Annotated in this window: 35 protein-coding genes; 27 read left to right on the top strand and 8 right to left on the bottom strand. The window is 72.2% G+C overall.

Annotation, left to right across the window (positions count from 1 at the left end):
• Window positions 1-502: 502 nt before the first annotated feature.
• Complete coding sequence (locus RIN80_RS09770; RefSeq protein ID WP_309095137.1) at window positions 503-1,258, bottom strand: SLATT domain-containing protein; 756 nt, start codon at window positions 1,256-1,258, stop codon at window positions 503-505.
• Between the two features lie 335 nt (window positions 1,259-1,593).
• Here RIN80_RS09770 and RIN80_RS09765 point away from each other — a divergent pair, with 335 nt between their 5' ends.
• The 3 genes from RIN80_RS09765 (at window position 1,594) to RIN80_RS09755 (ending at window position 3,281) form a co-directional block, all read left to right on the top strand.
• Complete coding sequence (locus tag RIN80_RS09765; protein ID WP_309095136.1) at window positions 1,594-1,935, top strand: YbaB/EbfC family nucleoid-associated protein; 342 nt, start codon at window positions 1,594-1,596, stop codon at window positions 1,933-1,935.
• Window positions 1,936-2,029: 94 nt separating this feature from the next.
• Window positions 2,030-2,629 carry a recombination mediator RecR gene (recR, locus tag RIN80_RS09760; RefSeq protein ID WP_102911791.1) on the top strand — a complete coding sequence of 200 codons (600 nt, stop codon included), beginning with the start codon at window positions 2,030-2,032 and terminating at the stop codon, window positions 2,627-2,629.
• Window positions 2,622-3,281: a DUF5063 domain-containing protein gene (locus tag RIN80_RS09755; protein WP_309095135.1), complete on the top strand. Its 660-nt coding sequence runs from the start codon at window positions 2,622-2,624 to the stop codon at window positions 3,279-3,281. Before recR ends, RIN80_RS09755 begins: the two co-directional genes overlap by 8 nt.
• Before the next feature lie 4 nt (window positions 3,282-3,285).
• On the opposite strand, the gene RIN80_RS09750 is transcribed toward RIN80_RS09755, so the two are convergent.
• Complete coding sequence (locus tag RIN80_RS09750; protein ID WP_309095134.1) at window positions 3,286-4,122, bottom strand: PhzF family phenazine biosynthesis isomerase; 837 nt, start codon at window positions 4,120-4,122, stop codon at window positions 3,286-3,288.
• A gap of 447 nt (window positions 4,123-4,569) precedes the next feature.
• On the opposite strand from RIN80_RS09750, the gene RIN80_RS09745 reads away from it, so the two are divergent.
• From RIN80_RS09745 to RIN80_RS09730, 4 genes are all read left to right on the top strand, one after another.
• The gene (locus RIN80_RS09745) at window positions 4,570-5,847 is read left to right on the top strand and encodes an aspartate kinase (RefSeq protein ID WP_309095133.1); all 1,278 of its coding nucleotides are present in this window, start codon (window positions 4,570-4,572) and stop codon (window positions 5,845-5,847) included.
• Window positions 5,847-6,932 (top strand): aspartate-semialdehyde dehydrogenase, encoded by a 1,086-nt coding sequence (locus RIN80_RS09740; protein ID WP_309095132.1) that lies wholly within the window; start codon window positions 5,847-5,849, stop codon window positions 6,930-6,932. The genes RIN80_RS09745 and RIN80_RS09740 overlap by 1 nt, the downstream gene beginning before the upstream one ends.
• Before the next feature lie 518 nt (window positions 6,933-7,450).
• On the top strand, window positions 7,451-8,026 hold the full coding sequence (locus RIN80_RS09735) for a SigE family RNA polymerase sigma factor (protein ID WP_010032008.1): 576 nt from the start codon (window positions 7,451-7,453) through the stop codon (window positions 8,024-8,026).
• A 116-nt stretch (window positions 8,027-8,142) separates the two neighbouring features.
• Complete coding sequence (locus tag RIN80_RS09730) at window positions 8,143-9,177, top strand: hypothetical protein (RefSeq protein ID WP_309095131.1); 1,035 nt, start codon at window positions 8,143-8,145, stop codon at window positions 9,175-9,177.
• A 168-nt stretch (window positions 9,178-9,345) separates the two neighbouring features.
• Here RIN80_RS09730 and RIN80_RS09725 read toward each other — a convergent pair whose 3' ends face one another.
• On the bottom strand, window positions 9,346-10,140 hold the full coding sequence (locus tag RIN80_RS09725; RefSeq protein ID WP_309095130.1) for an SURF1 family protein: 795 nt from the start codon (window positions 10,138-10,140) through the stop codon (window positions 9,346-9,348).
• A 137-nt stretch (window positions 10,141-10,277) separates the two neighbouring features.
• Here RIN80_RS09725 and RIN80_RS09720 point away from each other — a divergent pair, with 137 nt between their 5' ends.
• On the top strand, window positions 10,278-12,146 hold the full coding sequence (locus RIN80_RS09720; RefSeq protein ID WP_309095129.1) for a prolyl oligopeptidase family serine peptidase: 1,869 nt from the start codon (window positions 10,278-10,280) through the stop codon (window positions 12,144-12,146).
• 112 nt (window positions 12,147-12,258) lie between these two features.
• Here RIN80_RS09720 and RIN80_RS09715 read toward each other — a convergent pair whose 3' ends face one another.
• Window positions 12,259-14,133 (bottom strand): NAD-binding protein, encoded by a 1,875-nt coding sequence (locus RIN80_RS09715; protein ID WP_309095139.1) that lies wholly within the window; start codon window positions 14,131-14,133, stop codon window positions 12,259-12,261.
• A gap of 151 nt (window positions 14,134-14,284) precedes the next feature.
• On the opposite strand from RIN80_RS09715, the gene RIN80_RS09710 reads away from it, so the two are divergent.
• The 3 genes from RIN80_RS09710 to RIN80_RS09700 all read left to right on the top strand — a co-directional run bounded on the left by RIN80_RS09710 (window position 14,285) and on the right by RIN80_RS09700 (window position 16,574).
• Window positions 14,285-15,382, top strand: coding sequence for a permease (locus RIN80_RS09710; protein ID WP_375141657.1), 1,098 nt, complete (start codon window positions 14,285-14,287; stop codon window positions 15,380-15,382).
• Window positions 15,379-16,086 carry a TIGR03943 family putative permease subunit gene (locus tag RIN80_RS09705; RefSeq protein ID WP_309095127.1) on the top strand — a complete coding sequence of 236 codons (708 nt, stop codon included), beginning with the start codon at window positions 15,379-15,381 and terminating at the stop codon, window positions 16,084-16,086. The genes RIN80_RS09710 and RIN80_RS09705 overlap by 4 nt, the downstream gene beginning before the upstream one ends.
• A gap of 65 nt (window positions 16,087-16,151) precedes the next feature.
• Window positions 16,152-16,574, top strand: coding sequence for a hypothetical protein (locus tag RIN80_RS09700; RefSeq protein WP_309095126.1), 423 nt, complete (start codon window positions 16,152-16,154; stop codon window positions 16,572-16,574).
• Between the two features lie 24 nt (window positions 16,575-16,598).
• Here RIN80_RS09700 and RIN80_RS09695 read toward each other — a convergent pair whose 3' ends face one another.
• The 4 genes from RIN80_RS09695 to RIN80_RS09680 all read right to left on the bottom strand — a co-directional run bounded on the left by RIN80_RS09695 (window position 16,599) and on the right by RIN80_RS09680 (window position 21,127).
• Window positions 16,599-18,494, bottom strand: a complete 1,896-nt coding sequence (locus tag RIN80_RS09695) for an acyl-CoA dehydrogenase (protein WP_309095125.1) — start codon at window positions 18,492-18,494, stop codon at window positions 16,599-16,601.
• A 43-nt stretch (window positions 18,495-18,537) separates the two neighbouring features.
• Window positions 18,538-19,758, bottom strand: coding sequence for a beta-ketoacyl-[acyl-carrier-protein] synthase family protein (locus RIN80_RS09690; protein ID WP_309095124.1), 1,221 nt, complete (start codon window positions 19,756-19,758; stop codon window positions 18,538-18,540).
• Window positions 19,755-19,997: an acyl carrier protein gene (locus tag RIN80_RS09685; RefSeq protein ID WP_309095123.1), complete on the bottom strand. Its 243-nt coding sequence runs from the start codon at window positions 19,995-19,997 to the stop codon at window positions 19,755-19,757. Before RIN80_RS09685 ends, RIN80_RS09690 begins: the two co-directional genes overlap by 4 nt.
• A 104-nt stretch (window positions 19,998-20,101) precedes the next feature.
• Window positions 20,102-21,127, bottom strand: a complete 1,026-nt coding sequence (locus tag RIN80_RS09680; protein ID WP_309095122.1) for a beta-ketoacyl-ACP synthase III — start codon at window positions 21,125-21,127, stop codon at window positions 20,102-20,104.
• A 324-nt stretch (window positions 21,128-21,451) separates the two neighbouring features.
• On the opposite strand from RIN80_RS09680, the gene RIN80_RS09675 reads away from it, so the two are divergent.
• The 16 genes from RIN80_RS09675 (at window position 21,452) to RIN80_RS09600 (ending at window position 42,391) form a co-directional block, all read left to right on the top strand.
• Window positions 21,452-22,192, top strand: a complete 741-nt coding sequence (locus RIN80_RS09675; RefSeq protein WP_309095121.1) for a 4'-phosphopantetheinyl transferase superfamily protein — start codon at window positions 21,452-21,454, stop codon at window positions 22,190-22,192.
• 204 nt (window positions 22,193-22,396) lie between these two features.
• A complete protein-coding gene (locus RIN80_RS09670; RefSeq protein WP_309095138.1) occupies window positions 22,397-23,404 on the top strand; it encodes a ParB N-terminal domain-containing protein in 1,008 nt (335 codons plus the stop codon).
• A gap of 152 nt (window positions 23,405-23,556) precedes the next feature.
• Window positions 23,557-24,177, top strand: a complete 621-nt coding sequence (locus tag RIN80_RS09665; RefSeq protein WP_309095120.1) for a GNAT family protein — start codon at window positions 23,557-23,559, stop codon at window positions 24,175-24,177.
• 286 nt (window positions 24,178-24,463) lie between these two features.
• A complete protein-coding gene (locus tag RIN80_RS09660) occupies window positions 24,464-25,480 on the top strand; it encodes a ketoacyl-ACP synthase III (protein ID WP_309095119.1) in 1,017 nt (338 codons plus the stop codon).
• A gap of 5 nt (window positions 25,481-25,485) precedes the next feature.
• Entirely contained in the window at window positions 25,486-25,719 is a 234-nt protein-coding gene (locus RIN80_RS09655) for a hypothetical protein (protein ID WP_309095118.1), read from the top strand.
• Window positions 25,720-25,727: 8 nt separating this feature from the next.
• The gene (locus tag RIN80_RS09650) at window positions 25,728-26,354 is read left to right on the top strand and encodes a GNAT family protein (protein WP_309095117.1); all 627 of its coding nucleotides are present in this window, start codon (window positions 25,728-25,730) and stop codon (window positions 26,352-26,354) included.
• A complete protein-coding gene (locus tag RIN80_RS09645; RefSeq protein ID WP_309095116.1) occupies window positions 26,351-27,109 on the top strand; it encodes an SDR family oxidoreductase in 759 nt (252 codons plus the stop codon). Before RIN80_RS09650 ends, RIN80_RS09645 begins: the two co-directional genes overlap by 4 nt.
• Window positions 27,106-28,017 (top strand): hypothetical protein, encoded by a 912-nt coding sequence (locus RIN80_RS09640; protein WP_309095115.1) that lies wholly within the window; start codon window positions 27,106-27,108, stop codon window positions 28,015-28,017. The genes RIN80_RS09645 and RIN80_RS09640 overlap by 4 nt, the downstream gene beginning before the upstream one ends.
• Complete coding sequence (locus RIN80_RS09635) at window positions 28,007-28,903, top strand: hypothetical protein (protein ID WP_309095114.1); 897 nt, start codon at window positions 28,007-28,009, stop codon at window positions 28,901-28,903. The genes RIN80_RS09640 and RIN80_RS09635 overlap by 11 nt, the downstream gene beginning before the upstream one ends.
• Before the next feature lie 13 nt (window positions 28,904-28,916).
• Window positions 28,917-30,065, top strand: coding sequence for a glycine amidinotransferase (locus tag RIN80_RS09630; RefSeq protein ID WP_309095113.1), 1,149 nt, complete (start codon window positions 28,917-28,919; stop codon window positions 30,063-30,065).
• Window positions 30,065-37,255, top strand: a complete 7,191-nt coding sequence (locus RIN80_RS09625; RefSeq protein WP_309095112.1) for a type I polyketide synthase — start codon at window positions 30,065-30,067, stop codon at window positions 37,253-37,255. The genes RIN80_RS09630 and RIN80_RS09625 overlap by 1 nt, the downstream gene beginning before the upstream one ends.
• Complete coding sequence (locus RIN80_RS09620; RefSeq protein ID WP_309095111.1) at window positions 37,252-38,004, top strand: alpha/beta fold hydrolase; 753 nt, start codon at window positions 37,252-37,254, stop codon at window positions 38,002-38,004. The genes RIN80_RS09625 and RIN80_RS09620 overlap by 4 nt, the downstream gene beginning before the upstream one ends.
• 40 nt (window positions 38,005-38,044) lie before the next feature.
• The gene (locus RIN80_RS09615) at window positions 38,045-38,365 is read left to right on the top strand and encodes a hypothetical protein (RefSeq protein WP_309095110.1); all 321 of its coding nucleotides are present in this window, start codon (window positions 38,045-38,047) and stop codon (window positions 38,363-38,365) included.
• A gap of 90 nt (window positions 38,366-38,455) precedes the next feature.
• Window positions 38,456-39,022 carry a flavoprotein gene (locus tag RIN80_RS09610; RefSeq protein ID WP_309095109.1) on the top strand — a complete coding sequence of 189 codons (567 nt, stop codon included), beginning with the start codon at window positions 38,456-38,458 and terminating at the stop codon, window positions 39,020-39,022.
• Window positions 39,023-39,077: 55 nt separating this feature from the next.
• Window positions 39,078-41,678 carry a class III lanthionine synthetase LanKC gene (gene lanKC, locus RIN80_RS09605; RefSeq protein ID WP_309095108.1) on the top strand — a complete coding sequence of 867 codons (2,601 nt, stop codon included), beginning with the start codon at window positions 39,078-39,080 and terminating at the stop codon, window positions 41,676-41,678.
• Complete coding sequence (locus RIN80_RS09600) at window positions 41,678-42,391, top strand: GAP family protein (RefSeq protein WP_309095107.1); 714 nt, start codon at window positions 41,678-41,680, stop codon at window positions 42,389-42,391. Before lanKC ends, RIN80_RS09600 begins: the two co-directional genes overlap by 1 nt.
• The last annotated feature ends 108 nt before the right edge of the window (window positions 42,392-42,499 follow it).

Genomic DNA, 42,499 nt, shown 5'->3' with positions numbered 1-42,499 from the left:
CTGGCCGCTTGGGCCGTCCGGGCCGCCCCGGCCGCCTGCGCCGCCGCGGGCGTCCGAGCTGTTCCGGCCGCCTGTGCTGCCCCGGTCGTCCGGGTGGTTCTGGCCGTCCGCGCCGCTCCTGCCGCCTGGGCTGCTCCTGCCGCCTGCGCCGCTCTGACCTTCCGAGCGGCCCCGGCCGCCTGCGCCGCTCCTGCCGCCCCGGCCGCTCCGGCCGCCCGCGCCGCTCTGGCCGTCCGAGCCGCCCCGGCCGCTCCGGCCGCCCGCGCCGCTCCGGCCGTCCGGGCCGCCCGGGCTGTTCCGGCCGCCTTGGTTGCCCCGGTCGTCCGGGTGGTCCTGGCCGCTTGGGCCGTCCGCGCCGCTCCTGCCGCCTGGGCTGCTCCTGCCGCCTGCGCCGCTCTGACCTTCCGAGCCGCTCCGGCCGCCTGCGCCGCTCTGGCCGTCCGAGCCGCCCCAGCCGCCTGGGCCGCTCCGGCCGCCCGCACCGCTCCGGCCGCCCGGGTCCTCACCGTGGTTCCGGCGGGCGCTGGCGGGGCATGTTCGGCCGGGGCCCGCCGTGCGGCGGCACGGGGAACCTCCCGTTCAGGCCTCCCGCCTCCGCCGACCGGCCCCCGCCCGGGAACACCACCGCCTGCACGCCCACCGGCGTGCCCCCGCCCCGGAACTCCCCCATCCAGTCGGCCGTCTCCACGCGCACCAGCTCGGTGACGTCCTCGGAGAACCTCCGCAGCACCCCCAGGCACCGCTCGGCCGCCTCCCCGGCCGTGCCCTCCGTCGGCCCCAGCACCTCGCGCACGCTCTCGGCCGCCCAGTCGAACTGCAGCGCCTGCAACCGCCGCTGCACGGCCTGCGCGGTCGCCACGTCCCGCATCCACCCGGACGTCAGCCCGAAGTACCGGTCGACGGCCACACACGCCACGCCCAGCAGCAGCGCCAGACACCCCCAGGGCGCGATCCCGCCCACCACCCCGGTCAGGTCCAGCAGCGGCAGGGCGACCCCGGTCACCGCCCCCACCGCGGCCCCGCAGCGCAGGCTCCGCGCGCACCGCCGCTTCCACACCCGGTCCGCCAGGTACCAGGCCGCCGTGCACAGCGCCCCGCGCTCCACCCACCGGTACAGCTCGTCCAGCCGGGCCGCCGGCTCGCCCCAGTCCCCGAGCGGAAGGGGCCGCCCGGTCAGATCGCCCGGCCGCGGCCGGGCCGCCTGCTCGCCACGCCCGTCCTGAGGCGGCCCCTCGGGCTGCATCTCCGGCTGACCCACCCGGCACTCCCTACTGACCACGAACGACCACGCACGGTGCGCTCACCGATCACGCTGCGCGACCCACCGACGCGACCCACCGACACGACGACCGACCCACGTGACACACCCGACACGCATGACACGTGAGGTCCGCGTCCGGATCGCGCCGGACCCTTCCTACCCCCCTATGGGTGGCGAAGGCGTGGCTTTCGCCGCTTTTCCGCCCGGAAGTATTCCTTGATCGGTTATGGGGCGCGAGGGGGACTCACTCGAAAGAGTGCCGGGGCGACGGCAGGCGCGACCACGTAGGCTCGTGCCGAACGGGAAAACCCGTACCGAGCAAGGAGCTGATCGTGATCCCCGGTGGTGGCCAGCCCAACATGCAGCAGCTGCTTCAGCAGGCCCAGAAGATGCAGCAGGACCTGGCGCGGGCGCAGGAGGAACTGGCGCAGACGGAGGTCGACGGGCAGGCGGGCGGCGGCCTGGTGAAGGCCACCGTCACCGGCGCCGGCGAACTGCGGGCCCTGAAGATCGACCCGAAGGCGGTGGACCCGGAGGACACCGAGACCCTCGCCGACCTCGTCGTGGCGGCCGTGCAGGCGGCCAACGAGAACGCGCAGGCGCTCCAGCAGCAGAAGCTGGGCCCGCTCGCGCAGGGCCTGGGCGGCGGCGGCATCCCCGGCCTGCCGTTCTGACCCCGCGTACCGCCTTCCTCGGACAGGCGGCTGACAACTACGGTACGTACGGGAGGTCGCGTACCGGCCTCGAAGATCCCAGAAGGGCAGTCCGTTGTACGAAGGCGTGGTCCAGGACCTGATCGACGAGCTGGGGCGGCTGCCCGGCGTCGGTCCCAAGAGCGCCCAGCGGATCGCCTTCCACATCCTCCAGGCGGAGCCGACGGACGTACGGCGTCTCGCGCAGGCACTGATGGAGGTCAAGGCGAAGGTCCGCTTCTGTGCGACCTGCGGCAACATCGCGCAGGAGGAGCTGTGCAACATCTGCCGCGACACCCGCCGCGACCCGGCCGTCATCTGCGTGGTCGAGGAGCCCAAGGACGTCGTGGCGATCGAGCGCACGCGCGAGTTCCGGGGCCGGTACCACGTCCTGGGCGGCGCGATCAGCCCGATCGACGGGGTGGGCCCGGACGACCTGCGCATCAGGGAGCTCCTGGCCCGTCTCGCCGACGGCACCGTCACCGAGCTCATCCTCGCCACGGACCCGAACCTGGAGGGCGAGGCGACGGCGACGTACCTCGCCCGCATGATCAAACCGATGGGCCTGAAGGTCACCCGCCTGGCCAGCGGCCTCCCGGTGGGCGGCGACCTGGAATACGCGGACGAGGTCACGCTCGGCCGCGCCTTCGAGGGGAGACGACTCCTAGATGTCTGACGCCACGCTGCACGCGACCGGCCAGAACCCGGACGACTTCGCGGTCCAGATCGCGGACCAGATCGAGAGCTTCCTGGTCGCCGTCACGGAGGTCGCCAAGGGCGACGAGCCGGAATCGGCCGTGCCCTTCCTCCTCCTGGAGGTCTCCCAGCTCCTCCTGGCCGGAGGCCGGCTCGGCGCGCACGAGGACATCGTGCCCGACGAGCGCTACGAGCCCGACACGGGCCCGGACGCGGACGTCGACGAGCTGCGCGAGAACCTGGCCCGCCTGCTGGACCCCGTCGACGTCTACTCCGAGGTCTTCGACCCGTACGAGCCCCGCAAGGCCCCCGTGCCGGCCCGGATCTCCGACGACCTCACGGACGTCATCACGGACCTGCGCCACGGCATGGCCCACTACCGCGCCGGGCGCACCACCGAGGCGCTGTGGTGGTGGCAGTTCTCGTACTTCTCCAACTGGGGCTCCACCGCCTCGGCCACGCTGCGGGCCCTGCAGTCGGTCCTCGCCCACGTCCGCCTCGACCAGCCCCTCGCCGAACTCGACGGGCTGGACACGGACCAGGGCATGGGCGACGACACGCTGGAGATCGAGGCGGGCCGGGTCATGGCGGAGGAGATCGCGGGCCCGCTGGGGCTGCGCCCGGCCAAGTGACCGGTCAGAGCGGAACGGCCGTGCCGGTGACGGCGATTCCGGTGTCCGTGCCCTCCGGCACCGACACCGTGATCACGCTCGGCCGTCCCATGTCGACGCCCTGATGGATCGTCAGCGTGACCGGGGGCGTGACGAGTCCGAGTTCCCTGAGGTAGCCGCCGAACGCGGCCGCCGCCGCGCCCGTCGCCGGATCCTCGACGACGCCGCCGGGCGGGAACGGGTTGCGGGCGTGGAAGACCGTGGGTGATTCCCGCCGGACCAGGTCGATCGTGGTCCAGCCGGCGCGGGCCATGAGGGCGGCCAGCGCGGGCATGTCGTACTCCAGGTCGGCCAGCCGCTCCCGGCTCGCGGCGGCGATGACCGGGTGCCAGGCCCCGCCGTAGGCCACGCGCGGCGGCAGGTCCGGGTCCAGGTCGGCCGCCGACCAGCCCAGGATGGCCAGGAGTTCGGCCAGGTCCGCCTCGCCGATCGGCGCCGTGCGCGGCGCGACGCTCACCAGGGTCGCCACGAGCGTGCCGTCCGCCGCCCGCTCGGTCGTGACGGGGACCAGGCCCGCCGCCGTGCGCAGCAGCAGGCGCCCGGTGCCGTGCCGCTGCGCGTGGGCCACGGCCGTCGCGACCGTGGCGTGGCCGCAGAAGGGCACTTCGGCCAGCGGGCTGAAGTACCTGACGGCCAGGGAGCCGTCGCAGGCCGGGGTGACGAACGCCGTTTCCGAGTAGCCCACTTCGGCGGCCGCCGCCAGCATCGCCGCCTCGTCGGCACCGCTCGCGTCGAGCACCACCCCCGCGGGATTGCCGCCCCCGGGATCCGTGCTGAACGCCACGTAGCGCAGTATCTCCATGGCGCCGAACGTAGCGCGCGCACGGTGTCCCCGCGCCCGGGTTTTCCCGCGCCCCGTCCGCCGCCGCGCCGGTCGGCCCGGCGCTGGTGCCGTACGGAGGGCCGAGGGGCGCGTCCGGCGGTACGTCGGTCACCGCGGGCGGCCCGCGGTCGGTCGCCGCGGGCGGCACCATCGGCACGGTCCCGGCGGGCGACGGCCCGGCGGCCCCGTCACCCGCGCCCCCGCCGCCGGGAGCCCCGCTCGGTCACCGGGCGGGGTGGCGGGTCGCCTGTGACGCCGGGCACTTTCTCGCGTGGCCCGTGGCCAGATGGGCAGGAGCCCCTCTGGACGGGCGGCGGATCTCACCATGCGATATCGCGGAGGGGATTTTCGGACGCTCGTTAGACTGAGCCGACCGCGGTACGAATGCGTATGAGCGGATAGAGACGGATTGAGCGAGGAGCGCACGTGGGCCTTGTCGTGCAGAAGTACGGAGGCTCCTCCGTAGCCGATGCCGAGGGCATCAAGCGCGTCGCCAAGCGGATCGTGGAAGCGAAGCAGAACGGCAACCAGGTGGTTGCCGTGGTTTCCGCGATGGGCGACACGACGGACGAGCTGATCGATCTCGCCGAGCAGGTTTCCCCGATGCCTGCCGGGCGCGAGCTCGACATGCTGCTGACCGCCGGAGAGCGGATCTCCATGGCCCTGCTGGCCATGGCGATCAAGAACCTGGGTCACGAGGCCCAGTCGTTCACCGGCAGCCAGGCGGGTGTCATCACCGACTCGGTCCACAACAAAGCCCGGATCATCGACGTCACGCCGGGGCGCATCAAGACCTCGGTGGACGAGGGCAACATCGCGATCGTCGCCGGTTTCCAGGGCGTCAGCCAGGACACCAAGGACATCACCACCCTCGGCCGCGGCGGCTCCGACACCACGGCGGTGGCCCTCGCGGCCGCCCTCGACGCCGACGTGTGCGAGATCTACACCGACGTCGACGGCGTGTTCACCGCCGACCCGCGCGTGGTGAAGAAGGCCCGGAAGATCGACTGGATCTCCTTCGAGGACATGCTCGAACTGGCGGCGTCCGGGTCCAAGGTGCTGCTCCACCGCTGCGTGGAGTACGCCCGCCGCTACAACATCCCGATCCACGTCCGGTCCAGCTTCTCCGGACTGCAGGGCACGTGGGTCAGCAGCGAGCCGATCGAGCAAGGGGACAAGCAGGTGGAGCAGGCTCTCATCTCCGGTGTCGCGCACGACACCTCCGAGGCCAAGGTCACGGTCGTCGGCGTGCCGGACAAGCCGGGCGAGGCGGCCTCGATCTTCCGCACGATCGCCGACGCCGAGATCAACATCGACATGGTCGTGCAGAACGTGTCCGCCGCCTCCACGGGCCTGACGGACATCTCCTTCACGCTGCCGAAGACCGAGGGCCGCAAGGCCATCGACGCGCTGGAGAAGAACAAGGCCGGCATCGGCTTCGACTCCCTGCGCTACGACGACCAGATCGGCAAGATCTCCCTCGTCGGCGCCGGCATGAAGACCAACCCGGGCGTCACGGCCGACTTCTTCACGGCCCTGTCCGACGCGGGCGTCAACATCGAGCTGATCTCGACCTCCGAGATCCGCATCTCGGTCGTCACCCGCGCCGACGACGTCCCCGAGGCCGTCCGCGCCGTGCACTCGGCGTTCGGGCTCGACTCCGACAGCGACGAGGCCGTCGTCTACGGGGGCACCGGCCGCTGATGGCCGACCTTCGACGGGGCGGCCGGACCGGCCGGCCGGGCCGGCCCACGCTCGCCGTGGTGGGAGCGACCGGAGCCGTCGGCACGGTCCTGCTCCAGATCCTGTCCCAGCGGGCGGACATCTGGGGCGAGATCCGACTCGTCGCCTCCCCGCGCTCGGCCGGCCGCAAGCTGACCGTGCGCGGGGAGCAGACCGAGGTCCTGGCGCTCACCGAGGAGGTCTTCGACGGCGTCGACGTCGCCCTGTTCGACGTCCCCGACGAGGTCGCCGGGCGGTGGGTGCCCCTGGCCGCCGCCAAGGGCGCGGTGGTGGTCGACAACTCGGGCACGTTCCGGATGGACCCGGAGGTGCCCCTCGTCGTGCCCGAGGTCAACCCGCACGCCGTACGCATGCGCCCGCGCGGCATCGTCGCCAACCCCAGCTGCACGACGCTCTCCATGATCGTGGCCCTGGGCGCGCTGCACGCCGAGTTCGGGCTGCGCGAGCTGGTCGCCTCCTCGTACCAGGCCGTCAGCGGCGCCGGGCGCGCCGGCGTGGCGACCCTGCGGCAGCAGCTGTCCCTGGTCGCCGGCACCGAGCTGGGCACCAGCCCCGGTGACGTACGGCGGGCCGTCGGCGACCGCACCGGGCCGTTCCCGGAGCCGGTCGCGCTGAACGTCGTGCCGTGGGCCGGTGAGCCCCGGGACGACGGCTGGTCCTCGGAGGAGCTGAAGGTGCGCGGCGAGACCCGCAAGATCCTCGGGCTGCCCGAGCTGCCGGTGGCCGTCACCTGTGTGCGCGTCCCGGTGGTCACCACGCACTCCCTGACCGTGCACGCCCGCTTCGAGGGCGAGGTCACCGTCGACAAGGCCCGCGAGATCCTCGCCACGGCGCCCGGGGTGGTGCTGTTCGACAACCCGGCGGCCGGGGAGTTCCCGACCCCCGCCGACGTCGTCGGTACCGACCCCACCTGGGTCGGGCGGGTGCGCCGGGCGCTGGACGACCCCACGGCGCTCGAACTCTTCGTGTGCGGGGACAACCTGCGCAAGGGCTCCGCGCTCAACACCGCGCAGATCGCCGAGCTGGTGGCGGCCGAACCGTCCTGACGGACGGGGCCGGCGCGCGGGGACTCCGGCCGCGGCAAAACCCCGGGCCGATGTCAGAGGCGGTTTGTAGGATCTGTGGACGACATGTGAGCTGGTCGATGATCCGGACCACTTGTCCCGGGCCCGTCGGCAGCAGAGGATTTACCTCCCCGCCCTCCGCAACCGCGCGGAGGGCGGGGAGCGTCTTTGCGGTCGCCTCTTCGGCCGTGGGAGCGCTTCATCAGGCGTGGGGACGCCTGGAACCGGACGTGGGGACGTCCGTTCACATCTGGACATAGGGGAAGAGCGGGACGCATGAGGGCATTTGACGCACCATCGGTTGTGCTGCCTGACGCGGGTAGACCGTCGACGGCGACGGTCGGCGTGAAAGAGATGCCCGGCACGTACAACCCTCACGGGGGTCAGCGTGTCCAACAGGCGTGGCAGAGGTACTCGACTTCAGCGCGGCACGCGGCACGGTCCTTCGACCGCCCCGTCCGGCGGCTCTCCGACCCCGCATGCCCGGTACGCCCGGTGGCATGCCGGTGATCGCGCCCGTGCCCGCAGCGCGGCCGGCCCGCATCCCGAACCAGCGTGACGGCGCCGAGGACGGTGTCGCGGCCGGTACGACCGTCGACCACCTCACCGAGACCTACCGGGCGCACTACCGCTCGCTGCTCGGTCTCGCCGCGCTCCTCCTCGACGACACCGCCTCCTGCGAGGACGTCGTCCAGGAGGCCTTCATCCGTGTCCACTCCGCCCGCAAGCGGGTCCGCGACCCCGAGAAGACCCTGGCGTACCTGCGCCAGACGGTCGTCAACCTCTCGCGCTCGGCGCTGCGGCGCCGCATCCTCGGCCTGAAGCTGCTGTCGAAGCCCATGCCCGACATGGCCAGCGCCGAGGAAGGCGCCTACGACCAGCTGGAGCGCGACTCGCTCATCAAGGCGATGAAGGGCCTGCAGCGCCGCCAGCGCGAGGTGCTGGTGCTGCGCTACTTCGCGGACATGACCGAGGCGCAGGTCGCCGAGACGCTCGGCATATCCCTGGGCTCGGTCAAGGCGTACGGCTCGCGCGGGATCGCGGCGCTCAGGCTGGCCATGGAGGCGCCGGCATGAACGAACCGGACGGCGCGCGCCGTGACGGGCGCGACCGGCACGAGCCCTTCGAGTGGCACGAGCCGACAAGGCTGCACGGGCAAGATCCGAAGCAATCGCACGCTGGGAACGGAACTGTGAACCACGGCCCCGACGACCAGGGCCCCCAGGGGCTCGACTCGGACGAGCTGGACCTGCGCACGATGCTGCACCAGGCGGTGCAGGAGGTGGAGCCGCGCGACGGCACGCTGGAGTACCTGCGCAAGGCGGTGCCCCAGCGACGCACCCGCAAGCGGCAGGCTGTCGTGGGCGCGGCCGCCGCCGCGCTCTTCATCGGCACCGCCATCCCCGCCCTCGTCCACGTCTCCAACGCCACCGGCCCCGACGCCAACCCCTCCGCCATCGGCCACGCCTCCGAGACCCAGGGCGGCGCGAGCCAGGGCAAGGGCCCCGACGGCGGGGAGAGCACCGCGGGCGGCTCCTCGGGCAAGACCGAGGGCAAGGAGAAGGACGACAAGAAGGAGAAGGAGAAGGGCAAGGACGGCTCCGGCACGGGCACCGGCTCGTCCCAGGGCACCGGCCCCTCCTCCACCACCGCCGTCGGCATCCCCGCCTGCACCGCGGCCCAGCTCGGCCCGGCGTCCGGGAGCAGCAACGCCCCCGACTCCACCGGCGCCGTCTCCGGCTCCTTCCGCGTCACCAACGTCTCCGGCGCGGCCTGTACGGTCACCGCCCTCGGCTCGGTGAGCGCGCTGCCGCAGGGTGCGGCCGACATCAGCAAGGTCGGCTCGGCCCGGCACATGGCCGGGGACGCGGCGGCCGGCCTGCTGCCCGACCCGTCCCTCGAGGCCGCCGAGCTGGTGCTCCAGCCGGGCCTCGGCTACGACGTGAAGTTCGCCTGGGTGCCCTCGGAGACCTGCCCGTCGGACGGCGGCAGCGTCGGCGGCCCCGACCCCACCCCCGACCCGACCCCCACGGAGGACCCGGCGACCACGGCCGGCACGTCCACGGGCGGCGAGACGGGCACGGCCCCGCAACTGGCCAGGGAGGACGGCACGGTCGACGGCAGCGTCGCCGTCACCTACACGCCCGGCACGGGCTCCGGCGCGACCTCGGTCGTGGTCCCGAACGCGTGCGCGGGGACGGTGTACTGGACGGGGATGCTGGCGTAGCCGCGGGCAGTCGCACTCGTGCCGCCGCGGCGGCACGGGTGGGCCCGGGGATTCCCGCCGGGAGCGAAGGCGAGAGCCCGGGGGAGGCGCCCCGCTGAGGCCGGGCCGGGGGCCCACCCGGCCCTGTTGGCAACGCTCGTGATCAAGAGGCCCGGCGGCGCGGCCGGTTCACTTCGCTCCGGCGTCCGCGGTGGCCGGCTCCTCGTCCGGCACCAGCCCCAGCGCCGCGTCCCGCGCGAACTCCACCTCGCGCCGCAGCAGCCGGAACCACATGAAGATCACGAACCCCACGAAGGCGAACCACTCGGCGGTGTAACCGAGGTTCTGGAACGCCTTCAGATCAAGACCCGTGTCCGGCGGCGCCGCGGCCGGCACGGCCTTCATCCCCGAGTCGCCCTCCGTCAGCGTGACCCACGCGTCGTACACGTCGTACGGCACCAGGTTCACCAGCGACGCCGCGCTGATCGCCCCGGTCTGCCCGGCCGGCAGACCACCCTGCGCGCTGACCCCGTTGTCCCCGGGTGTCTCCGACGCCTGCAGCGCCCCGGTCACCGTGACCTCACCCCGCGGCGCGGCCGGTGCCTTCGCCGCTTCGGCGGTCCCGGGCAGCCATCCGCGCACCACCGGCAGCGCCTCACCCGAGTCGGTGCGCAGCAGCGTGAGCACGTAGAAGCCCTGCCTGCCGTCGAGCTCCCGCCCCGGCACCAGCAACTGCTTGCCGTAGCGCCCGCTCGCGGTGACCAGCCTGCCGGACGTCGCCTTGGTCACCGGCAGCATCTCCGCCAGCGGCCGCGGCGCCTCGCGCGCGGCCTCGGAGACCTGTTCGGCCGCGGTGCGGTGGTCCTGCACGCGGTCCTCGAACCGGCCCAGCTGCCAGGACCCCATGAAGATGCAGAAGGGGATCGACAGCAGTACGAAGATGTTGATCCCCCACCATCGGGGCGTCAGCAGAAACCGGTACACACCCCCACGGTACGGGGCTGCCGGCCCGCTCCGGCCCGCGGGGTGGGCAACGGCCGGGGGGGGGGGAGCGGTGGAGGTTGTCCACAGGCTGGGGACCTGGCCAGCGGGATACCGGCCCGGGCGGGCAGTATGGGGCCATGACTGAGAGCAACGGGCCCGGCGCACGGGATGAACGGGACCAGCACGAACACGTGGTACAGGCGGGACAGCAGGAGCGGATGCCCGACTGGGAGAAGCGCTTCCGGGCGCCCCGGGTGTCCCTGCCCGACTGGGCGCAGGACGCGCCGGACCGCTCCCTGTTCGTGTCGAACGCGACGGGGACGTACGAGCTGTACGCGTGGGACCGGTCGACGGGCGAGCAGCGCCAGGTGACGGACCGGCCCAACGGCACGACGGACGGTGTGCTGTCGCCGGACGGCGCGTGGATCTGGTGGTTCGACGACAAGGACGGCGACGAGTACGGCGTGTGGCGCCGCCAGCCCTTCGAGGGCGGCCCCGACGAGCCGGCCGCCGAGGGCCTTCAGGCCTCCTACCCGGCGGGCCTCGCCCTGGGCCGCGACGGCCGCACGGCGGTCGTCGGCCGCTCCACGGACGAGGACGGCACGACGATCCACCTGGTCCGCACCGGCGAGGCCCCGGTGGAGATCTACCGCCACCGCGAGTCGGCCGGCGTCGGCGACCTCTCCCACGACGGTTCGCTCATCGCCGTCGAGCACACCGAGCACGGCGACGCGATGCACTCGGCCCTGCGCGTGCTGCGCCCCGACGGCACGGCGGTGGCCGATCTCGACGACACCGAGGGCGGTACCCGCGAGCTGGGCCTGGAGGTCCTCGGCTTCGCTCCCGTCGACGGTGACACGCGCCTGCTCATCGGCCACCAGCGCCGCGGCCGCTGGGAGCCCCTCGTCTGGGACGTGGCCACCGGCGAGCAGACGGACCTGGCGCTGGAGCTGCCCGGCGACGTCAGTGCCGAGTGGTACCCGGACGGCAGCGCTCTGCTCATCGTGCACGGCTTCGAGGCCCGCAGCGAGCTGTTCCGCTACGACCTGGCGAGCCGCGCCCTGACGGAGATCCCGACCCCGCCCGGCACGGTCTCCGGCGCCACGGCCCGGCCCGACGGCAGCGTGGAGTACCTGTGGTCCTCGGCGGCCGAGCCGTCGGCGGTGCGCTCCACGGCGGGCGGTGTCGTCCTCGACCCGCCCGGCCTGAAGTCGCCCGGCTCGGTGCCGGTGGAGGACGTGTGGGTGGAGGGGCCGGGCGGCCGCATCCACGCCCTCGTCCAGAAGCCGAGGGGCGCCACCGGCCCGCTTCCCACGGTCTTCGACATCCACGGCGGCCCGACCTGGCACGACAGCGACTCCTTCGCGGCGGGCCCGGCGGCCTGGGTCGATCACGGCTATGCGGTGATCCGTGTCAACTACCGCGGCTCCACGGGCTACGGCCGCGCCTGGACGGACGCCCTGAAGCACCGCGTGGGCCTCATCGAGCTGGAGGACATCGCCGCGGTCCGCGAGTGGGCCGTCACCTCGGGCCTGGCCGACCCCGAGCGGCTCGTCCTGACCGGCGGTTCCTGGGGCGGCTACCTCACCCTCCTCGGCCTGGGCGTCCAGCCCGGCGCGTGGGCCGTCGGCATCGCGGCGGTGCCCGTCGCGGACTACGTCACGGCGTACCACGACGAGATGGAGGCGCTGAAGGCGATGGACCGCACGCTCCTCGGCGGCACACCGGAGGAGGTGCCCGACCGCTTCGAGGCGTCGTCCCCGATCACCTACGTCGACCAGGTCAAGGCGCCCGTCTACATCTCGGCCGGTGTCAACGATCCCCGCTGCCCGATCCGCCAGATCGAGAACTACGTCAAGCGCCTGGAGGCGCGGGGCGCGGTCCACGAGGTGTACCGGTACGACGCCGGGCACGGGTCGCTGGTCGTGGACGAGCGGATCAAGCAGGTGCGGCTGGAGCTGGAGTTCGCGGAGCGGCACCTGAAGGGGGTTCCGGGCGCCCGGTAGCTCGGGTCGGGCCGGGGGCGGTACCCCGCAGCGCCGGGTTGCGCCGACGCCCAGCCCCACGGCAAGCCGGGCACCTCGTGACGCCGGGCCATGACAGGTCACCGCTCGGCGTTCACGCCCCCGTCCGCTCCCGCCGCCTCCGCCCCAGCAACTCCGCCAGCCCCCGCCGTGTCGCCGCCAGCACCACCCGGTCCCCGGCCCCGAGCACATACGTAGGAGGCAGATCCCACACCAGACCCGAGGCCGCCGCCCGTTCCCCACCCGGCGTCGAGGGCGCCGTGTTGAGCGCCAGCACCCGCCACGCCCCGGCGCGGAACGCCTCGCCCACCGTCCGCCCCTCCAGCTGCGGATGCCCGCCCACCTCGATCTCCGCGAACAGCAGCACCCGCCGCTCCACCGGGATCGCCCCGAGGATCTGCCGCCCCATCATCGCCCCGGCGAACGCGGGCGCGGCCAGGTGCGACACGCTCCGGCTCCGGGTGAGGGCCGACGGATGCGCGGCCCGGAGCGTGCGGTACACGGCGGTCGCGAAGTCGTCGTCGTACAGCCGCAGCACCACCCGCAGATCGGGCCGCACGGACCGGGCGTACAGCGACGCCTCCAGGTTCGTGGTGTCCGCGCTGGTGAGCGCCAGCAGTGCGGACGCCCGGTGGATCTTCGCCGCCTCCAGGACCCCCTCCTGCGTGACGTCCCCGAGCACCACCGGCACCCGCAGCCGCCGCGCCGTGGCGAGCCCCCGCGCCTCCGGGTCGGACTCCACGCACACCACGGGAATGTGCAGTTCCCGCAACCGCGTCAGCACCCGCGTCCCGATCTTCCCGAGACCCAGCAGCACCACATGCCCGCCGAGTCCCCGCGGCGGCTTGCGCAGCGCGGACGCGCTGCGGAACGTCCCCAGCGCCTCCAGCACCGCGGCCAGCAGCACCGGCAGCAGCAGCAACCCGACCAGTCCGGACAGCAGTTGGAGGATCTGGCGCCCCGTCGAAGCGTGGTACGCGGGATCGTTGATGCCGAACAGATCGAGCAGCGTCACATACGTCGCGTACAGCGGATGCTGCCCGGCCACGACCATCAGCGCGACGGCGAGCGCGAGCACACACCCCACCAGTCCGGCCAGCGACCAGCGCAGCCTGCGTGAGAACAGCGAGGCGAGCGGCGGCACACCACCCCGCCCCGACGGCAGGGACGGCCCGGAGTACGACACCTGCTCCAGCACCACCGTCCCGCGGCCGGTCGCCGACGCCACCGCCGCCTCGTCCGGCAGCAGCCGCGGCCCCTGCTCCCCGCTGCCCTCGGAACCGTCCGCCCCGGCCGGGTCGTTGCTCGTCGCGGACAGCAGCGCCAGCGTGCACAGCCCCGGGTCGGCCACCTCGCCCGGCCGCGGCGGCTGCCGCTCCACCGCCCGCAGCACCAGGCCTTCCGTCTGGACGACCTTGCTGGTGCCGACGAGGGCGGTGGCGGCCAGCGCGGGCGCGGCCGTGTCCGCGTCGGACAGCACGGTCGTCGACGCGTCGAGTCCGGCCTGCCCCGGCCCCGTTCCGGAGGCCACGGCGGCCGCCTGGTCCAGCAGTTCCTCGATGTGCTGGCCCAACCTGCGGTTGTAGAGGCGCAGTACGAGACGCAGGCGGGGGTTGAGCCGGCGGGCGGTGAGCGCGGCGCGGATGTTGGTCTCGTCGTCGTCGTACACGAGCGCCAGCGCGGCCGCCCGGTCGACGCCCGCCTCGCCGAGCACGGCCTCGGTGATCTCGGCGGCCTCCACGACCTGTTCGCCCGGCGCGGGTTCGGCGCCGCCCGTGCCCGTGCGGCCGGCGGCCGCGCTCACGAACCGGTCGAGCAGCGCGGCCGACGCGGCCCGGGCCCGCCCGACCACCGGCTGCCGCACCCGGCGTCCCGAGGACGGCACGACGAGCGTGACCTGTTCGCCGTAGACCCCGCGCAGTTCGGCGGCCAGTCGGTGCGCGAGTCCGTCGTCACCGCACACGATCATGTGCGTGGCCGGAACACCTGGCTGACCCTGGTTCGGAACGCTCCCCACGGGGAGAAGACTGCCGCACCGGGAGGGCTGGTTCCAGAAGAAGGGGGCCGGGCGGTGTGAACGGCGGGACCGCCCCGCCCGTACACAAGGGGAGGGGAGGGACATGCCCTCGCGCACCACCGGAGGTACCGGGCCCGTGGCCACCACGAAGACCGCCCCGACCGACCCCGGGGACACGACCGCGGACAGCGACACGGACACGGGAGCGGGCGCAGAGCCCTCCCGCGACGGGGACGGGAACGGGAACGAGGCCAGGCACCTCGACTCGCCGCTCCTGCTGACCCTCCTGCTGCTCACGGCGGTGATGTTCCAGGACCCGATCCGCGGCGCCCTGTCCGCACCGGTGATGCAGAGCTGGATGACCGTGTTCGTCGCGGTGCTGGTCCAGGCCCTGCCCTTCCTGGTGCTCGGCGTGCTGCTCTCGGCGGCGATCGCGGTGTTCGTGCCGCCGTCGTTCTTCGCGCGGGCCCTGCCGAAGCGCCCGGCCCTGGCGGTTCCGGTCGCGGGCGCGGCGGGCGCGGTCCTGCCGGGCTGCGAATGCGCCTCGGTCCCGGTGGCCGGGGCGCTGGTCCGCCGGGGCGTCACCCCGGCCGCGGCCCTGGCGTTCCTCCTCTCGGCGCCCGCCATCAACCCCGTCGTCCTGACGGCGACGGCCGTGGCGTTCCCCGGCAACCCCGAGATGGTCCTGGCCCGTCTCGTCGCGAGCCTGCTGGTGGCCTGCGCGATGGGCTGGCTCTGGCACCGCCTCGGCCGCACGGACTGGCTGCGGCTCCCGGCCCGGGCCCCGTACGGCGGTCAGGGCGCGGGCGCGGCCTTCTGGGGCTCGGTCCGCCACGACGTCACGCACGCGGGCGGCTTCCTCGTCATCGGCGCGATGGCGGCGGCGACCCTCAAGGCGGTCGTGCCGGCCGACTGGCTGGCCCTGGCCGCAGGCCACCCCGTCCTGTCGGTCCTGGCCCTCGCCGCCCTGGCCGTGCTCCTGTCGATCTGCTCGGAGGCGGACGCGTTCGTCGCGGCGTCCCTCACCCAGTTCTCCCTGACGGCCCGTCTGACGTTCCTGGTCGTCGGCCCGATGGTCGACCTCAAGCTCTTCGCGATGCAGGCGGGCACCTTCGGCCGCGCCTTCGCCCTGCGCTTCGCCCCCGCGACCCTCGCCCTGGCCGTCCTGGTGTCGGCCCTGACCGGAACGGTCCTGCTGTGAACCGCCTCGCCCAGTCGGCCCTGCTGTTCCTGCTCGGCGCCACCCTCCTGCACGCCGGCACCACCGACCTGTACCTGCGCTACGTCAAGGAGGGGCTGCGCCCCCTGGTGCTGCTGGCGGGCGTGGTCCTGATCGCGACGGCGGCCGCGACCCTCCACTACGACCGCCGCGCCCCCGCCCGGGCACACCACCACCGCGAGCCACGCGTCTCCTGGCTCCTCACCCTCCCGGTCCTCGCCCTGATCCTGGTCGCCCCGCCGGCCCTCGGCTCCTACAGCGCGTCCCACACCGGCACGGCCCTGACGAAACCCTTCGGCTTCCCGGCGCTCCCCGCCGGCGACGGCCCCCTCCGCCTCGCCGTCGCCGACTACGCGAGCCGCGCGGTCTACGACAAGGGCCGCTTTCTGAAGGGCCGCGACCTGAGGATCACCGGCTTCGTCACCCTGGACCGGACGGGCACCCCCTACCTGGTCCGCATGGGCCTCAACTGCTGCGCGGCGGACGCCCAGCCGGTCAAGATCGCCCTGACCGGCGCCGTCCCCCCGGTGCTGCGCCCCGACACCTGGCTGGAGATCACCGGCCGCTACACCCCCCGCCGCACCGAGGACCCGGTCAACAAGGGCCCCGTCCCGTACGTCGAGGTCGTCTCCTCCCGCCCGGTCCCGCCACCCCGCGACCCCTACGACGAGACGTGGAACAGCTGACGCGGGCGTAGTGGAAATGCCCCTCCCGGGTACCCGGGAAAGCCGTCGATCAGTGAGGGGGAGGAATGACCACACTCGAAGACGAGCGCACGGCGGAACTCGGCCCCGAGCCCCTGCTCCGGGCCCGGGAGCGACTGGCGAAGGCCGACAGCAGAGCGGGACTGACCCTGGCGACGCTGGGCGCGGCCCTGACGGCCCTGCTCGGCGCGATCACCGTGGGCGCCATCGCGCCCGGCCAGTACGCGGTGGTTCCCCAGCTGCTGGTCTGGTCCGGCTGCGCGGCCTGCGCCCCGGCACTGGTCCTGCTCGGCCTGGCGTCCCGGCCGCGCCCCGGCTGCGCCGCCGAGACCCGCCTGGAGTTCCTGCAGCGCGCGATATCGCTCAAGTACCGCCGCGTACGCCTGGCGATGACCTGGGGCGCCGCCTTCCTGACCCTGACCCTCGCGGGAACGCTGGCCGGGGTGCTGCTGCCCGTCGGCTCCGCCTGACGGACCCGGTGAACGAAGCCGTGGTCACTGCCCGGGGGTGCGCGTCGGGTTCGCGTCGGGGCCGGGTGTGCCGACGTGGCGCTGGAAGGCGGCGGCGTAGTCCTCGAAGGCGATCGGGGCGCGCAGCAGTTCCGGGGAGAGCCGGAACGCGTCGATCAGGCGCCCCGCGTGCGGACGAAGCAGCGCGCAGCAACGGTCCACCGCCGCGGGCATCCCCTCGACCTGCTCCGCGCTCAGCAGGCCCTTGGCCAGGTACCAGCCCGCGTCGCGCTGGATCTCGACCAGTCCGTACAGCGACGCCAGCACACGCAGGGCCGTCCGGTCCTGCGCGTCGGCGAGCGAGGGCAGCGCAGCGCGGAACTGCTCGAGCGCGATGCGCACTCCACGCGTCCGTGCCATGTCGAGGGCGGTGTTCACGACGCCGTTCCAGGCGTCGAAGTACGTGCCTTCCGACTCCGCCATCGATGCCCGCGCCGCCCGGCACAGGTACTGCTCCCGGAAGCGCAGCAACTCCACCTGGGCGTCCGGGCCGTCGCCATCGGCCGCCCCGGCGTCATCGACCCGGTCCACGGGTCCGGCCGGCGGAACCGGAGACCGGTTTGGGTCGGCTCGGGCGATCAGCTGGCCGGCCGTCGTCGCCAGCAGCACCTGGTTGTCGCCCTCGGCGGTGACCAGGCCGTGCAGCAGCGAGCCGTAGTCGGCGATCCGGTTGACCCGGAACATGCCCTGGGCTCCGCAGCGTTCACGGCAGATCCCGGCGACGTCGCTCATCTCCCACGTGGCGAGGGCCTTCGTGATCGAGATCAGGTGGTTCAGGTCGTCCGACGGGGTGTCGCCGGAGTGGGCCAGGAACTCCCGCTTGGCGTGGTTCAGGAGCAGATTCATGGCGTACACCCTGGCCAGGGCGGGGAACAGGTCCCGCTGATGGCTCCGGTGCTCCAGCACGGGCACTTCGCCCCGGCCGGGGCCGTTGGTCAGCCTTCTCTCCGCGTAGCGCAGAGCCGTGTAGACGCTGGCCTTTCCCGCGCCCACCGCGGCGCTGGCCACGCAGAGGCGGCCCGGCTGGATGCGGCTCATCGTGCGCAGGAACCGCCGGCGCAGGTTCCCTCCGCCGGGCTGGAACGCGCCGTCGGAGGAGAACCCTCCCGACTCGCCGTGCAGGAGGTTGCGTCGCGGGACGGTGACCTGGTCGAACCAGGTCAGCGCGTGGTCGACGCCCTGGACCGGCTGTTCGGGGCAGGGCGTGACGCGCACGCCCTCGCAGAGCTTCCCCCCGTCACTGATCCGGACGATGAAGGGGTGGACCCCGTGGTTCCTCCCGTCTGCCTTGAGCCGGGCCAGCACCACCGCGAGCTTCGGAACGTCCGGGAAGCCGCCGAAGGACATGAACTTCTGCGCACCGGCGTCCGGGGTGTTGAGCAGGAACGCCTCTGCTTCCGCGTCGTAGACCGCCTCGGTGCGCAGCGCGGCCACGTTGTTGCCGTACCCGAACTCCGTGGCCATGTAGGGGCCGAACGAATCGAGCCGGTCCAGTTCCTCGACGTGGTCCTTGATGTCGTCCCGGCCCGCACCGAGGTCGAGGACCGTGCCGAGGCAGAGGTTGTGGTGGACGAGGAGCACGGAGAAGATCGCGGGGTCCAGCAGCGACGACCACTCCGCCAGGGCGAACAGCCGCCGCGGCCGGCGCAGCATGTTCAGCGGTCGCTCCAGCGCGGCGTGCAGCACTCTGGAGCGTTCGTACGTCAGCTTCCCCGACTCCTGCGGGGTCAGGCCCTCGTGGGGGTCGAACGCCGGGTCGAAGAGGACCGCTCGGATGTCGTGATGAGTCTCCTCGTACTCTCCGTCGAAGAGAAGGCCGGGAAGGTCGGTGACGAGGATGCCGTCGTCGCCGTGCCGGGGCGTGGCCGGTGTGTTCCCCATGAATTCCTCCGTCACGTCGGGCATCGGTCGTCGTCGGCGCGGGTCAGGACGTGAAGACGAGCGTGGCGTTCTGGCCACCGAAGCCGAAGGAGTTGCTCAGGGCCGCGCGGACGGGGCCGGGGTGGGCGGCGCCGCGGACGAGGTCGACCTCGATCCGCGGGTCCGGGTCGGTCAGGCCCGCCGTCGGGGGGATCAGTCCGTCGCGGACGGCGAGTGCGCAGTAGGCGGCCTCGATCGCCCCGGCGGCGCCCAGCGGGTGGCCGGTCACGCCCTTCGTGGAGCTCACCCGCACCCCGTTTCCGAGCATGCGGCTGATGACGCCCGACTCCGTCACGTCGTTGAGCGGTGTCGACGTTCCGTGGGCGTTGACGTAGTCCACGTCCTCGCCGGTCAGGCCGGCGTCGTCGAGCGCCGCCCGCATCGCCAGCTCGGCGCCCCGTCCCTGCGGGTGGGGCGAGGTGACGTGGTGCGCGTCCGAGGACGCGCCGTAGCCGGTCAGCCGGGCCAGCGGACGGGCGCCGCGTGCGGCCGCGTGCTCCTCGGACTCCAGCACCAGGACCCCGGCGCCCTCACCGAGCACGAAGCCGTCCCGGCCCGCGTCGAAGGGCCGGGACGCGGTCGCCGGATCGTCCAGGCGCCGGGACAGCGCACGCATCCGGGCGAAGGAGGAGACGTACAGCGGGGTGATGGGGGCCTCGGCCCCGCCGGCCACGACCACGTCCGCGACACCCTGCCGCAGAAGCTCCCGGCCGATGCCGATCGCGCTGGCGCCGGCCGCGCACGCCGTGACCGGGGCGAGGCACGGACCGTGGGCCGCGATGTCGATCGCCACCTGGCCGGCCGCCATGTTGACGAGCCCCATCGGCAGGGTCAGCGGGGACACCGCGGTGGGACCGTCCTCCAGCAGGGCCCGGTGCTGTGCCTCCAAGGTGGCCGTGCCCCCCGCCCCGGAGCCGATGAGCACGGCGACTCTGGCGCTGTCCGCCCAGTCGCCCGGGGTCAGTCCCGCCTGCTCCAGCGCCTCGCGCGCGGCCACGACGGCGAACTGCGTGAAGCGGTCCCATTTCCAGAAGTCGCGGAGCCCGAAGTCCTGCGGAGAGAAACCGGGCACGCGACACGCCATCGTCACGGGCAGGCCGTCCAGTTCCGGCAGATGGGCCGCGGTGGGTTCGCCCGCGAGCACCTTCTCCCAGTTCGCCTTCAGCCCTGTCCCGGCGGAGGTGACGAGCCCCGCTCCCGTGACGAGCGCCGCGAAGCCGCTCATCGGGCGTCGGCGCCCTTGCTCTCCAGCAGGGTCACGATGTCTCCGACCGACGAGAGCTCCGCCATCTCGTCGTCGCTGAGGTCCACTCCCAGCTCCTTGCTCAGGGCGGTGCCCAGCTCGATCTGGGAGAGCGAGTCGAGGCCCAGATCGTCGAAGGTCGCGTCGGTGACGACGAGGTCCCGGTCCATTCCGAAGCGGGTGACCATGACCTCGGCGACGGAGTCGTGCATGGTGTTCATTTCTTCTCCCGTGATCTGTGTGGTGGGCGGCCGGACAGCCGGCCGGTCGGTCACCCCTGCGGGCGCCGGTGAACCGTGTGGGCGGGTGGAGTGCGCAGCCGGCGTCAGTGGACGCTTTCGACGGACAGGTCCGGCCACTCCAGTACCGTCGAGCCCCACGAGAGCCCGGCGCCGAAGGCGGACAGCAGAATCCGTGCGCCGGGCTTCAGGGCGCCGTCGGCCGCGAGGTGGTTGAGCAGGAGCGGGATGGAGGCGGCGAGCGTGTTGCCCACGCGGTCGATGTTGACGGCCGTCCGCTCCTCGGGCATCGAGAGTTCCTCGGCCACGGCCCGCACGATGCGGACGTTGGCCTGGTGGCCGACGAACCAGTCCACGTCGGCCACGGTCCAGCCGGCCTTGTCGAGGGCGGTCCGGGCCGAGCGGCTCATACGCCCGACGGCCTGTTGGTAGAGGGGGCGGCCGGCCATCCGCAGATACCAGTCCGCCTCGGGAACCACGTCGTGGGCCGGCCCGCCGTCCGCGGACCGCTGCCGTGAGCCGCCCGCCGGGATCGCCAGCAGATCGGCTCGTGCGCCGTCGCTTCCCAGGTCGAAGGGGCCGAGCGCGCCCGTCTCGCCGGGCTCGCCGCGGCGCAGGACCACGGCTCCGGCCCCGTCGCCGAAGATGGGTGCCGTCGTACGGTCGGCCGGGTTCACCAGAGTGGTGAACGCCTCCGCGCCGATGAACAGGACCGTGTCGGCCGCTTCCGAGGCGATCAGTCCCGCGGCCGTGGCGAGTCCGTAGACGAAGCCACTGCACGCGGAGGTCAGATCGAAGGCGGCCACCGGGCCCAGGCCGAGCCGGTCGGCCACCTCGGGTGCCACCGCCGGGCAGAGCCGGTCCGGTGAGGTGGTCGCCACCACGACCGTGTCGACGGCCGTGTGCCCGGCGGACTTGAGCGCCCTGGCCCCCGCCTCGACCGCCAGGTCTCCGGTCGACAGGCCGCCGTCCACCACGTGTCTGCGTTTGATTCCGGTTCTGGTGGTGATCCACTCGTCGGTGGTGTCCAGCGTCGCCGAGAGGTCCTCGTTGGTGACCACCTTCGGCGGGAGGTATCCCCCGAGGCCCATGAGCACCGCTGCCATCGCCATCCCTCCCCGTGAAATCGGCATTGCTCACTGCGGCACGCGCACAATTCCTTCGACGAGCCGATAGGTCTCGCAAGAAGGGAACGGGCGACGGGCGGTGTGCATATCCCCTTTGCGGGCGGTGTCGAGCACGGCGACTCCGCGTTTTTTGTGTGCACACCATGAATCGGGCGGGTCTTGTGTCCGGACCGCCCCGTGGTACGCCCTCGGTCCATGACCGAGTAACCGACGTCAATCACTGTGCTTTGCCGCTATGGGCCTGTCAAGCTCCATAGACGCCCGCACAGTTGCCGCCGACCGGGAGCGCATTACCGGGATAATCGCGGCATGACGGTGTACGACACGCAGGGATCGGACGGCCGGGGCGACTTGGTGAGAGGCGGCGGCGCACTGTTTCCGGCGTCCGTGGTCCACGTCGAGCTTTTCCACGATGTCCAGGAAGACCTTTTTCCCGAGGAAAGCCACCTCATCGCGTCGGCCGTCGGCAAACGCCGGCGGGAGTTCATCACCGCCCGGAGCTGTGCGCGGGAAGCCCTGCGCCGTCTCGGCCGCCCGGCGGTTCCCGTTCCGCGGGGCCCGTCGGGCGCCCCGGTCTGGCCGACCGGCGTCGTCGGCAGCATCACGCACTGCTCGGGGTACCGGTCGGCGGCGGTGGCCGAGTCGCCGCGCATGGCGTCACTCGGACTCGACGCGGAGCCCAATCTTCCGCTCCCCGACGGCGCGATCCTGCCCCTGATCTCGTCCCCGTCCGAACGCCACCGGTTGTCCGAGCTGTCCGCGCACCGGCCCGAAGTGTGGTGGGAGCGCCTGCTGTTCAGTGCCAAGGAGAGCGTCTACAAGGCGTGGAACCCCCTGGTCGGCCGACACCTCGGCTTCGCCGACGCCGAGGTCGCCTTCTGCGACGACGGCACCTTCGGCACCCGGATCACGGCCTTCGGGGCCGGAACTGCCGGGTGCTTCGACGGCACCTGGCAGCTCCGCGACGGGATCCTGCGGACGGCCGTCGCGGTGACGTGCGGGGGAGACGGGGCATGCCAGGGGCACGAGCCCTCGACAAGCTCTCCGTAAAGCTTCACATTCAGCCATCTTCCGTCGCCCCGACACGCCGTCCCGCCGCGCCATGGCGGCTTCCGGCCATGGATGCTTTCCAGTCAAGGGGGAGGAGGCGGCGAATCCCCCGTGGCTGGTGTTGATTGCCAGCCCTTGACCTGATCGCGGTACGGCAAAGAATGAGTGTGGCCAGAGTTACAAGAAAATCAGGGGGAAAACAGCATGGATGACGTGGCGTCATGTCATACGGCTCTGCTCGATAGAGTGGTCCAGATACCCGAAACGGTCCCCATCGCCTCGCTGAACATCGAGGACTCACCGCGACGAGCCGGACTTGATCTCGGCCATGTACGGCTGCTGGCCTCATCGGATACCACACTTCCGCCGATCGTTGTGCAGCGTGGAACGCTGCGCGTCGTCGACGGCGTGCACCGGGTCAAAGCGGCACAGCACCACGGACACGAAACGATCCTCGCGCGATTCTTCGACGGCACGGACGAAGATGCCTTCATCCTCGGGGTCGCGCTCAACGCCTCACACGGCCTGCCGCTGTCCCTGGCGGACCGCACCGCCGCGGCCGGCCGCATCCTCGGCACCCATCCGACGTGGTCGGACCGCCGGATAGCCCGGGCCACGGGGTTGTCCGCCACCACGGTCGGAGCCCTCCGGAAGCGGTCGACCGTCCAGAGTGGACACTTGGACAGGCGAACGGGGAGCGACGGGCGTGCGAGGCCTCTGAGCAGCGACTCGGGGCGGCGCGAGGCCGGCCGGTTACTCGCCGAGCAGCCGGAACTGTCCCTGCGGGAAGTCGCGCGGCTCGCCGGCGTGGCCCCCTCGACCGTGCGGGACGTACGGGAGCGGCTCCGGGCCGGCGAGGAAGTGGTGCCGCAGCAGCGCAGACCCGAGCAGGCGGTGCGGTCCGTCCCGAAGAGCGGCCCCGCCAAGGAAGCTCCGCCCCTGCGCGCCGACGCCCCCTGGAAGTTCGACCGAGAGGCGACGCTGGAGAGCCTGCGCAACGACCCGTCGATCCGGTTCAACGAATCCGGCAGGGCCCTGCTGCGCTTGCTCAACCACAGTTCCGTGGAGCAGGCCGCCCTGGAGCGGATCGTGCACCACGTGCCTCCGCACTGGGCCGGCACCGTGGCCGAGCTGCTCCGGGCCAACGCCCACGCCTACGCGGGGATCGCCGCCGCCCTTGAGCGGCGCGGTGGAGTCCAGGACGCCTCCTAATTCCGTGTCCGCAGGTCGCCGGATTCCGGAGTTCGCGTAAAGGCAGCCGCTTTTCGCTCGGTTCTCCGTTGACACTTCATTTGGCCCCGATCTAGGTTTGTTTCAGAGCCGCAGGGAGGCCGAAAAGAAGCGGCTGAGGGAATCGGGGGAGAATGGACGGCAGCGCGAGTACGTCGATGGAATTCGTTCCGGTCGTCACCGGGGGCGAAGAAGCATTGCTTGACGAAGTGCTCGCTGTTCCTTTCTCCTACGTTTCCACGGAGGGGCCGGTCTGGCGCACGGCGGCCATGCGCCGGCGGATCATCGAGGACGAGCGGAAATCCCACGTCCTCGTCCGCCGGGATTCGCGGGTCATCGGCGCCGTGAGCTGGTCGGCAGGCCAGACTCCGGGGTACTTCCGCCTGATCCTCACCTCGTGCTCTGATGAGGCCTGGACGCCGGAAGCCACGGACGGGGCCATTCGAGCGGCGCTGTCCATGCTGCTGCGGGCCGCCGAGGTGAAGCGGGTCGAGCTGCTCGTCGCCACCTACAACGAGGCCCTGCTCGAATATCTCACCCAGTATTCCGGATTCATCGTCGAAGGAATGCTGAGGGATCGCTTCTTCATCGACGGCGAGTTCTGGGCCGGGATAGTCTGCAGAGCCGATGTCGCACAATTCGTCGAACGCGGGGAACGGCTGACGGAAAGCCGCGCACAACTCCTCTCCTCGCTGCGCAAGAAGACGCTGGAAGATCTCACGGCCGCCCACGACGGCACGTCGTGGAGTGCGTGACCCCGGATCTCGCGTCCACCCGAGACCATCGCCCTTCTGGGTGGTGCATCCCATAGGAACCGAAACCCGGAAAGGGGGAAATGTCATGGATCTCACCAACGTGATCGACCTGCAGGGCACCGAGATCGTCGCCGACGGCGTCGAGCTGCCCGCCAGCGGCGCGAGCGAGGGCTGCTGACGCCCGGACGAGTGGGCCGGCCGCTGCGTGCAATACCGCGCAGCGGTCGGCCCGCCGTCCTCACCGCACCGCACCGTTCCCGACCCGTCCGACCCTGGAGGAGGCCGCGTGCCCAGATGGCAACTCACCCCGACCAGTCCGCTCAGCGTCGGCATGGCCCTGCCGGACCGGGTCGTCACGAACGAAGAGCTCTGCAAGACGCTGAACACCTCGCCCGACTGGATCGAGCGGAAGACCGGCATCCGCGAGCGGCGGTACCTCTCCGACGGCGAGACCATCACCGATCTGGCCGAGGAGAGCGCGCGCAAGGCGGTCCGGCAGGCCGGCCTGAACATGCGGGACATCGACGTCCTGGTGGTCACCTGCAGCAGCCCGGAATGGGTGATGCCCTCCCTCGGAGTCCTGCTCGCCGACCGTCTCGGCATCGAGACCCCGCGCATCGTCGACATCACGCAGCACGCCTGCGCGTCCGTCGTCTACGCCGTCTACACCGCGTCCTGCCTGCTCCAGGAACCTGATGTGCAGAACGCCCTCGTGGTGTGCGCCGAGGGCCCTTCACGCGCCACCGACCCGGCGGATCGCGTGGTGCGCGTCTTCTTCGGAGACGCCGCCGGTGCCACGGTGCTGACCAAGACGCCCGGATCCGACGGCCTCCTCAGCTACGACCTGGGCAACTCTCCCTCCGGCCAAGTCGCCCTGGCCGGCACCGCGCTGTTGAACAGGCAGGATCCCGCGGACGACTCGGCGGTCACGCCCTACCTCACCATGGACGGTCCCACCGTGTGGCAGGAGGCCACCACCAGGGTTCCCAAGTCGCTCGCGGCAGCGCTCGACGCGGCCGAGGTAGAGATCGAGGACGTCGCCGGCTTCGCCCTGCACCAGGCCAATCTGCGGCTCATCGAGCACATCGCCGGCTCCGTCGGAGTGGACATGGCCAAGGTCGCCGTCACGGTCGACACCCTCGGCAACACGGGTGGCGCGTCACCGCTGACCGCGCTGTGGCGCCTCGCCGAGAACGGCCGGGCCGCGGCGGGGGACGTCATCGCGGTGGGAGCCATCGGAGCCGGATTCATGTGGGGCTCGCTCTGCTTCCGGCTGCCTTACGACATACGAGTGGAAGCGTGACAATCATGGACGAACTCCGCAAGATTTTCCTCAGCCTCTTCGGTGAGCGCTCGGGCGGCGAGGTCCCCGGGGACGACACCGTGGTCTTCGGCCGCGACAGCGCGTACGGCCTGGAGTCGATGGACACCCTCCGGTTCGCCTCCGCTCTCCTGCCGGTCTTCGGCGACCGGGTCTACGACCTCAAGGTCGAGGACGTGAGCTCGCTGCGCAGCGTCCACGACCAGCTGAACGCCGCCTAGGAGCACTCGTGAAGGGGCTCCTGTGCGAACTGGTCCCGTTCTCGCCGGACTCCCTGGAGACAGTGGCGAAGTGGCTGACCGCCACCGAGTGCGAAACCCTGCTGCGGGGCACGTCGAGTCACCTGGTGCGCCGTTCCCAGTACCAGGGGCTGGAAGGCGAAGGCCGCCGCGGCGCCCTGATCACCGACCGGCAGGGCACGCTCGTCGGGGTGGCCCACTTCTGGCGGCTGGGCGAGGGCGTCTACGAAGTCGGCGGCGCCACGGGCGATGAGCGGCTGTGGCGTACGGGCATCGGCATCGAGGCGGCCATGCTCCTCGTCGACTACCTCTTCGAGGTACTGAACTGCCGCCGCGTCGAGTTCACCACCGGACTTCACAACGACAGCACCCTCCATCTGGCGCTGACGGACGGACTGTCACTGGAGGCGGTCTGCGAGGACTACTTCCAGACACCGGACGGGACCCTCCCCGCCGTGAAGTCCTCCCTGACCCGCGAGGAGTACCGCCGTCCCTATCCGCACTACCAGCCGCGTGTGGGACGACGTGTCGACAGGGACCGCGTACGGGCGCTCGCCGACGGTCTCACGCGGCACGCGCCAGCCGATCCCGGATCTCCCGAGGGGGAACAACGATGAGTGCAGAACAGCCGAAGGAGTACCGCAACGTCCTGGTGATCGGCGGTACGAGCGGCCTCGGCCAGGAGGTGGCGCGCCAGTTCGCGCCGCTGGCGCAGAAGGTCTTCATCACGTACCACGGCCGGCAGGACGAGGCGGAGAAGGCCGCAGCGGCCGTGCGGGAGGCAGGCGGCACCGCGGAGATACGGCAGCTGTCCCTGCCCACGGCGGACACCGGCGGCGCGCGCATCCGCGAACTGCTCCTCGAAGTCAGCCCCTGCGACGTCGTGGTGAACTGCGCCGTCACGAACGAGGCCGCCGTGGCCACCATCTCCAACGCCGAGGCGTTCAAGACCGTCATCGACGCCAACGTCTTCGGCACGTACCAGATCAACGCGATCAGCGCGCAGACCCTGGCCGCCACGGGCGGCGGCAGCGTCGTGAACGTCTCCTCGATCCTCACCCGGCGCTACATCACCGGAGCGATCGGCTACATCACGAGCAAGGCCGCCATCGAGATGATGACGCGCGGCTTCGCCCGCGAGTGGGGACGGCTCGGCGTACGTTTCAACACGGTCTCCCCGGGGCCGATCCGCGACACCAAGCTGCTGAACTCCGTTCCCCGCGACGTGGTCGAGGAGGTCATGGGCCCCGACTTCGAGGAGCGGCTGATGCCGCCGGAGAAGGTCGCCGCGGTCATCCGCCGGATCACCGGCCCCGACTTCGCCGCCGTGAACGGTGAGGTCGTCACCGTCGACGAGGGGGCCTCGCTGTGACCGCCACGGGCGTGTACATCTTCCCCTCGCAGGTGTACCTGGACGCCGACGTGCGGCAGCGCTGCCTGGACTCCCGGCCCATGCGGCTCGCGCTCGACCTGGCCAGTGACACCCTGGCGATCGACTTCCGGGGCGTGCTCCGCGACGGTGACGAGGACCAGCTCAACGATCCCCGGTTCCGCCGCCCGCTCATCAACCTGATGGGCGTCGTCGGCTACCAGCAGGACGTCCGCCGCCGCGACGTGCAGCCGGTGTGCGTGACCGGGATGAGCCTCGGTTTCATCAGCGCCGCGGCCGCCGTCGGCTGGGTGTCGCTGGAGGACATGGTGCGCATGTCCCACACCATGGCCGCCATCGAGATCGACGTCTTCGAGGGCACCGACTACGTCAGCGTCTTCTTCTACAACGGCGACCACGAAGCCGTGTTCCGGGAACTGCGCGCCCACGGCGTCGACCACCTGCTGCACCTGTCCGGGCACGTCTCCAGCAACCAGTTCCTGGCCGCCTGCCGCACCTCGGACCTGGACGCCATGAAGCCGGCGCTGATGAAGGCGGGCGCCCTGTACAAGCCGATCCCGTTCAGCTACCCCGGGCACTGCGACCTGATGGACGGCGTCCGCAAGACGTTCGCGGACGAGTGGCACTTCAACGACCCGTGCCGCAACCTCGACATCCCGCTGATCAGCCACGACGCCCGGCCCTACACCAGCGGCGCGGCGATCACGCGGCTGGCCGTCGAGCAGTACACCACGATCCTCGACTGGAGCGGCATCCTGCGCTACATCGAGGGCCTGGGGCTGGACACCCACATCGTCCTCGAACCCTCGGCCTTCGTCGTGAAGTCGATGCAACTGGACCCGGAGTGCGGCATCGAACCGGAGACCGGCGGTGTCGCCCGTGTCGAGTGACCGCGCGCTCGTCTTCCCCGGCCTGGTGCCGCTCACCCGGGACGAGCTGACCGCCGTCCTCGACGAGGACGACGCCCTGCTCGGACTGGCCGGCGAGGTCTGCGGGTTCGACCCCGCGCACCTCGACGTGACGCACGGCCACGCCGGTCTGTCCTCGACCGTGCACGAGGCCCTCCTCGCCGTGGCGCTGCTGCGGCGCACCTCCGCCGAGGGATCCCGGTGGACCGCGTTCGGAGGCATGAGCGCCGGCTGCATCCCCAGCCTGCTCGCCGCCGGGGTGATCACCGAGGAGACCTGCTTCCGCCTGATCCGGGACATCAACAACACCCAGATCGCGCGCAAGGAGGCACACCCCAACGGCATCACCCTCGCGCTGCTGCCCTCGTCGGAAGGGGACGCGGAACGGCTCCTGGAGGTGCTGGCGACGGCGGACGACGCGCCGTGGCTCTCGGTCGACCTCGGAGGCGGTCTGATCGCCCTCAGCTTCCGCGGCAGCGAGACCGAAGCCCTCACGCGCCGCCTCGGCACCCTGGGCACGGCCGTGCTCGACCGCATCGACCGGGCCGAGCACTGCCCGTGGGCGCTGCCGGAGAGGGACGAGTTCAGGGCCCTCCTCGCCGACGCCGACTTCCGGCCGGCCACGGCCGCCGTCGTCTCGCCGCTCACCGGCGACCGGGTGGACGACACCCCCGAGGCGTACCGGCACATGCTCACCGAGCAGTGGTTCGACACGGCGAGCCTGCCGCGGCTCGTCGACGGGCTGTGCGCGGTGGACCGCGTCGCCGCCGTGGACCTCGTCGGCCCCGCGAAATCGGTCTATGTCTCCCGCGTCCGGGCGCTGACGGCGGGCAGGGCCGACCACCGACTTCTGACCATCGCAGGATGAGAAGGAACAGCCAATGACCAAGAGCAGCGGAACCATGCCCGTGGTGAACGCGTGGAACGAGTGGGACACCCTTCAGGAGGTCGTGGTCGGCTCCGCCACGGGAGCGTGCTTCGAACCCACGGAACCCGGCAACCGCCCGGCGGTCCGCGGCCCGGCCGACGTGCCCTTCCCCACCGGCCCCAAGTCCGACGAGGCCGTGGCGCGGGCCAACGAGCAGCTCGACGGCTTGGCGGCGCTGCTCGCCGCACACGGCGTGACGGTCCGGCGCCCGGCGCCGTACGACTTCTCCCAGTCCCTGCGGACCCCCGGCTTCGAGGTCGAGAACCAGTACTGCGCGGTGTGCCCGCGGGACGTGATGATCACGCTGGGCAACGAGATCCTCGAGGCCACCATGTCGCGCAGGGCCCGCTACTTCGAGTACGAGCCCTACCGCAAGCTGGTGTACGGGTACTGGGAGTCCGACCAGCGGGTCGCCTGGACCGTGGCGCCCAAGCCCACGATGGCCGACTCCATGTACCGCCAGGAATTCTGGGAGTGGCCGGTCGAGGAACGCCACGCCCGCATGCACGAGTCCGAGTTCTGCGTGACCCAGGACGAGGTCGTCTTCGACGCCGCCGACATGAGCCGCCTCGGACGGGACATCCTCGTCCAGGAGTCGATGACCACCAACCGGGCCGGCATCCGCTGGCTGCGGCGGACGCTGGAGCCCAAGGGGTTCCGGGTGCACCCCGTGCACTTCCCGCTCGACTACTTCCCGTCCCACATCGACTGCACCTTCGTCCCGCTGCGCCCCGGGCTGGTCCTGACCAACCCCGACCGGCCCATCCGCGAGGCCGAGCGGCGGATGTTCACCGACGACGGCTGGCAGCTGGTGGACGCGCCGGAGCCGGTGCTCACCAACGACGACATGCCGCTGTACTGCCAGTCCTCCAAGTGGCTGTCCATGAACGTCCTCAGCATCTCCCCGGAGAAGGTGGTCTGCGAGGAGCAGGAGAAGCCGCTCCAGGACCTGCTGGACTCGTTCGGTTTCGAGGTGTTCACCGTCCCCTTCCGTGACGTCTTCGAGTACGGGGGCTCCCTGCACTGCGCCACCTGGGACATCCGCAGGGACGGCACCCGCGAGGACTACTTCCCCTCCCTGTCGTCCCGCTCGGCGGTCTGATGCCGAACCACGCCTTGGAACACCCGTCGGGCACCGTTCACGAGCTGGTCCGGCGGCACGGCGACGGCCCGGGGGCCGGCACCGCCGCGATGGTGCACGGCACCCGGCAGGTGAGCTACGGCGAACTGGACGCCATGACGCTTCGGGTGGCCCGGGCCCTGCACCGGGCGGGCGTCCGGCGGGGCGACTTCGTCGGCATCAGGCTGGCCCGGTCGCCCCAGGCCGTGGCGGCCATGCTCGGCGTCATGCGCGCGGGTGCCGCCTACGTACCGATCGACCTCGCCGACCCCGTGGAACGGGTCCGGCACGTGACCGGCACGGCCGGCGTGGCCCTGGTGATCACCGACGGCGAGCCGCTGCCCGGCGGTTCGCCGGTGCCGGTGCTTGCGCTGGACGAGGACTGCCGGCCGGCCGGCGACGACCCGCAGGGGCGTGCCGCGCCGGACAGCCCCGCGCTCACCGGCGAGGACATCGCCTACGCGCTGTTCACCTCCGGCTCGACCGGGGCCCCCAAGGGCGCCCTGATGACGCACGGCGCCCTGGTGAACCTGCTGAGCTGGCACGACCGGGCGCGACCGGGGAGCTGCCGCATGCGCACCGCCCAGGTGTGCGCGCTCAGTTTCGACTTCTCGTTCCACGAGATCTTCTCCACCCTCGGCTTCGGCGGCACCCTGGTCTTCGCGGACGACGAGGTGCGGCGCAATCCGTTCGCGCTGGTGGCCCACCTGAGCGGGCAGCGCGTCGAGCGGCTGTTCCTCCCGGTCCCCCTGCTCGAACAGGTCGCCCAGGCCGTCTTTGAGGAGGAGGGCGAACTCCCGCCGCTGCGCGAGGTCGTCACCACCGGCCAGCAACTGCGGACGACCCCGCACATCCGGGACCTGTTCCGCCGCACCGGAGCCCGGCTGCACAACCACTACGGCGCCACGGAGTTCCAGGACGCCACCGCCCACACCCTCGACGGCGACCCCGGCACCTGGCCCGCCGTCGTCCCCATCGGCCGCCCGATCGACGGCGTACGGGTCCGGATCCTCGACGAGAACCTCGCCGAGGTGCCCGCGGGCGACGAGGGCGAACTCTGCGTCCTGGGCGCCGGGGTGTCCCCGGGCTACGTGGGCCGGCCCGACCTGACGGCACTCAGGTTCCTGGACGACCCCGCCGGCGGCGGCAGGCTCTACCGGACCGGTGACCTGGCCCGCGTCGGACGGGACGGCGTGATCGAGCTGCGCGGCAGGATCGACACCCAGACCAAGGTGCACGGGGTGCGGATCGAGGTGGAGGAGATCGAGACCCTCCTCCTGGAGCACCCCGGTGTGCAGGACGCCGCGGTGCTCGCCCACGAGATCGACGGCCACACCCGGCTCGTCGCCCATGTCGTCCCCGCCCCGGCACTGGACCCCGGTGCGGCGCCGCGCCTGCTCGACGCCTTCCTCCGGCCGAAGCTCCCGCGGTTGATGCTGCCCGAGGCGTACCGCCTGCTGCCCGCGATGCCGCTGACCGCGAGCGGCAAGACCGACCGGGCCCGGCTGGATCCCCCCGAGACCTTCGAACGGCTCGCCGCGCAGGAGACCGTCACTGCCCGCAGCAGCACCGAGCAGGTGCTGGCGGAGGTGTGGCGCGAGGTGCTGCGGCTGGCGGAGATCTCCGTCGACGACCGGTTCCTCGACATCGGCGGCAGCTCCCTGCTCCTGGTCCGGGTACGGCGTGAGCTGGTGCGCCGGCTCGGTCGCGACGTACCGATGGCCGACCTGCTCCAGTACCCGACGATCCGGGCGTACGCCGCCCACCTCGACGGCTCCGGCCGGGCCGGCACCGCCACCGGCGGCGACGAGGCGGGCGGGCAGCGACGGGCCGGGGCGCTGCGGCGCGACGGTGAGGACGGCTCGCAGGACATCGCCATCGTCGGCATGGCGGGCCGTTTCCCCGGGGCGCCGGACGTGGAGACGTTCTGGCACAACCTCCTGCACGCGGTCGAATCCGTCGGCCCGCTGCCCGGCGGCGGTGCGGGACAGCGGGACGACGGCATCGCCGGACACCCGGACTTCGTCCCGGCCGGCGCGGTCCTGCCCGGCATCGACCTGTTCGACGCCGAGTTCTTCCAGCTGAGCCGCAAGGAAGCGGAGCTGCTCGACCCGCAGCAGCGCCTGTTCCTCGAATGCGCCTGGGAGGCGATGGAGACCGCCGGTTACCCGCCCGGCGACGCGGTGGCGGGCCGGGTCGGTGTCTTCGCGGGCGCGGGCATGAGCACGTACCTCCTCAACAACCTCGCGCCGCGTTTCGGCTACGGGCGGGGGAAGGCACTCACCGAATCCGACTTGGAGCAGTTCCAGCTGAAGCTCGGCAACGACGGCAACTACCTCGCCACCCGGGTGTCGTACGCACTGAACCTGCGCGGCCCGAGTGTGGGCGTGCAGTCGGCCTGTTCGACCTCCCTGGTCGCGGTCCATCTGGCCTGCCGCAGCCTGCTCGACGACGACAGCGACATGGCGCTGGCCGGAGGCGTGCACGTCGTCGTGCCCCAGGACGCCGGGTACCTCCATGAAGAGGGCATGATCATGTCCGCCGACGGCCGCACCCGCGCCTTCGACGCCGAGGCCACCGGCACGCTGTTCGGCAACGGCTGCGGCATCGTCGTCCTCAAACGGCTGACCCGGGCCCGGGCCGACGGCGACCGGGTGATCGCCGTCATCAAGGGCTCGGCCGTCAACAACGACGGCAGCGAGAAGTTCAGCTTCACCGCCCCCAGCGTCGACGGGCAGGCCGAGGTGGTCGGCACCGCGCTCTCGCGGGCCGGGGTCGCCCCCTCGGACGTCGGCTACATCGAGGCCCACGGCACGGGTACGGCCCTGGGCGACCCCATCGAACTCGCGGCTCTCGGGCGGGTGTTCGGGGACGGCGCGGGTCGCGCCGGCACGTCCGTCGGTTCGGTCAAGACCAACATCGGGCACCTGGACGAAGCCGCCGGTGTGGCCGGACTCATCAAGGCCGCCCTGTGCGTGCACCACGGCGTGCTCGTGCCCAGCCTGCACTACCGCGAGCCCAATCCCGAGATCGACTTCGCCCGTTCCCCGTTCCGGGTGAGCACCGCGACCACCGCCTGGGACACCGGCGGCGCCCCGCGCACCGCGGGTGTCACCTCGCTCGGTGTGGGCGGCACCAACGCCCACGTCGTCGTCCAGCAGGCACCGGACACCGAGGCCGCCGCGGACCGCGGCGCCGGCCGGCCGGACGCGCGGCTGCTGGTGCTGAGCGCGCGCGGCGAACAGGCGCTCGCCGAACTGGCCCACCGGTACGCCGACCATCTGGACACGGTCCCCGAGGAGTACTCCCTCGCCGATGCCTCCTACACGGCGGCCGTCGGCCGTCGGCACTTCCCGTACCGCCGTGCCGTGGTCGCCGGATCCCCCGCCGAGGCCGCGGCACGGTTGAGGGAGGCGCCCGGCGGGGTGACGGCCCCGCCGGGCCGCCTCGCCTTCCTCTTCCCCGGTCAAGGCCCTCAGTACGCGGGCATGGGACGGGACCTGTACGACCGGGAGCCGGTGTTCCGGGCAGCCCTGGACCGGTGCGACGAGCTGCTTCGCGACCGGCTCGAACGGCCCCTGCTGTCGGTCGTGTTCGCGGCGGGGGACGAGCCGTCCGAGATCGGCGAGACGCGCTACGCCCAACCCGCCCTGTTCGCCTTCGAGTACGCGCTGGCGCAGCTGTGGCTCTCCTGGGGGGTCCGGCCCGACGTCCTGCTCGGGCACAGCCACGGCGAATACGCCGCCGCCTGCCTCGCCGGCGTCTTCTCCCTGGAGGACGCCCTGACCCTGGTGCACGCGCGCGGGCGGCTGATGCAGGCCCTGCCGGAGTCCGGCGCCATGGTCGCCGTCGCCGCGGGGGAGGCAACCGTCGCCGGGCTGCTGGGCCCCCACAGCTCCGTCGCCGTCGTCAACGGTCCCCGGTCCACGGTGATCTCCGGCCGGTCCGACGAGATCGCCGACGCCTGCGCCGCACTGGCCGGTCTGGGAGTGCGCCACCGCCGCCTGGACATCTCCATCGCCTCGCACTCACCGCTGATGCGGCCGATGCTGGAGGAGTTCGAGGCGGTCGCCCGCTCCGTGCGGTACCGCGAGCCGCGGATCGAGATCGTCTCCACCGTCACCGGTGAGCCCATCGGCGGGGAGATCGCCGACTGGCGCTACTGGGTCGGCCAGATCACCGAGCCGGTGCGCTTCCACGACGCGGCGACGGCCCTGCGGGCGGCCGGCGTGCGCAGGCTGCTGGAGATCTCCCCCAAACCGACCCTGCTCCAGCTCGTCGAGGACCTCTTCGACGAGGGGACGGCCGTCCTGATCCCCAGCCTGCGGACAGGCGGCGGCCACGACCAGCTGCTCGGCGCCCTCGGCGCGCTGTACGAGGCGGGTTGCGACCCGGACTGGGGCGCGGTGTTCGGCGGCCATGACCTGCGCCGCGTCGCGCTGCCCACGTACGCCTGGCAGCGCCGGCGCCACTGGGTCGACGCTCCCGGGCCGGCCGGGAACCCGGCGGCAGAGCCCGGGCCGGACGCCACGGCCTTCCTCGGGTCCCGGCTCGACCTCGCGGGCAGCGGCGATGTGCGGTTCACCTCCACGGTCGGGGTGCCCGCGCTGCCGTGGCTCGGTGACCACCGCGTGTTCGGGTCCGTCGTCATGCCCGGCGTCGCCTACCAGGAACTCGTCTGCGCCGCGGCGGGCGAGGTGTTCGGGCCGGCACCCGCCGGGGTGCGCGACTTCCACATCCACCGGGCCATGGTCTTCCCCGACGACAGCACCCTGCGGCGGATGCAGATCGTCCTGGCGCCCGACGGGGACGGCACGTACTCCTTCGAGGTCCACTCCAGCCCTGTGCCGACCGGTTCCGGAGCCGGGCTGCCGCCGGCGGACTGGACGCTGCACGCCTCGGGACAGCTCACGCCCGCGGACCCGGAGGGCACGGTGCCCTCGTCGCCGCCCGGCACTCTCGACGCGCTGCGGAAGTCCTTCGCGGACCATCCGCTGCCGCCCGAGGAGATCTACCAGCGGGAACGGGAGCGGGAGATCGACCTCGGCCCGCTGTTCCACGTGACCGACGGGCTCTGGCACAACGGCTGCGAGGCGCTGTCCCACATCGCCCTCGGTCCGGTGACGCGCGCCGAGTCGGCCCGTCACCGGGTCCACCCCGTGCTGCTGGAGGCGTGCTTCCTCGCCCTGACCGTCACCTACCCCGAGAAGCTGGGCCGGCGGACGTACGTGCCGCTCGGCGTGGACCGCATCCGGATCGAGGGCGGTACCGCAGGGGACGAGGCGTGGTGCCACGCCCGGCTGCGGCCCACCGGCCAGGAGGACCCGGAGACCCTGCGCGCCGACATCGACCTGTGGGCCCCGGACGGCACGCTCCTGCTCGCCCTGGAAGGGGTGCTGCTCAAGCGCGCGGCCCGCGAGACGATGATCCCGGCAGCCCGCGAGGCCTGGCGGGACTGGCTGTACGAGACACGCTGGACCCCCACCGGCCTGCCCGCCCCGGCACCGGCCGCCGGGCGCTGGCTCGTCGTGTCGGACGGCCCGCTGGGCGCCGCACTCGGCGACTTCGCCCGTCTGCACGGTGTGCACTGCGACGTCGTCGCCGACGACACGGCGTGGACCGCGGACAGCGGCAGCGCCGAGGACGCCGGGGACTACGACCTGGTGGTCCTGTGCCCGTCCGCGGCGGTGTCCGAGGACGCCGCCGCGGACGGCCTGTCCGAGGGCACCGGGCTGCTGCGCCTCGCGCAGAAGGCGGCCTCACGGGCCGCAGGCGCACCACGGCTGTGCCTGGTCACGCGCGGTGCGCGCCCCGTGGGCGGCCGGGGTGTCGGCGCACCCGCCGGTGCGGCGGCGTGGGGTCTGGGCAGGGTGGTGGCGGCCGAGCACCCCGAGGTGCGCCTCCTCCTGGTGGACCTCGACCCCGGCACCCCGCCGGACGGCGCGGCCGCCCTGCTGTACGCCGAACTCGCCCAGGCGTGCGCGTCGCAGGAGCAGCCGGAGCACTACCGCGTCGGCTACGACGGCCACCGCAGGCACGTCGAGGCACTGGCCCGCGCCGCCGTCGGGCCGGAGGGCGGCCCCGGTCTGCGCCCCGATGCGGCCTACCTGATCACCGGCGGTCTCGGCGGACTGGGTCTGGCGGTGGCCCGGATGCTGAGCGAGGCCGGAGCCCGCCATCTCGTCCTCCTGGGCCGCACACCGCCGGCCGGGGCGGCCCTGCGGGAGGTCGAGGCGCTGCGTGCCGCGGGCTGCGCCGTCCGTGTGCTCACGGCGGACGTCGCCGACCGGGAGCAGCTGGCCCGGGCCCTGGCAGGTCCCGCCGATGACCCGGACCAGCCGCCGCTGGCAGGTGTGCTGCACCTGGCCGGGGTGCTCGACGACGGCGTGCTGCTGCTGCAGTCGCCGGAGCGGCTCCGGCGCGTCATGGCCCCCAAGGCCCAGGGCGCGTGGCACCTGCACACCCTCACCCTCGGTCAGGAACTGGACTTCTTCGTGCTGTTCTCCTCGGTCTCGGGGCTGCTGGGCACGCCGGGACAGGCGACGTACGCCGCGGCCAACGCCTTCCTCGACGGGCTGGCCTCCTACCGCCGTGGACAGGGACTGCCCGCTCTGTCCGTCCAGTGGGGCTCGTGGGCGGACACCGGGATGAGCGCCCGGGCCGGGGTGAACGCGAAACTGGAGGCCAGGGGAGAAGGGGTCGTCCCGGTCGCGGCCGGTCTCGCCGCCCTGCGGGAACTGCTCACCGCGCGGCCCGAGGGGGCGGCCGTCGCCGTGCTGCCCGCGGACTGGCAACGCTTCGCGGACCGCGACGCCCCCGCCCTGCGGGGTCTCCTGGCCGCCATGCCCGGTGCCGGGCGGCGGCAGGCGCACAGCGGCGGTCTCCGCCGGACGCTGGACGCGGCGTCCGGCACCGCACGCAGGGAACTGCTGCTGTCCCACGTCCGGGAGCAGGTGGGCCGGGTGCTCGGCGAGAGCGCGGGGCCGGCGGCGGACGGCCAGGACGTCTTCGCCCGGGGGCTGGACTCGCTGACGGCCATCGAACTCAGACGGAACCTGCAACGCGGCCTGGAGTGCCGGCTGGGCCAGTCGGCGCTGTACGACCACCCGACGGTCGAGGCGCTCGCCGACCACCTGGGGGAACTCATGGCAGACGGGAGCGATGCGCGATGACGAAACTGGTGTGCCTGCATCACGCCGGGGGAAGCGCCTCGGTCTTCCGCCCGTGGCAGGCGTACGCGCCGCCCGGCATCGAAGTCGTCCCGATCGCCCTTCCGGCGAACCGGACCGAGGATGGCGGAACGCCGCACCGGGAAATCGGCGCACTCGTGCCCGTCCTCGCGGACAAGGTCCGAAAAGAGGTGGGCGACGATGATTTCGTCCTCTTCGGGAAGAGCATGGGGGGACTCCTCGCCTATCTGCTCACCCGCCATTTCGACGAGTGCGGCGACCCGGCGCCGAAGGCCTTGGCCGTCGCCAGTTTCGGCGCACCACACGTTCCCTGGCGGAATTTCACCGAAGGCTTCCGCGACGAGCAGGAGCTCGTGCGATATCTGCACCGCATCGGCAGTATTCCGGACTGGGCCGTCGAGCATCCCGAATGGGTCGCGCCCTACCTCGGCCGGCTCCGGGAAGACGCCCGGATGTGCGCCGAGTACCGCTTCCGGCCGCAGGACGGCCCGCTGGCCCTGCCGGTCCGGGTCTTCGTCGGCGACCTGGATCCGCTGGTCCCCGTCGAGGCCGCGCACAGCTGGTCGGAACTCGGAAACGATGTCGAGGTCCGGATCCTGTCCGGCGGCCATTTCCTGGTCTCCACGGACATCGGCCTGCTCCGACAGTCGGTTTTCGGCCTGGCGGTCGGAAGTCGGCCACCCGCTTGTGGTGTCGAACACGCCATGTGCCGTACGGTGGAACCGAGTTGAGTGTATTGCGTGCGCCGACATACCCAGGGAGTCGATAGGTATGAAGCGAGTTTTCGGACTGGCGGCAATTGTTGCGGGTGCAGTGCTCGCCGTTTTCTTTCCGGATCTCGAATTCGCATGGTTCGAAGGCCGTCCCCTCGGCCTGATCCTCATCGTCCTGGGCGGAATCGAACTGTGGGAGAGCACGCGCCGCCGGAAACCCAAGGGGATCGTCGAGGAACTGCGCGAGGACCTCGGTATCGGATCCTCGCGGAACCGCGGCGGGGACCGCGAGCGCGACCAGGACCGGGAAGGCAGGCGTCAGTTCGACCGGGAGGCCGAGCGTGAAGCACCCAAGCACCGTGACCATCCGGACGTCTGACCCCGCCCGTAGGGAAGAGGAGCACACGCAGCGATGCCGGAGTTCGACAAGAGCGAAGCAGCCAGGTCGAGGCGGGCGAACCTGTTCGTCGTGGCCACAGGCACCCTGTCCACGGCCCACCTGCCCTTCTGGCTCAACTGGTTGTCGTCCAACCGGCCCCACTACGAGGTGACGGTCGGGGTCACCGACTCGGCGCGGCAGTTCGTGAGCACCTCGGCGCTGGCCGCGCTCACCGGTTCACCGGTGGTCCGCAACACCTGGGACACCGAGGGGGAACTGAAACCGGTCCACACCCGGCTGGCGGCCGAGTACGACGGCATCATCGTGTTCCCGGCCTCCGTCGCCTTCACCTCGGCACTCGCCGCGGCCTCCGGCGACTCCCCGTTCCATCTCGCCGCCCTGGGCACGGCGGCACCGGTGGTCCTCGCGCCCACCTTCCCGCCCGGGGTCCTCGACAATCCGCTCGTCACCGACGTGCTCCGCCGGCTCGACGACGTCCCGAACTACCACATCGTCAGTCCGCAGAAGGGCACGAGCCGTTCCACCGGCGCCGAGACGGACGTGACCGCCCCCCTGTGGGACGTGATCGGCGTGTTCGAGGCCGCGGCCGGCCACCCGGACCGCGGCGCCGGCACACCGGAGACCGCAAGCGCCTGACACCCACCGGTGCACAGGCCGCTCAGACAGCAACGCTCACCAAGAGGCCGGTCACATGGACTACTTCTACTACACCTTCGCCGACCCGGACGCGTACGAGGACATCCGGCACTGGAAGGCCGACAGCCAGGACCCGCGGTTCGCGCGGATACGCCGCGGCCTGACCGCCGTCCCCCACACCGACGGGTGGCGCTACGCCCAGCACGGGATCTGGACCGTCTGCCGCCCGGGCAGCGACCCCGTGCGCGGCCAGGGTTGGAAGATCCATGTCGCGGTGACCCCCGAGACCTTCGCGCCCCTCCTCGAACTCGTCTCCGCCTACTGCTTCGAACGCGGCGTGCCGTTCAAGTTCCTCGCGCGCCACGAGTACGCGTGGCTGGTCAACGCCAAGTACGCCCCGCGCCCGGTCAGCGGCAAGGGCATCGTGCTCTACCCGGCCGACGAGCAGCAGTCGGTCGCCCTCGCGACGGAGCTGGCCGGTCTGCTCGAAACGTGGCAGGGTCCGCGCGTCCTGTCCGACCTGCGGATCGACGACGGCGTCGTCCACGTCCGGTACGGGGCATACACCCGCCGGTACTGCCGCAACGCCGAGGGCAAGGTCACCTTCGCGCTGGAGGACCCGGACGGACGGCTCGTCCCGGACCGCCGTTCCGTCCCCTTCCGCGCGCCCTCGTTCGTGACCGTGCCCGAGGCGTTCGCCCCGCGGCCCCCCGAAGCGGCGGCCGGCCCGGTGCCGCCCTACCGGATCGACAAGACGCTGCACTTCTCCAACAGCGGCGGCGTGTACCTCGCGACGAACACGGACACCGGCGGCCAGGTCGTGCTCAAGGAGGCCCGCCCCTCGGCCGGCTACGACCTGATCGGCGGCGACTGCGTCCAGCGCGCCCGGCAGGAGTACGAGGCACTCCGCAGATTCGCCGACCTGCCCGCCGTGCCCGCGGTCCACGAGCAGTTCACCTGGCAGGGGCACCTGTTCACGGTGATGGAGTACATCCGGGGCACCACGCTCCTGGAGTGGTGCGCCGCCAGACAGCCCTACCTGCTGCGCCCCGACCCCTTCCGGCCGCCGACGGCACAGGACGTCGGGGAGTACCGCCGGCAGGTCGACACCATCCTCGAACAGGTCCGCGCCTTCCTCTCGGCGCTGTGGGAGCGGGGGCACGTCTTCGGGGACGTCCACCCGGGCAACGTCATCGTGACACCCGACCTGGAGGTCAGGTTCGTCGACCTGGAGGCGTGCATCGAGCAGGACGCTCCCCGCCCCTTCCCCGGCGCCCCCGGCTTCAACGACTACACCCGCACCGGGCGGGCGGCGGACGAGTACGCCCTCGCCATGCTGGAACTGTCCTGCTACCTGCCGCTGACCCATCTCGTCCGCATGGACGGGGCCAAGCTCCACCAGCTCCTGCACACCAGCACCGAGCGCTTCGACCTGCCGGCCGAGTGGGCCGAGCGCGTGGTACGGCTCTGCGCACCCCACGAGGTCCGGCCCGCGCCCACCGCCCCGCGCGCGGCGTCCAGCCACCTCGACGACGCGCTCGGCTTCGAGGAGTGGGCCGCCCAGATCGTGGCCGGCCTCGCGGACACCATGACTCCGCAACGCACGGACCGGCTCTTCCGGAACGACTTCTCGGGCTTCTCACTGTCGCCGGTCTGCCTGGCCACGGGCGCGTCCGGGGTGCTGTGGTCGCTGCTGGGAACGCGCGGCGTCGAGGCCCCGGACCTCGTGGAGCAGGTGATCGACTGGATCGCCGTCCGCGGCCGGGAGTCGGCCGACCGGCTCGAATGCGGCCTGTACGACAGTGAACTGGGCGCCGGCTACGCCCTCTGGCGGCACGGCCACCCGGAGCACGCCCCGTGGCTGGTGGACGCCGCGATGGCGAAGGAACGCGACGGCAGCGGGCTCAGCGTGTTCAGCGGCCTCGCGGGTGTCTTCCTCGCCGCCGCCGAGATGGCGGCCGGAGAGGATCTGCTCGTCAAGGCGGCCACGGCCGAGAAGCTCGGCGCGGACCTCGTCGACCGCGCCCGGCGGCTCCTGGGCCGGCTCAGGGGCAGCGGGACACCCGACGTCGCTCACTTCGGCCTCCTGCACGGCGTGGCGGGTATCGGCCTCGCCGTCCACCGCTACGGCCTGCTCATGGACGACACCGCGGCGGTCGACCTGGCCCGTGAGCTGCTGGAGTTCGAACTCACCGGGTACGTACGGTGCGCGGACGGCTCCCTGCAGTTCAACGAGGCCGACCGCCGCAGCCTCGGCTACGTCGAGGTCGGCTCACTGGGCACGGCCCTGGTCCTCTCGGAGTTCGCCCGGCACGAGGGCTGGGCACCCACCGGTGCGGGCATCCCCGATCTGACGCGCGCGAACGGGCCCGAGCTGATGGTCCAGAGCGGACTCTTCCGAGGCCGGTCCGGATTCATCGCCGGTCTGGCCTCCCTCGCCCGTGACGGACACGAGGATCCCGCCCGGTCGTTCATCGACCGCCACATGAACCAGCTCGGCCTGCACGAGGTGCGGCCGCGGGAGAACCGGCTGCACTACCCGGGCACCCGCAACTACAAGCTCTCCAGCGACCTGCGGACCGGCAGCGCCGGGGTGCTCACGAGCATCGCCTTCGCCGAGGGCCGCCGCGACGACTGGCTCCCAGGGGTCAGGTGATGACCGAAGTACTGGGCGAGATCCTGCCCCTGGCCCTGCTCGACACCCTCGGCGTGTCCACCATCGCCATCCCCGTCTGGTTCCTGCTCATGCCGACGGGCCTGCGGATCGGCCGGGTGTTCGGCTACCTCCTCCTCGTCTCGGCCGGCTACCTGCTGCTCGGTCTGCTGCTGCTGAGCATGCTCGCGGCCGTCCGGGAGGACCTGCGCTCCGCCCTGCAATCGCCGCTCGGCGACAAGGCGATGGCCGTGACGGGAGGCGCGCTGCTGCTCCTCGCCGTCTGGTACGGGCTCCTGCGCACCGAGAAACCCGGCTCCGGCCGGCTCTCCCGGTGGCGGGAGCAGGCGGTGGGCCGATCCGCCACGGCAGGCGGACTGTTCACCGTGGCCGCCCTGGCCGTCCTGCTCGAAGTCGCCACGATGTTCCCCTACCTGGCCGCCCTCGGCACCCTGAGCCGCAGCACGCTGCCCTGGCCGTCCCAGGCCGCCGCCCTCGCGATCTACTGCCTGGTCATGGTCGCCCCCGCCGCCCTCGTCACACTGGCCCGCCTCGTCGCCAAGGGCCTGGTCCACAGACCCCTGCGCAGAATCGACGACTGGCTCAGGGCGAACGCCCAGGAGAACACGGCCTGGCTCATCGCCCTCGCGGGCTTCATCCTGCTGTCGAACACCACGGCGTACGACGACATCATGGCTTTCCTGTCGTCCGACTGACCCCCGAAACCGGACCAGAAACCCCTCAGGGACCCGACCCGCGTGAGCGGATCAGGTCCCTGACCTGGTGTTTCATTGTCGGGGGGACGGGATTGGGAGCCGCGACCT

This window comes from Streptomyces sp. (assembly GCF_031181705.1).
Lineage (GTDB): Bacteria > Actinomycetota > Actinomycetes > Streptomycetales > Streptomycetaceae > Streptomyces.
The sequence above is the reverse complement of the archived record's forward strand: the minus strand, read 5'-3'. Positions and strand labels throughout refer to the sequence as shown.

Coding starts and splice junctions, on each gene's coding strand:
- RIN80_RS09690 (WP_309095124.1), bottom strand. CDS start 19,758: ATGAGCGGCTTCGCGGCGCTCGTCACGGGAGCGGGGCTCGTCACCTCC.
- RIN80_RS09665 (WP_309095120.1), top strand. CDS start 23,557: ATGGACGGCAGCGCGAGTACGTCGATGGAATTCGTTCCGGTCGTCACC.
- RIN80_RS09625 (WP_309095112.1), top strand. CDS start 30,065: ATGCCGAACCACGCCTTGGAACACCCGTCGGGCACCGTTCACGAGCTG.
- RIN80_RS09750 (WP_309095134.1), bottom strand. CDS start 4,122: ATGGAGATACTGCGCTACGTGGCGTTCAGCACGGATCCCGGGGGCGGC.
- RIN80_RS09675 (WP_309095121.1), top strand. CDS start 21,452: ATGACGGTGTACGACACGCAGGGATCGGACGGCCGGGGCGACTTGGTG.
- RIN80_RS09735 (WP_010032008.1), top strand. CDS start 7,451: ATGCCGGTGATCGCGCCCGTGCCCGCAGCGCGGCCGGCCCGCATCCCG.
- RIN80_RS09655 (WP_309095118.1), top strand. CDS start 25,486: ATGGACGAACTCCGCAAGATTTTCCTCAGCCTCTTCGGTGAGCGCTCG.
- RIN80_RS09630 (WP_309095113.1), top strand. CDS start 28,917: ATGACCAAGAGCAGCGGAACCATGCCCGTGGTGAACGCGTGGAACGAG.
- RIN80_RS09715 (WP_309095139.1), bottom strand. CDS start 14,133: ATGATCGTGTGCGGTGACGACGGACTCGCGCACCGACTGGCCGCCGAA.
- RIN80_RS09695 (WP_309095125.1), bottom strand. CDS start 18,494: ATGGGGAACACACCGGCCACGCCCCGGCACGGCGACGACGGCATCCTC.
- RIN80_RS09685 (WP_309095123.1), bottom strand. CDS start 19,997: ATGAACACCATGCACGACTCCGTCGCCGAGGTCATGGTCACCCGCTTC.
- lanKC (WP_309095108.1), top strand. CDS start 39,078: ATGGACTACTTCTACTACACCTTCGCCGACCCGGACGCGTACGAGGAC.
- RIN80_RS09740 (WP_309095132.1), top strand. CDS start 5,847: ATGGCCGACCTTCGACGGGGCGGCCGGACCGGCCGGCCGGGCCGGCCC.
- RIN80_RS09710 (WP_375141657.1), top strand. CDS start 14,285: ATGCCCTCGCGCACCACCGGAGGTACCGGGCCCGTGGCCACCACGAAG.
- RIN80_RS09700 (WP_309095126.1), top strand. CDS start 16,152: ATGACCACACTCGAAGACGAGCGCACGGCGGAACTCGGCCCCGAGCCC.
- RIN80_RS09615 (WP_309095110.1), top strand. CDS start 38,045: ATGAAGCGAGTTTTCGGACTGGCGGCAATTGTTGCGGGTGCAGTGCTC.
- RIN80_RS09680 (WP_309095122.1), bottom strand. CDS start 21,127: ATGGCGATGGCAGCGGTGCTCATGGGCCTCGGGGGATACCTCCCGCCG.
- RIN80_RS09600 (WP_309095107.1), top strand. CDS start 41,678: ATGACCGAAGTACTGGGCGAGATCCTGCCCCTGGCCCTGCTCGACACC.
- RIN80_RS09670 (WP_309095138.1), top strand. CDS start 22,397: ATGGATGACGTGGCGTCATGTCATACGGCTCTGCTCGATAGAGTGGTC.
- RIN80_RS09755 (WP_309095135.1), top strand. CDS start 2,622: ATGTCTGACGCCACGCTGCACGCGACCGGCCAGAACCCGGACGACTTC.
- RIN80_RS09720 (WP_309095129.1), top strand. CDS start 10,278: ATGACTGAGAGCAACGGGCCCGGCGCACGGGATGAACGGGACCAGCAC.
- RIN80_RS09645 (WP_309095116.1), top strand. CDS start 26,351: ATGAGTGCAGAACAGCCGAAGGAGTACCGCAACGTCCTGGTGATCGGC.
- RIN80_RS09620 (WP_309095111.1), top strand. CDS start 37,252: ATGACGAAACTGGTGTGCCTGCATCACGCCGGGGGAAGCGCCTCGGTC.